The organism is Micrococcus luteus (assembly GCF_022664405.1).
GTDB lineage: Bacteria > Actinomycetota > Actinomycetes > Actinomycetales > Micrococcaceae > Micrococcus > Micrococcus luteus.
In genome coordinates this window covers 1-46,043 of sequence record NZ_JAKRLB010000020.1, presented here as the reverse complement: position 1 = coordinate 46,043, position 46,043 = coordinate 1, and the positions used below count along the sequence as shown (strand labels likewise).

The 46,043-nt window shown below is 74.5% G+C and carries 41 protein-coding genes; 14 read left to right on the top strand and 27 right to left on the bottom strand.

Annotated features, from left to right (window positions below):
- Positions 1 to 594: 594 nt before the first annotated feature.
- The 4 genes from tyrS to MF605_RS09575 form a co-directional block, all read right to left on the bottom strand.
- The gene (gene tyrS / locus MF605_RS09590; RefSeq protein WP_070708495.1) at positions 595 to 1,938 is read right to left on the bottom strand and encodes a tyrosine--tRNA ligase; all 1,344 of its coding nucleotides are present in this window, start codon (positions 1,936 to 1,938) and stop codon (positions 595 to 597) included.
- Between the two features lie 69 nt (positions 1,939 to 2,007).
- Positions 2,008 to 4,296, bottom strand: a complete 2,289-nt coding sequence (locus MF605_RS09585; RefSeq protein ID WP_041104703.1) for a HelD family protein — start codon at positions 4,294 to 4,296, stop codon at positions 2,008 to 2,010.
- A gap of 167 nt (positions 4,297 to 4,463) precedes the next feature.
- Complete coding sequence (gene argH / locus MF605_RS09580; protein WP_044659914.1) at positions 4,464 to 5,924, bottom strand: argininosuccinate lyase; 1,461 nt, start codon at positions 5,922 to 5,924, stop codon at positions 4,464 to 4,466.
- A gap of 85 nt (positions 5,925 to 6,009) precedes the next feature.
- Positions 6,010 to 7,251, bottom strand: coding sequence for an argininosuccinate synthase (locus MF605_RS09575; RefSeq protein ID WP_041104698.1), 1,242 nt, complete (start codon positions 7,249 to 7,251; stop codon positions 6,010 to 6,012).
- A gap of 621 nt (positions 7,252 to 7,872) precedes the next feature.
- On the opposite strand from MF605_RS09575, the gene rpf reads away from it, so the two are divergent.
- Entirely contained in the window at positions 7,873 to 8,823 is a 951-nt protein-coding gene (gene rpf / locus MF605_RS09570) for a resuscitation-promoting factor Rpf (protein WP_134415763.1), read from the top strand.
- Positions 8,824 to 8,937: 114 nt separating this feature from the next.
- Here rpf and argR read toward each other — a convergent pair whose 3' ends face one another.
- The 6 genes from argR to argC are packed head-to-tail and all read right to left on the bottom strand — an operon-like array spanning position 8,938 to position 14,860.
- The gene (gene argR, locus MF605_RS09565) at positions 8,938 to 9,426 is read right to left on the bottom strand and encodes an arginine repressor (RefSeq protein ID WP_036337506.1); all 489 of its coding nucleotides are present in this window, start codon (positions 9,424 to 9,426) and stop codon (positions 8,938 to 8,940) included.
- Positions 9,426 to 10,385, bottom strand: a complete 960-nt coding sequence (gene argF, locus MF605_RS09560; RefSeq protein ID WP_041104176.1) for an ornithine carbamoyltransferase — start codon at positions 10,383 to 10,385, stop codon at positions 9,426 to 9,428. Before argF ends, argR begins: the two co-directional genes overlap by 1 nt.
- Positions 10,382 to 11,668, bottom strand: a complete 1,287-nt coding sequence (locus MF605_RS09555; protein WP_041104178.1) for an acetylornithine transaminase — start codon at positions 11,666 to 11,668, stop codon at positions 10,382 to 10,384. Before MF605_RS09555 ends, argF begins: the two co-directional genes overlap by 4 nt.
- Entirely contained in the window at positions 11,665 to 12,651 is a 987-nt protein-coding gene (gene argB / locus MF605_RS09550; protein WP_196296765.1) for an acetylglutamate kinase, read from the bottom strand. The genes MF605_RS09555 and argB overlap by 4 nt, the downstream gene beginning before the upstream one ends.
- Positions 12,652 to 12,662: 11 nt before the next feature.
- Positions 12,663 to 13,823, bottom strand: a complete 1,161-nt coding sequence (gene argJ / locus MF605_RS09545; RefSeq protein WP_041104181.1) for a bifunctional glutamate N-acetyltransferase/amino-acid acetyltransferase ArgJ — start codon at positions 13,821 to 13,823, stop codon at positions 12,663 to 12,665.
- A complete protein-coding gene (gene argC, locus MF605_RS09540) occupies positions 13,820 to 14,860 on the bottom strand; it encodes an N-acetyl-gamma-glutamyl-phosphate reductase (RefSeq protein WP_061866989.1) in 1,041 nt (346 codons plus the stop codon). The genes argJ and argC overlap by 4 nt, the downstream gene beginning before the upstream one ends.
- Positions 14,861 to 14,962: 102 nt before the next feature.
- On the opposite strand from argC, the gene MF605_RS09535 reads away from it, so the two are divergent.
- The 3 genes from MF605_RS09535 to MF605_RS09525 all read left to right on the top strand — a co-directional run bounded on the left by MF605_RS09535 (position 14,963) and on the right by MF605_RS09525 (position 21,430).
- Positions 14,963 to 15,964: a quinone oxidoreductase family protein gene (locus MF605_RS09535; RefSeq protein ID WP_041104185.1), complete on the top strand. Its 1,002-nt coding sequence runs from the start codon at positions 14,963 to 14,965 to the stop codon at positions 15,962 to 15,964.
- Positions 15,965 to 16,085: 121 nt separating this feature from the next.
- Entirely contained in the window at positions 16,086 to 20,093 is a 4,008-nt protein-coding gene (locus tag MF605_RS09530; protein WP_041104187.1) for a Pls/PosA family non-ribosomal peptide synthetase, read from the top strand.
- Positions 20,090 to 21,430, top strand: coding sequence for a M1 family metallopeptidase (locus MF605_RS09525; RefSeq protein ID WP_036337490.1), 1,341 nt, complete (start codon positions 20,090 to 20,092; stop codon positions 21,428 to 21,430). Before MF605_RS09530 ends, MF605_RS09525 begins: the two co-directional genes overlap by 4 nt.
- A gap of 18 nt (positions 21,431 to 21,448) precedes the next feature.
- Here MF605_RS09525 and MF605_RS09520 read toward each other — a convergent pair whose 3' ends face one another.
- Genes MF605_RS09520 through pheS form a run of 3 tightly spaced genes read right to left on the bottom strand, consistent with a single transcriptional unit; the run spans position 21,449 to position 25,737 of the window.
- The gene (locus tag MF605_RS09520; RefSeq protein ID WP_041104189.1) at positions 21,449 to 22,069 is read right to left on the bottom strand and encodes a 4'-phosphopantetheinyl transferase family protein; all 621 of its coding nucleotides are present in this window, start codon (positions 22,067 to 22,069) and stop codon (positions 21,449 to 21,451) included.
- 2 nt (positions 22,070 to 22,071) lie between these two features.
- Positions 22,072 to 24,651 carry a phenylalanine--tRNA ligase subunit beta gene (gene pheT / locus MF605_RS09515; protein WP_041104191.1) on the bottom strand — a complete coding sequence of 860 codons (2,580 nt, stop codon included), beginning with the start codon at positions 24,649 to 24,651 and terminating at the stop codon, positions 22,072 to 22,074.
- 3 nt (positions 24,652 to 24,654) lie between these two features.
- Complete coding sequence (pheS, locus tag MF605_RS09510; protein ID WP_020624685.1) at positions 24,655 to 25,737, bottom strand: phenylalanine--tRNA ligase subunit alpha; 1,083 nt, start codon at positions 25,735 to 25,737, stop codon at positions 24,655 to 24,657.
- Positions 25,738 to 25,823: 86 nt separating this feature from the next.
- On the opposite strand from pheS, the gene MF605_RS09505 reads away from it, so the two are divergent.
- Both MF605_RS09505 and MF605_RS09500 read left to right on the top strand, forming a co-directional pair.
- Complete coding sequence (locus MF605_RS09505) at positions 25,824 to 26,231, top strand: CHY zinc finger protein (RefSeq protein ID WP_052520072.1); 408 nt, start codon at positions 25,824 to 25,826, stop codon at positions 26,229 to 26,231.
- A complete protein-coding gene (locus MF605_RS09500; RefSeq protein WP_134415761.1) occupies positions 26,228 to 26,668 on the top strand; it encodes a hypothetical protein in 441 nt (146 codons plus the stop codon). Before MF605_RS09505 ends, MF605_RS09500 begins: the two co-directional genes overlap by 4 nt.
- A gap of 45 nt (positions 26,669 to 26,713) precedes the next feature.
- Here MF605_RS09500 and MF605_RS09495 read toward each other — a convergent pair whose 3' ends face one another.
- Positions 26,714 to 27,376 (bottom strand): pyroglutamyl-peptidase I, encoded by a 663-nt coding sequence (locus MF605_RS09495; protein WP_242679251.1) that lies wholly within the window; start codon positions 27,374 to 27,376, stop codon positions 26,714 to 26,716.
- 92 nt (positions 27,377 to 27,468) lie between these two features.
- Here MF605_RS09495 and MF605_RS09490 point away from each other — a divergent pair, with 92 nt between their 5' ends.
- Positions 27,469 to 28,542 (top strand): Rv2578c family radical SAM protein, encoded by a 1,074-nt coding sequence (locus MF605_RS09490; protein ID WP_020624690.1) that lies wholly within the window; start codon positions 27,469 to 27,471, stop codon positions 28,540 to 28,542.
- A gap of 34 nt (positions 28,543 to 28,576) precedes the next feature.
- On the opposite strand, the gene MF605_RS09485 is transcribed toward MF605_RS09490, so the two are convergent.
- A complete protein-coding gene (locus tag MF605_RS09485) occupies positions 28,577 to 29,089 on the bottom strand; it encodes a (deoxy)nucleoside triphosphate pyrophosphohydrolase (RefSeq protein WP_098092377.1) in 513 nt (170 codons plus the stop codon).
- A 56-nt stretch (positions 29,090 to 29,145) separates the two neighbouring features.
- Here MF605_RS09485 and MF605_RS09480 point away from each other — a divergent pair, with 56 nt between their 5' ends.
- On the top strand, positions 29,146 to 30,468 hold the full coding sequence (locus MF605_RS09480; protein ID WP_101966041.1) for an MFS transporter: 1,323 nt from the start codon (positions 29,146 to 29,148) through the stop codon (positions 30,466 to 30,468).
- 142 nt (positions 30,469 to 30,610) lie between these two features.
- A complete protein-coding gene (locus tag MF605_RS09475) occupies positions 30,611 to 30,883 on the top strand; it encodes a GlsB/YeaQ/YmgE family stress response membrane protein (RefSeq protein WP_134415759.1) in 273 nt (90 codons plus the stop codon).
- A gap of 112 nt (positions 30,884 to 30,995) precedes the next feature.
- Here the strand turns inward: MF605_RS09475 and MF605_RS09470 are convergent, their stop codons facing one another.
- The 4 genes from MF605_RS09470 to infC all read right to left on the bottom strand — a co-directional run bounded on the left by MF605_RS09470 (position 30,996) and on the right by infC (position 33,779).
- Complete coding sequence (locus MF605_RS09470; protein ID WP_134415757.1) at positions 30,996 to 31,892, bottom strand: TrmH family RNA methyltransferase; 897 nt, start codon at positions 31,890 to 31,892, stop codon at positions 30,996 to 30,998.
- A 137-nt stretch (positions 31,893 to 32,029) separates the two neighbouring features.
- Positions 32,030 to 32,416: a 50S ribosomal protein L20 gene (gene rplT / locus MF605_RS09465; RefSeq protein WP_002853696.1), complete on the bottom strand. Its 387-nt coding sequence runs from the start codon at positions 32,414 to 32,416 to the stop codon at positions 32,030 to 32,032.
- An 89-nt stretch (positions 32,417 to 32,505) separates the two neighbouring features.
- On the bottom strand, positions 32,506 to 32,700 hold the full coding sequence (rpmI, locus tag MF605_RS09460) for a 50S ribosomal protein L35 (RefSeq protein ID WP_002853699.1): 195 nt from the start codon (positions 32,698 to 32,700) through the stop codon (positions 32,506 to 32,508).
- 104 nt (positions 32,701 to 32,804) lie between these two features.
- Positions 32,805 to 33,779 (bottom strand): translation initiation factor IF-3, encoded by a 975-nt coding sequence (gene infC, locus MF605_RS09455; protein WP_240335717.1) that lies wholly within the window; start codon positions 33,777 to 33,779, stop codon positions 32,805 to 32,807.
- A 376-nt stretch (positions 33,780 to 34,155) separates the two neighbouring features.
- Between infC and MF605_RS09450 the strand changes: the two genes are divergently transcribed.
- Positions 34,156 to 34,527, top strand: coding sequence for a DUF1844 domain-containing protein (locus MF605_RS09450; protein WP_036313345.1), 372 nt, complete (start codon positions 34,156 to 34,158; stop codon positions 34,525 to 34,527).
- A gap of 67 nt (positions 34,528 to 34,594) precedes the next feature.
- On the opposite strand, the gene MF605_RS09445 is transcribed toward MF605_RS09450, so the two are convergent.
- Positions 34,595 to 35,071: a hypothetical protein gene (locus tag MF605_RS09445; protein WP_012750967.1), complete on the bottom strand. Its 477-nt coding sequence runs from the start codon at positions 35,069 to 35,071 to the stop codon at positions 34,595 to 34,597.
- 365 nt (positions 35,072 to 35,436) lie between these two features.
- Between MF605_RS09445 and MF605_RS09440 the strand changes: the two genes are divergently transcribed.
- Entirely contained in the window at positions 35,437 to 35,685 is a 249-nt protein-coding gene (locus MF605_RS09440; RefSeq protein ID WP_002854852.1) for a WhiB family transcriptional regulator, read from the top strand.
- A 62-nt stretch (positions 35,686 to 35,747) separates the two neighbouring features.
- Here MF605_RS09440 and MF605_RS09435 read toward each other — a convergent pair whose 3' ends face one another.
- Genes MF605_RS09435 through MF605_RS09425 form a run of 3 tightly spaced genes read right to left on the bottom strand, consistent with a single transcriptional unit; the run spans position 35,748 to position 39,459 of the window.
- Positions 35,748 to 37,256, bottom strand: a complete 1,509-nt coding sequence (locus tag MF605_RS09435) for a sensor histidine kinase (RefSeq protein ID WP_134415753.1) — start codon at positions 37,254 to 37,256, stop codon at positions 35,748 to 35,750.
- Positions 37,226 to 38,809 (bottom strand): tyrosine-protein kinase family protein, encoded by a 1,584-nt coding sequence (locus MF605_RS09430; RefSeq protein ID WP_134415751.1) that lies wholly within the window; start codon positions 38,807 to 38,809, stop codon positions 37,226 to 37,228. The genes MF605_RS09435 and MF605_RS09430 overlap by 31 nt, the downstream gene beginning before the upstream one ends.
- A gap of 2 nt (positions 38,810 to 38,811) precedes the next feature.
- The gene (locus MF605_RS09425; protein WP_123244131.1) at positions 38,812 to 39,459 is read right to left on the bottom strand and encodes a CpaB family protein; all 648 of its coding nucleotides are present in this window, start codon (positions 39,457 to 39,459) and stop codon (positions 38,812 to 38,814) included.
- Positions 39,460 to 39,684: 225 nt separating this feature from the next.
- On the opposite strand from MF605_RS09425, the gene MF605_RS09420 reads away from it, so the two are divergent.
- A complete protein-coding gene (locus tag MF605_RS09420; protein WP_123244132.1) occupies positions 39,685 to 39,909 on the top strand; it encodes a helix-turn-helix domain-containing protein in 225 nt (74 codons plus the stop codon).
- A 15-nt stretch (positions 39,910 to 39,924) separates the two neighbouring features.
- On the opposite strand, the gene MF605_RS09415 is transcribed toward MF605_RS09420, so the two are convergent.
- On the bottom strand, positions 39,925 to 40,482 hold the full coding sequence (locus tag MF605_RS09415) for a hypothetical protein (protein ID WP_036383497.1): 558 nt from the start codon (positions 40,480 to 40,482) through the stop codon (positions 39,925 to 39,927).
- A 156-nt stretch (positions 40,483 to 40,638) separates the two neighbouring features.
- Here MF605_RS09415 and MF605_RS09410 point away from each other — a divergent pair, with 156 nt between their 5' ends.
- Positions 40,639 to 41,391 carry a LysM peptidoglycan-binding domain-containing protein gene (locus MF605_RS09410; RefSeq protein WP_044659782.1) on the top strand — a complete coding sequence of 251 codons (753 nt, stop codon included), beginning with the start codon at positions 40,639 to 40,641 and terminating at the stop codon, positions 41,389 to 41,391.
- A gap of 50 nt (positions 41,392 to 41,441) precedes the next feature.
- A complete protein-coding gene (locus MF605_RS09405) occupies positions 41,442 to 41,954 on the top strand; it encodes an Rv3235 family protein (protein WP_052833459.1) in 513 nt (170 codons plus the stop codon).
- 87 nt (positions 41,955 to 42,041) lie between these two features.
- Here the strand turns inward: MF605_RS09405 and secA are convergent, their stop codons facing one another.
- The 3 genes from secA to MF605_RS09390 form a co-directional block, all read right to left on the bottom strand.
- On the bottom strand, positions 42,042 to 44,777 hold the full coding sequence (gene secA, locus MF605_RS09400; protein WP_123244134.1) for a preprotein translocase subunit SecA: 2,736 nt from the start codon (positions 44,775 to 44,777) through the stop codon (positions 42,042 to 42,044).
- 174 nt (positions 44,778 to 44,951) lie between these two features.
- Positions 44,952 to 45,629, bottom strand: coding sequence for a ribosome hibernation-promoting factor, HPF/YfiA family (hpf, locus tag MF605_RS09395; RefSeq protein ID WP_041105232.1), 678 nt, complete (start codon positions 45,627 to 45,629; stop codon positions 44,952 to 44,954).
- A 149-nt stretch (positions 45,630 to 45,778) separates the two neighbouring features.
- On the bottom strand, positions 45,779 to 46,043 hold a 265-nt coding region (locus MF605_RS09390; RefSeq protein ID WP_242821277.1), incomplete at its 5' end, for a phosphoribosyltransferase family protein.

Genomic DNA, 46,043 nt, shown 5'->3' with positions numbered 1-46,043 from the left:
CCGCTCCGCGGGCCGTTTCGCTCTGGAGCAACTTCTCCATCCTAGACCATCCGTTTCGACCGTGTCAACTCCGTGTCCGAAGCATTCACCGTCCGTTCACATGGCCGGGCTAGAAAACCTTACCACGTGATCCGACCATGTCAACTCCGCTCAACGCGGTGTCAGACACTCACCGGACCATCCACGTGGAAGGCCTTGAAAAGCTTACCACATGATTCCCGGCTGTCAAACCAGATCATCTTCTTCAGGAATCCCGACCCGCATCACTGCCGGCCGCGCACCCGGTGAGCACCACCCGCCCTGGACCTGCCATTCTCGGCATGAATCCGCGGATTCTGTGTTCTTCACCCCGCCTCCCGGTCACCCGGTCGGCGTCTTGAGCACGAGATGGAACTCTACACACGAATCCCACCGAACACAAAATCAGGGGTGACACCCGGCGTCCGGGCACGAGGGAGGGCCCCGTTCTCCGCAGAATCCTGCGGAGAACGGGGCCCTGTGCTCCTCCCGTGGGCGGTTCCTCCGCCGTCGCCGCCCGTCGTGTCCTCGGTCACTTCTGGCGACCCGGTGGACACCGGTGGTCTGCGGCCGTGGTCAGGCCTCCCCCAGGTCCGCACCCGCCATGTTCTTCTTGCCCCGGCGCACCAGCAGGTGCCGGCCGGCGAAGGCGTCGTCTCGGGTGAACACCTGGTCGGCATCCGTCACCCGCACGTTGTTCACCGAGGCGCCGCCGTCGCGCACCGTCCGACGCGCCTCGGAGCGCGAGGCGACCAGCCCGGTGGAGACCAGCAGCTCGACCGCGGTCACGGTGCCCGGCTCCCCCTCCCACTGGGTCCGGTCGGCCTGCGGCAGCTCGGCCAGCACGGCGGTCAGCGTGTCCGGGTCCACCGTGGTGAGGTCGCCGCCTCCGAACACCGCCTGGGAGGCCTCGATGACCTTCGTCGTCGTCTCCTCTCCGTGGGCCAGCGCCGTGACCTCCCACGCCAGGCGCCTCTGGGCTTCCCGGCGGAACGGCTCGTCGGCCACCTTCTGCGCGTACTCCTCGATCTCCGCGCGGGTCAGGAACGTGAAGACCTTGAGTCGGTCGACGACGTCCGCGTCCGCCGTGTTGAGCCAGAACTGGTAGAAGGCGTACGGGGAGCACATCTCCGCGTCGAGCCAGACGGCGTTGCCCTCGGACTTGCCGAACTTGGTGCCGTCCGCGTTCGTGATCAGCGGCGTGCCCAGCGCATGGGCGTGGGTCCCCTCCACCTTGCGGATCAGCTCGGTGCCGGCGGTGAGGTTGCCCCACTGGTCGGAGCCGCCGGTCTGGAGGGTCACGCCGTGCCGGCGGTGCAGCTCGAGGAAGTCGTTGCCCTGCAGCACCTGGTAGGAGAACTCCGTGTAGGAGATGCCCTCATCAGAGTTCAGGCGCTTGGCCACGATCTCCTTCTTCACCATCGTGCCGACGCGGAAGTTCTTGCCGACGTCCCGCAGGAAGTCCAGCGCGCTCATGCCCGCGGTCCAGTCCAGGTTGTTGACCATGGTCGCCGCGTTCTCCCCCTCGAAGGAGAGGTACGGCTCGATCTGCGCGCGCAGCGACTCCACCCACGCCGCCACGGTCTCCTGCGAGTTCAGGACGCGCTCCGAGGTCTGCCGCGGGTCGCCGATGAGGCCGGTGGCGCCGCCCACGAGGGCATACGGGCGGTGGCCGGCGAGCTGCAGGCGGCGCAGGGTGAGCAGCTGGACCAGGTGTCCCAGGTGGAGAGACGGAGCGGTCGGGTCGAAGCCGCAGTAATACGAGACGGGCTCCCCGGCCAGCGCCTGTTCCAGCGCGGCCTCGTCCGTCGAGACGTGCACGAGCCCGCGCCAGCGCAGCTCCTGCCAGACGTTCTCGAAGCTCGGGTCGTTCGCCTGTGCGCGCAGTCGGGCCGCGCGCTCCTCGTTCTGGGGTGCCATAGCCCCCAGCCTAGCGACGCGCCCGCGCGCCTCCGCGACGCCGCGCACGTGCGACGTCGCCCGCGGGGCTCACTCCGGGACGTCCGCCAGCCCGGCCGGCAGCGCGGCCGCGTCCGTCCCGGCGACGACGGACAACGACTGGGTGGCGCGGGTCATCGCCACGTACAGATCGCCCACCACGCCGCGCGCGTCGGCCACGATCCGCTCGGGCGAGACGAGGACGACGGTGTCGAACTCCAGTCCCTTGGTCTCCCACGGGGTGGCGACGACGATCTCGACGCCGGGCAGCGGCGCGGTGTCCACGGCCGCCTCCCCCCACCGCTCCCGGAGGACCGTGAGCAGCTCCCCCGTCCGCCCGGCGGGGGCGATCACGGCGGTCAGGGCCTCGGGCACGCGGTCCCGCTCGACCTCGACCGCGTCGAGGGCCAGGGCCGCGACGTCCCCGCCCGGCTCCGTCACCAGGCGCGGGCGGTGGTCGCCCTCGCGCACGGCGCGCGGATGGGAGACCTCGAGCCCGGCCGCCCGTGCGACCTGCGCGGCCCAGCGCATCACGCGCGCGGGCGAGCGGTAGTTCACGGTCAGCTCTTCCAGGCGCCAGCGGTCCCCGAACTCCGGGGCGAGGACGGACGCCCACGAGCCGGCCGCGTCACGACGGGAGGACTGCGCGATGTCCCCCACGATGGTGAACGACTTCATCGGGCAGCGGCGCGCCAGCAGGCGCCACTGCATCGGAGAGAGCTCCTGAGCCTCGTCCACCACCACGTGCCCGTACGTCCAGGTGCGGTCGTGGGCCGCGGTCTCAGCGGTGGTCCGTCGCACCCCGCGTGCCTCATTGGCCGCGGCCAGCTGCTCGGCGTCCACGACGCCGTCGACGCCCAGGTCCGCGAGCGTCTGGTGCATGTTCTCCAGGGACGCCCTGGCGTTCTCGAGGTTGCGCTCGTGCTGGGCCGCGAACTCACCGCCCCGGCCCGGGGTCTCGAGGCGTCCGAGCAGCTCGGCCGCCTCGTCCAGCAGGGGCACGTCGGCCTCGGTCCAGGGGGCGTCGGCCGGCCGCAGGAGCGTGCCGACCTCGGCGTCGGAGAGCCACGGGGCGGCCGCCCGGAGCAGGTCCTCCCGGGTGAGGAGGTCGCCGATCAGCTTCTCCGGCGTCAGCGGCATCCAGCAGAGGTTGAGCGCGATGCGCACGTCGCGCGAGGTGCGCACGTCCTCCAGCAGGAGGTCACGCTGCACCGGGGTGCCCGAGGACTTCTCCAGCTTCTTGCGCAGCTTCTCCGCGAGCTCGCGGACGAGGATCTTCACGAACGTCACCCGGGCCTCGTTGTGGGGCTTGCGGGTGGCCCGCGCCTTGTCCCGGGCGCGCCGGACCATGGCCGGCTTGAGCTTGACGGCCGTGCCGTCGATCATCAGGCGCCGCGGCTCGACGAGCAGGCGCTGGCGCTGCGCGACCGCGTGGGCGACGGCGTCCACCATGTCCAGCCGGCCCTTCACCGCCGCCGCGTCGAGGTCCCGCTCCGGGACGGCCCGCACACCCGGCATCAGCGTCCCCAGCGAGGACATCACGACACCGGTCTCGCCCAGCGAGGGCAGCACCCGCTCGATGTACCGCATGAACGCGGTCGACGGGCCGACGATCAGCACGCCCGAGCGCGCGAGGCGCTCCCGGTGGGTGTACAGCAGGTAGGCGGCGCGGTGCAGGGCGACGGCGGTCTTCCCCGTGCCGGGCCCGCCCTGCACCACGACCGCCCCGGGCAGGGGCGCGCGGATCACCTCGTCCTGCTCCGCCTGGATCGTGGCGACGATGTCCCCCATCCGTCCCGTGCGTCGGGCGGTGACGGCGGCCAGCAGCGCACCCTGGGCATCGGCGCGCACGCCGTCCTCGCCCAGCAGCGTCGGGTCCAGGATGTCGTCCTCGAGGTCGCGCACCTCGCGCCCCCGCAGCATCAGGTGACGACGACGGCGCACGCGGCCCCGGTGGGCCGCCGTCGCCTGGTAGAAGGCGCCGGCCTCGGCCGCGCGCCAGTCGACGAGGAGGCGCTCGTGGTCCTCGGTGGTGAGGCCGATGCGCCCGATGTACCGCTGCTCGTCGGCCCCACCCTCCCGCTCGGCGTCGAGGTCGAGCCGGCCGAAGACGAGGCGGTCGTCCACGGCGTAGAGCTGGGCGAGTCGGTCCTCGTAGAGGCTGGCGAAGGCGTCGCGCTCGGAGTGGTTCTGCAGCGACCCCTGCGGGCCGGTCCGGCGCACGGCCGCGAGCTGGCGCTCCTTCTCCTCACGCAGGGCGTCGAGGCGGGCGTACCGCTCGGCGACCCGACCCCGCTCGAGGTCGAGCTCGGACTGGCGGACGGACACGGTATCGGTCATCGGGGGCCCTCGCGGTGCGGTGAGGGGCGGACCACGCTGCGGCCCGCCCGGCGGAAAAGTGACCACCCATGCTACGCCGACCGCGGTGAACGGCGGGTGACGCGGCGGTGCCCTGGGGGCGCCGCCGCGTCCGGCCCGGTCGGCGCCGCCTCGGCCGGGCGACCGCGTCAGCGGGCGTCGACGACGGAGCCCGGCGTGTCGGCCCAGCGGCGCAGCGGCGCCAGGGCGTCCTCGAGCGCCCCGATCTGCGCCGCGACGGCCGTCGGCGCGGTCCCGCCCTGGGCGTCGCGAGAGGCGAGCGAGCCCTCCGTGCTGAGCACCTCGCGGACCTGCGGGGTCAGCGCCGGCGAGATGGCCGCGTACTCGTCGTCCGTGAGGTCCCACAGCTCCACGCCCCGGGCCTCGGCCGCCTTCACGGCCTCGCCCGACAGCTCGTGGGCCTCGCGGAACGGGACCCCCTGGCGGACGAGCCACTCGGCGACGTCGGTGGCCAGCGCGAAGCCCTGCGGGGCCAGCTCCGCCATGCGCTCCGTCTGGAACTCGAGGGTGGCGATCATCCCGGAGACGGCGGGCAGCAGCAGCTCGAGGGTGTCCGCGGCGTCGAAGACGGGCTCCTTGTCCTCCTGCAGGTCGCGGTTGTAGGCCAGCGGCATGCCCTTGAGCGTGGCCAGCAGCCCCGTGAGGTCGCCGATGAGGCGGCCGGACTTGCCGCGGGCCAGCTCGGCGACGTCCGGGTTCTTCTTCTGCGGCATGATCGAGGACCCCGTGGAGTACGCGTCGTGCAGCGTCACGAAGCCCGCCTCCTTGGTGGCCCAGAAGATGACCTCCTCCGAGATGCGGGACAGGTCGACGCCGACCATCGCGGCGACCCACGCGAACTCCGCGTACACGTCGCGGGCGGCGGTGCCGTCGATCGAGTTCCACACGGCCGACTCGAAGCCGAGCTCGGTGGCCACGGCGTTCGGGTCCAGACCCAGGGAGGAGCCGGCCAGGGCCCCGGAGCCGTACGGCGAGACGGCCGCGCGCGCGTCCCAGTCCACGAGCCGCTGCAGGTCCCGCGCGAACGCCCAGGCGTGCGCGAGCAGGTGGTGCGAGAGCAGGACGGGCTGCGCGTGCTGCAGGTGGGTGCGGCCCGGCATCGGCGCGTACGGGTGCGCCCGCGCCTGATCGAGCAGCGCGTCCACCGTGGCGATCACGCCCCGCGCGATGATGCGGGCGTGGTCGCGCAGGAACATCCGGCCGAGGGTGGCGACCTGGTCGTTGCGGGATCGGCCGGCCCGCAGGCGGCCGCCGAGCTCGGGACCGGCCCGCTCGATGAGGCCGCGCTCGAGCGAGCCGTGCACGTCCTCATCGGACGCCGCCGGGGTGTAGGCACCGGAACGCACGTCCGCCTCGAGCCGGTCGAGGGCCGCGATCATCCCGTCCAGGTCGTCCGCACTGAGCAGACCGGCGGTGTGCAGCACCCGGGCGTGGGCACGGGAGCCGGCGATGTCATAGGGCGCCAGGCGCCAGTCGAAGTGCGTGGACTTGCTGAGCGCGGCGAGCGCCTCGGAAGGGCCGCCGGCGAAGCGGCCGCCCCACAGGGCGCCCTCGTTGGTCCCGTGGCGGGCGTCGGTGTTCTCGGTCATCGAAGGTCTCCTCGAGGTCGGTGACAGGCCGACGGCGGCCGGCCCGGGCGCGGGCGGGCCGCCGTCGTGCGCGGGGCGTGCGGGGTCAGTCGTTGGACAGGCGGGCGACGTCCTGGAGGTCGTCGCCGCCGCGCAGGCGCTGCTCGCGCTCCGAGGCCGTCTTCGCGGACAGGCCGAAGATGTCGATGAACCCGCGGGCCGAGGACTGGTCGAACGAGTCGCCCTCGTCGTACGTGGCGAGGTTGAAGTCGTACAGGCCGGTCTCGGACCGGCGACCCTGCACCGTGGCACGGCCGCCGTGGAGCTCCAGGCGGATCTCACCGTTGACGTGCTCCTGGGTCGCGTCGATGAACGTGTCCAGGTTCCGCTTCAGCGGGGAGTACCACTGGCCGTCGTAGACCAGCTCGGTCCAACGCTGGTCCACATGCTTCTTGAAGCGCGCCTGTTCCCGCTCCAGGGTGACGTTCTCGAGCTCACGGTGGGCCGCGATCAGCGCCATGGCGCCCGGTGCCTCGTAGATCTCACGGGACTTGATGCCCACGAGGCGGTCCTCGACGATGTCGATCCGGCCCACGCCCTGGGCACCGGCCCGGCGGTTGAGCTCCTCGATGATCTCCAGCGGGCTCAGCGCGCGACCGTCGAGGGCCGTGGGGACGCCGCGCTCGAAGGCGATCGTGACCACGTCCGGCGCCGGCGGGAAGGCGGGGTCGTCCGTGTAGTCGTAGACGTCCTTCGTGGGGCCGTTCCAGATGTCCTCGAGGAAGCCGGTCTCGACGGCGCGGCCCCACACGTTCTGGTCGATCGAGAACGGGTTCTTCTTGGTGGTGACGATCGGCAGGTCGTTGCGCTCGGCGTACTCGATGGCCTTCTCACGGGTCAGGGCGAGGTCGCGCACCGGCGCGATGCACTTCAGGTCGGGGCCGAGGGTCTGGATGGAGACCTCGAAGCGGACCTGGTCGTTGCCCTTGCCGGTGCAGCCGTGCGCCACCGTCGAGGCGCCGAACTGGCGGGCCGCCGCGACCAGGTGGCGGGAGATCACCGGGCGCGAGATCGCGGAGACCAGCGGGTAGGCGTCCATGTAGAGGGCGTTGGCCTTGAGCGTGGGCATGCAGTACTGCTCGGCGAACTCGTCACGCGCGTCGGCGACGTAGGCCTCGACGGCGCCGCAGTCCAGGGCGCGCTGGCGGATCGTCTCGAGGGACTCGCCCCCCTGGCCCACGTCGACCGCGACGGCGACGACCTCGGCGCCCGTGGCCTCGGCGATCCAGCCGATGGCCACGGAGGTGTCCAGGCCGCCCGAGTAGGCAAGGATGATGCGTTCCTTCACGTTTTCTCCTCTTTATATAGGGGGGTCTCCGAGCGCGGCACGTGGCCGTCGGAGGCGTGCTCGGCGACGATCCTACCCGGGTCTTGAATAAATATGCAACTGACGGAATATCAGCTCCTGATGGATCCTGCGCAGCCCCTCTGCGCCCACCGCGGCGGCCACCCGCAACCATGGCCCCGCGCTCGAAGTTCGGGTCGAACGCGACGCCGGTCACGGCTTCGACCGTCGATCGTGACCTTCGCCCACGCCCCTGTGACGGAGGTTGTCCACACTGTCCAATCAGACGCCCTAAGATCCAATGCGGGCAGTGGCGTGCATTTCGTCCACGTACTCCCGCCTCAGGGAGCGATTCGTCACCTGATCTCAAATGTGAGACGGACGGGCAAGAATTCGTCGACCCATGATTTGACGCGAGGGGGGCTCCCGTCGTTGACTCTTCCGTAGCCGATTCGTGATCGAACCGTGATCTGACCGAGAGGTCGGGGACGGGGAGGCCACGACATCGAACCCCCTCCGACGGTCGCCCGCTGCTGGGTCGTCTCGAACCGACGGAGGGCATGACCCGACCAAGGAGAAGGACGACCCCGGTGTGCCTCGGCCACCGATCAGCGAGGACTCGCCATGGACACCATGACTCTCTTCACCACTTCCGCCACCCGCTCCCGCCGTGCCACCGCCTCGATCGTTGCGGGCATGACCCTCGCCGGCGCCGCCGCCGTGGGCTTCTCCGCCCTGGCCCAGGCCGCCACCGTGGACACCTGGGACCGCCTCGCCGAGTGCGAGTCCAACGGCACCTGGGACATCAACACCGGCAACGGCTTCTACGGCGGCGTGCAGTTCACCCTGTCCTCCTGGCAGGCCGTCGGCGGCGAGGGCTACCCGCACCAGGCCTCCAAGGCCGAGCAGATCAAGCGCGCCGAGATCCTCCAGGACCTGCAGGGCTGGGGCGCCTGGCCGCTGTGCTCGCAGAAGCTGGGCCTGACCCAGGCTGACGCGGACGCCGGTGACGTGGACGCCACCGAGGCCGCCCCGGTCGCCGTGGAGCGCACCGCCACCGTGCAGCGCCAGTCCGCCGCCGACGAGGCTGCTGCTGAGCAGGCCGCTGCTGAGCAGGCTGCTGCCGACCAGGCCGCCGCCGAGCGCTGGGCCGCCGAGCAGGCTGCTGCCGACCAGGCCGCCGCCGAGCGCTGGGCCGCCGAGCAGGCTGCTGCCGACCAGGCCGCCGCCGAGCGCTGGGCCGCCGAGCAGGCTGCTGCCGAGCAGGCCGCCGCCGACAAGGCCGCTGCCCAGCGTGCCGCCGCCGCGGAGAAGGCTGCCGCTCAGAAGGCTGCCGCCGCGGAGAAGGCCGCCGCTCAGAAGGCTGCCGCCGCTGAGCAGGCCGCTGCCGCGGAGCAGGCCGTCGTCGCCGAGGCCGAGACCATCGTCGTCAAGTCCGGTGACTCCCTCTGGAAGCTCGCCAACGAGTACGAGGTGGAGGGTGGCTGGACCGCCCTCTACGAGGCCAACAAGGGCGCCGTCTCCGACGCCGCCGTGATCTACGTCGGCCAGGAGCTCGTCCTGCCGCAGGCCTGAGACGCCTGACCGGTCCCCCGGACCGGTACCACACGAGGAAGGCCCCCGCCGTCGGCGGGGGCCTTCCTCGTGCCTGGTGCCCGTCACCCGCGCGGGCGGGGCCGGACGGGTCGGTTAGCCCGCCAGACCCAGCAGGTGGGCCGCGACGGCCGGGGCGGACGTGGTCCCCGTGGTGATGAGGAGGATGGTGTCGTCGCCGGCGATCGTGCCCATCACGTGCTCCACGCGCGCCTGGTCGATCACGCTGGCCAGGAACTGCGCCGCGCCCGGGGGCGTGCGCAGGACCACGAGGTTCGCGGTGGGCTCGGCGGAGACGAGCAGCTCGCGGGCCATGCTCGCCAGGCGATTCAGCTGCGCGTCCGAGCCGCGGCCCGGCACGGCGGCGTCGTCGCCCTCCGCCGGAAGGGCGTAGACCATGCCGGCCGGCCCGCGCGTCCGCACCGCGCCGAGGTCCACCAGGTCCCGCGAGAGCGTGCCCTGGGTGACGGACAGCCCGCGATCGCCCAGGGCGTCCGAGAGTTCGGCCTGGGAGCGGATGCCCCGGGTGGCCAGGATCTCCCGGATCGCGGCCTGACGGGCGATCTTCGTCGTGGGGGCGGCCATCAGCGCGGCTCCTCGGCCAGGCCGGAGCGGTACAGCAGCCAGGCGATGAGCGCCTTCTGCGCGTGCAGCCGGTTCTCGGCCTCGTCGAACACCACGGACCGCGGCCCGTCGATCACCTCGGCCGTGACCTCGTAGCCCCGGTACGCGGGCAGGCAGTGCAGGAAGATCGCGTCGTCGGCCGCCCGCGCCATCGCGGCGGCGTCCACCTGGTAGTCCCGGAACAGCGCCAGGCGGGCCTCCTTCTCCTCCTCCTGGCCCATGGACACCCACGTGTCGGTCACGACGACGTCCGCGCCCGCCAGGGCCTCGGCCGCGTCCGTCGTGACGAGGACGGAACCGCCCGTCTCCGCCGCCCGCCGTCGGGCGGCGGCCACGACGTCCTCGGCAGGCAGGTGCCCCTCGGGGCCGGCGACCCGCACGTGCATGCCGGCCGTCGCGCAGCCGAGCAGATACGAGTGGGCCATGTTGTTCGCCGCGTCCCCCAGATACGTCAGAGTGCGGCCCGCCGTGCCGCCGAGGTGCTCGCGCACCGTCAGCAGGTCGGCGAGGATCTGACAGGGGTGGTAGTCGTCGCTGAGCGCATTGACCACGGGCACCGAGGAATGGGCGGCCATCTCCTCGAGACCGGCCTGCGCGAACGTGCGCCAGACGATGACGCCGACCATCCGCTCCAGCACGCGGGCCGTGTCCGCCACGGACTCCTTGTGGCCCAGCTGCGACTCCCCCGGGTTCACGATCAAGGGCGTCCCGCCGAGCTCGGCGATGCCGGCCGCGAACGAGACGCGGGTGCGCGTGGAGGTCTTGTCGAAGAACACGATGCCGGTCCGGGGCCCGGCCAGCGGGCGGTGCCGGAACCGGTCGGCCTTCATCTGCGCGGCGAGGTCGAGCACCTCGGCCTGCTCGGCCGGGGTGAGGTCCGTGTCCACCAGGAAGTGGCGGACGGCGGTGGCGGGGGTCATGGGCGGTCTCCTTCGGCGGGGGTCAGGGCGGCGGCCACGAGCCCGGGCAGGGCGGCGGCGAAGCGCTCGAGCTCGGCCACGGGCACGGTGAGCGGCGGGGCCAGGCGCAGGGTGGACGGGCCGGTGGCGTTGAGGATCCAGCCCGCCTCGAGGCCGGCGGCGACGACGGCGGGGGCCAGCCCGCCGGCCGGGACCGGTCCCGCGGGGTCGGCCAGGTCGACGCCGATCCACAGGCCGTGACCGCGCACCGCGGCCACCTCGGGCAGGTCCTCCAGCAGGGCGGCCACGGCCTCGCCCGCGGCGCGGACGTGGCCGAGCAGGCCCTCGTCCTCGACGGTCTGGAGCACGGCCAGGCCCGCGGCGGTGGCCAGGGGGTTGCCGCCGAACGTGGTGCCGTGCTGGCCGGCGGTGAGCAGCCTGGAGACGGCGGGGCCGACGCACACGAGCGCCCCGATCGGCACGCCGCCGCCCAGTCCCTTCGCCAGGGTGAAGGCGTCGGGCACCACCGGCTCTGCCGCACCGGTGACGGCCGGGTTCTGGAAGCCGAACCACGTGCCGGTGCGGCCCACGCCGGACTGCACCTCGTCGAGGATCATCAGGGCGCCGGCCTCGCGGGTCGCGGCCCGCACCTCGGCCAGGTAGCCGGCCGGCCAGCCGTGCACGCCGGCCTCGCCCTGGACCGGCTCGAGGATGACGGCGGCGACGGTGGCGCCGTCGTCGTCCGGGGCCAGGGCCGCCCGCAGGGCTGCGGCGTCCCCGCCCGGCACGTGCTCCACGCCGCCGGGCAGCGGCTCGAAGGGCGCCCGGTAGGCCTCCTTGTGCGTGAGCGCGAGGGCGCCCATCGTGCGGCCGTGGAAGGCCCGCTCGAGCGCGATCACCCGCGTCCGGCGGCCGGACGGGTCGTCCGCACCGTGGCGGCGGGCGAGCTTGAACGCGGCCTCGTTGGCCTCCGTGCCGGAGTTCGCGAAGAACACGGTGGAGCCCGCGGGCACGCCGGCCAGTTCCAGCAGGCGCTCGGCCAGGCGGATCTGCGGCTCGGACGTGAAGAGGTTGGACACGTGGCCGAGCGTGGCGATCTGCTCGGACACGGCCCGCACCAGCGCCGGGTGGCCGTGGCCGAGCGCATTCACGGCGATGCCGGCCAGCAGGTCCGTGTAGCGCCGGCCGTCGGCGTCCCACACGTGGACCCCCTCGCCGCGCACGAGCACGCGGGTGGGGCGGCCGAAGACGCCGGTCAGGGCGGCGTGGTAGCGCTCCAGCAGCGCGGACTGGTCGGTGCTCATGCGTCCTCCTCGGGGGTGGTCGGGGCGGTGGGTTCGGCGTCGGGCACCACCTGGGTGCCGACGCCCGCGGAGGTGAAGACCTCCAGCAGCATCGAGTGGGGGCGGCGGCCGTCCACGACGTGGGCGCGCTGCACGCCGGCGTCGACGGCCGCCAGGCACGCGGCCATCTTCGGGATCATCCCGGAGGCCAGGGAGGGCAGCAGCGCACGCAGCTGGGCGGCGGTGAGCGAGCTGATGAGGGAGTCCCGGTCCGGCCAGTCCGCGTAGAGGCCCTCGACGTCGGTGAGCAGCACGAGCTTCGCGGCGCCGAGGGCGGCGGCCAGGGCCGCGGCGGCGGTGTCCGCATTGACGTTGAGGACCTGCCCGGTGGGCTGGCCGTCGTCGTCGATCTCGGGGGCGACCGACGAGACCACGGGGATCCGCCCGGACTCGATCACGTCGAGGATCGCGGTCGGGTCGACGCCGGTGACCTCGCCCACGAGGCCGAGGTCCACCTCCTGCCCGTCCACGACGGCGCCCGTGCGGCGGGCGCGCAGCAGCCCCGCGTCCTCGCCGGAGAAGCCGACGGCGTACGGGCCGTGGGAGTTCACGAGGCCGACCAGCTCGCGGCCCACCTGTCCCGTGAGCACCATGCGGACCACGTCCATGGCCTCCTCGGTGGTCACGCGCAGGCCGCCGCGGAACTCGGACGCGATGCCGAGGCGGTCGAGCATCGCGTTGATCTGCGGGCCGCCGCCGTGCACCACCACGGGGTGGACCCCCACGTGGTGCAGGAACACGATGTCCTCGGCGAACGCCCGGCGCAGCTCCTCCGACACCATGGCGTTGCCGCCGTACTTGACGACCATGACGGTGCCGGCGAACCGCCGGATCCAGGGCAGGGCCTCGACGAGGACCTCCGCCTTGGACTCGGCGCGGTCGAGCCGGTCCGCGGTGGACAGGACGGGTGCGGCCGCCGTGGCCGGGTCGGTGTGCGGGCTCATGCTGGGGGTCCTCACGTGGAGTAGGCGGAGTTCTCGTGGACGTAGTCGTGCGTCAGGTCGTTGGTCCAGACCGTGGCCTCGGCGTCGCCGGCGTGCAGGTCGACCTCGACGAGCACCTCGCGGGCCGTCAGGTCCACGCGGGAGCGGTCCTCCCCCACACCGGAGGCGCGGCACACCTGGACGCCGTTGAAGCGCACGTCGAGGGCGTACGGGTCGAAGGCGGCGACCGACTCCGGGACCGTGCCGACGGCGGCGATCACGCGTCCCCAGTTCGGGTCCTGGCCGAAGATCGCGGTCTTGAACAGGTTGGAGCGGCCGACGGCGCGGGCGACGGCCTCGGCCGCTTCCTCGGTCTCGGCGTGGACCACGCGCACGGCGATGTCGTGCCGGGCGCCCTCGGCGTCGGCGACGAGCTGGCGGGACAGGTCCGCGCAGACCTCGTGGAGGGCCGCGGCGAACGCCTCGGGCTCGGGCGCGGTCCCGGACGCGCCCGAGGCCAGCAGGATCACGGTGTCGTTGGTGGACATGCACCCGTCCGAGTCGACCCGGTTGAAGGTGGCGCGCACGGCCTCGCGCAGGGCCGCGTCGAGGGCGGGGGCGGGGACGTCGGCGTCCGTGGTGATGACGCTGAGCATGGTGGCCATGCCGGGTGCCAGCATGCCCGCCCCCTTGGCCATGCCGCCCACGGTGAAGCCCGCGCCGCGGGCCACGGCGGTCTTGGCCACGGTGTCCGTGGTCTTGATCGCGACGGCGGCGTCCTCGCCGCCGTCCGGACTGAGGGCGGCGACCGCCTCGGACACGCCCGCGGTGAGGGTGTCCATCGGCAGGCGTTCGCCGATGAGGCCGGTCGAGCAGACGAGCACGTCGTCGGCGGCGGTCGCGAGGGCCGCGGCCGCGTGCTCGGCGGTGCGACGGGCGTCCGCGAGGCCCTCGGCGCCGGTGGCCGCGTTCGCCCCGCCGGAGTTCAGGACGACCGCGGTCGCGCGGCCGTCCCGCACGGCGCGGCGGGTCCAGACCACGGGGGCGGCCGCCACCCGGTTCTCGGTGAGGACGGCGGCCGCCGCGCGGCGCGGGCCCTCGTTGACGACGACGGCGACGTCGGGCGTGCCCGAGGCCTTCAGCCCCGCGGTGACGCCGGCCGCCCGGAACCCCTGTGCCGCGGTGACGCTCACGGTGCGACCCCCTGCTGTTCGAGCCCCGCCTGCTCCGGCAGGCCCAGGGCGATGTTCATGGACTGCACGGCGCCGCCGGCCGTGCCCTTGGTGAGGTTGTCGAGCGCCGCGCAGACGATCACGCGGCCGGCCCGCTCGTCCACGGCGAGCTGCAGCTGCACGTGGTTGGAGCCGAGGACCGCCTTCGTGGTGGGCCACTGGCCCTCGGGCAGCAGGTGCACGAAGCGTTCGCCGCCGTAGGCCTCGGCCCATGCGTCGCGCACGTCCGCGGCGGCGACGCCGGGGCGCAGCCGCGCCGTGGCCGTCGCGAGGATGCCGCGCGACATCGGCGCGAGCGTGGGCGTGAAGGAGACGCGGACCGGCTCGCCGGCCGCCTGGGCCAGGCCCTGCTCGATCTCCGGGGTGTGCCGGTGCCCGCCGCCGACGCCGTACGGGCTCATCCCTCCCATGACCTCGGCGCCGAGCAGGTGCGGCTTGAGCGCCTTGCCCGCCCCGGAGGTGCCCGAGGCGGCGACGATCACCACGTCCTGCGGCTCGAGCAGCCCCGCGGCGAAGCCGGGCGCGAGGGCGAGGATCGAGGTGGTCGGGTAGCACCCGGGGACGGCGATGCGGCGGGTGCCGGCGAGTCGCTCACGCTGACCGGGCAGCTCGGGCAGGCCGTAGGGCCAGGTCCCGGCGTGCGCGGTGCCGTAGAAGGCCTCCCAGTCTGCGGCGGACTCGAGGCGGTGGTCGGCGCCCGCGTCGATCACCAGGGTGTCCGGGGATCGCTCTGCGATCTCGGCCGCCAGCGCCCCGGAGGCCCCGTGGGGCAGCGCGAGGATCACGACGTCGTGGCCGGCGAGGACCTCCGCGGTGGTCTCGGCGAGGACGCGGTCCGCCAGGGCGTGCAGGTGCGGCTGGAGAGCGCCGAGGCGCTCCCCCGCGTTCGAGTGGGCCGTGATGGCTCCGACGGTGACGGACGGGTGGCCGGCGAGCAGGCGCAGGGCCTCTCCCCCGGCGTAGCCGCTGGCTCCGGAGACGGCGACGGTGTGGGTCATGGCTTCATCCTAGCGCAGATATGCGTTGCACCGAATATCTATGCGGCGCCTCGGGTCCCTCGGGCCGGGCCGGATGGCCCGGCCCGCTCCTAGAGTGGGGCCATGACCACTGCGAACACCCCCGCCGTCCCCCGCACCCACCACGCCGTCGTCGTGTCCGCCACGGGCGGCCCCGAGGTCCTGCAGTGGACCGAGACGGAGGTGCCCTCCCCCGCGCCGGGGCACGTGCTGGTGCGCACCGCCGCGGCGGGCCTGAACTTCATCGAGACGTACCAGCGCTCCGGGGTCTACACGATGGACCTGCCCTTCACCCCCGGTACGGAGGGCTCCGGCGAGGTCGTCGCGCTCGGCGAGGGCGTGGACGCCGGGCTCCTGGGGGCCCGTGTCGCCACCGCGACGGCCACCGGTGCGTACGCCGAGCACTTCACCGCCCCCGCGGATCGTCTCCTCACCGTCCCGGAGGGCATCGACCTGGCCGAGGCCGCCGCCCTTCCGCTGCAGGGCATGACGGCCCACTACCTCTGCCGGTCCACCTTCCCGGTGGAGGAGGGCCACACGGTGGTCGTGACGGCCGGTGCCGGCGGGGTGGGGCTCCTGCTCACCCAGCTCGCGACGGCCCGCGGCGCCCGCGTGGTCACCACGGCGTCCACGGAGGAGAAGCGGGAGCTGTCCCGGGGCGCGGGCGCCGTCGCCGCGGTGGACTATCCGGACCTCGCCGCCACGGTGGCGGAGCTGACCGACGGCGAGGGCGCGCACGCCGTGTACGACGGCGTGGGGAAGGACACCTTCGACACCTCGCTCGAGGTGCTGCGCGTGCGCGGCACACTCGTGCTCTTCGGCGGGGCCTCCGGGCAGGTGCCCCCCTTCGACCTGCAGCGGCTCAACGCGGCCGGCTCGCTGTACGTCACCCGGCCCTCGCTGGTGCACTACACGCGCACGGGCGAGGAGACCCGCTGGCGTGGTGGAGAGGTGTTCGGGGCGTGGGCCTCCGGCGAGCTCGACGTACGGATCGGCGAGCGCTTCCCGCTGGCGGACGCGGCCGCCGCGCACGCCGCACTCGAGTCCCGGTCGACGACGGGCAAGGTGCTGCTCACCCTGTCCTGAGCCGGACCCGCCCGGTGCCTTCCAGGCGCCCCGCGCGGCCGCGGGCGGGGCATAGAATGTCCCGCTGCGGCCTGGTCCGCGTCCGACCCTCGGTTTGCCGCTCACACCCCCGGAGGCCCCTGTGTCCCTTTCGTCCGCCGCGCCCACCCCGCCCTCCGTCCCCCTCGACCCCGCGGGCGCGCCGCATCGGCCGCAGCTGCCCGGCTCCGAGCGCACCCCGCCCGCCCGGACGCTCGTGGAGCTCTTCGACGCCACGGCGCGCGAGCACCCGGACGCGACCGCCCTGGACGACGGCGTCGAGCCGCTGACGTACGCGGAGCTGCGGGAGCGCGTCGACGAGACCGCCCGCCACCTGTGGGCCGCCGGCGTGCGGGCGGGAGACCGGGTCGGCGTGCGGATCGCCTCGGGCACGGCCGCGCTGTACGTCTCGATCCTCGGCGTGCTCGCCGCCGGCGCGGCCTACGTCCCCGTGGACGCGGACGATCCGGAGGAGCGCGCCCGCCTCGTGTTCGGCGAGGCGAAGGTGGCCGGCGTCCTCACCGACGAGCGGGTCTACGCCCCGCACCCCGAGCACACCGCGGACCCGGCCGCGGAGGCCCGCGCCCCCGGGCTCGAGGACGACGCGTGGATCATCTTCACCTCTGGCTCGACGGGCACCCCCAAGGGCGTGGCGGTGAGCCACCGCTCGGCCGCGGCCTTCGTGGACGCCGAGGCGCGGATCTTCCTGGCGGACGATCCGCTCGCCCCGGGCGACCGCGTGCTGGCGGGACTGTCCGTCGCGTTCGACGCCTCGTGCGAGGAGATGTGGCTCGCCTGGCGTCACGGTGCGTGCCTGGTCCCGGCCCCCCGCTCGCTCGTGCGCTCCGGCATGGACCTCGGCCCGTGGCTCGCCGAGCGGCGCATCACCGCCGTGTCCACCGTGCCGACCCTCGCCGCGATGTGGCCCACCGAGGCCATGGACAACGTCCGGCTGCTGATCTTCGGCGGCGAGGCCTGCCCGCCCGAGCTCGCCGCGCGCCTGGCGGAGGACGGCCGCGAGGTCTGGAACACCTACGGCCCCACGGAGGCCACCGTCGTCGCGTGCGCGGCCCCGCTCACGGGTCTCGGCCCGGTCCGCATCGGCCTGCCCCTGGACGGCTGGGACCTGGCCGTCGTCGACCCGCAGACCACGCTGCCCGTGGCCGAGGGCGAGACGGGCGAGCTGATCATCGGCGGCGTCGGCCTGGCCCGCTACCTCGACCCGGCCAAGGACGCCGAGAAGTACGCCCCCATGCCCTCCCTCGGCTGGGAGCGTGCCTACCGCTCCGGTGACCTCGTGGTCTTCGAGCCGGAGGGCCTGCTGTTCGTCGGCCGCGCCGACGACCAGGTGAAGCTCGGCGGCCGCCGCATCGAGCTCGGCGAGGTGGACGCGGCCCTCCAGGCCCTGCCCGGCGTCCACGGCGGCGCCGCGGCCGTGCAGACCACCCCGGCGGGCCACCAGATCCTCGTCGGCTACCTCGTCCCCGCGGACCCCGAGGCCGAGCTCGACCTGCACATGGCCCGCGAGCACCTCGCGGCGGAGCTGCCGGCCGCCCTCGTGCCCCGGCTGGCCGTCGTGGACTCCCTGCCCACGAAGACCTCCGGCAAGGTGGACCGCCACGCGCTGCCGTGGCCCCTGCCCGGCGCCGAGGTGGACGAGGACGCGCCCCAGCCGAACGAGGACACCGCCGACGGCTGGGTGCTGCGCCAGTGGGCGGACGTGCTCGGCGCGCCCCCCAAGGACGCCGACACCGACTTCTTCGAGGCCGGCGGCGGCTCGCTCGCCGCTGCCCAGCTCGTGGCCCGCCTGCGCCTGCGCCACCCGGCCGTGACCGTCCAGGACGTCTACCGCAACCCCACCGCCGGGGCCCTCGTGGCCGCCGTCGTGGGCGACGACGGCCCCCGCGGCATCGAGGTGCACGACCGGCACGTCGACCGCACCCGCCACCGCACCCAGTGGGTCCAGACCCTCGTGGGACTGCCCGTGTTCGTCCTGCCCGCCCTGCGCCTGGGCGTGTGGACCGGCCTGGCCCTGAACCTGCTGACGCTCTCCGGGCTCGCGCCCGGGCTGCCCACCGTGCCGTGGTGGGTGCTGATCGTGGCCGGTCTGCTGGTGGTGACCGTGCCCGGCCGCATGCTGCTCACCGCCGCGACGGCCCGGCTGCTGCTGCGCGGCGTGAGCCCCGGGTCCTACCCGCGCGGTGGCCGCGTCCACCTGCGCCTGTGGCTCGCCCAGCAGATCAGCGACCTCGTGGACCCCTACTCGCTGGCCGGCGCCACGTGGGTGCCCGCCTACGCGCGACTGCTGGGCAACCGGATCGGCAAGGACGTGGACATGCACACCGTGCCACCGGTCACCGGCATGCTCACGGTCGAGGAGGGCGCCGCGATCGAGCCTGAGGTGGACCTGTCCGGCTACTGGGTCGACGGCGACGTCGTCCGGCTCGGCGAGGTGCGCATCGGCGCGGACGCCGTCGTGGGCGCCCGCTCCACGCTCCTGCCGGGCGCCCAGGTCGGCGCCGGGGCGCACGTCGAGGCCGGGTCCACCGTCGCCGGGCGGGTGCGCGGCGGCCAGCGCCACGCCGGCTCCCCCGCCGTCAAGGTGGGCAAGGTGAAGTCCCGCGGCCCCGCCGAGGCGCCGCGGGAGACCCCGGGCTGGCGCCTGATGGCGACCGTCCTCTCGACCCTCATCTCCCTCCTTCCGCTCGTCTCCGCCGCCGCGGCGGCCGCGGTGGCCGCGTGGTCGCTGACCTGGTGGCCGCCGGCCCCGGAGGCGGGGCCGCTGGCCGCCGTCGGGACCACCGCGGCGCGCCTGCTGGCCGCAAGCCCCCTGGTGGCCGGCGTCTGGTTCCTGACCCAGATGCTGCTCGTGCTCGTCACCGTGCGCCTGCTCGCGCTCGGCATCACGGAGGGGCACCACCCCGTGCGCTCCCGGGTCGGCTGGCAGGTGTGGGCCACCGAGCGCGTCCTCGACGCCGCCCGCGACCAGCTGTTCCCGATCTACGCCTCCCGCTTCACGCCGACGTGGCTGCGCCTGCTGGGCGCCGAGGTGGGCCGCGGCGTCGAGGCCTCCACCGTGGTGCTCCTGCCCTGCATGACCCGCGTGGGCGACGGCGCGTTCCTCGCCGACGACACGATGGTCTCCTCCTACTCCCTCGACGGCGGGTGGATGCACGTGGCCCCCGCGAAGGTCGGCAAGCGCTCGTTCGTGGGCAACTCCGGCATGGTGCCCGGCGGCCGCACCCTGCGCCGCGACTCGCTCGTGGCGGTGCTGTCCACCACCCCGGCCAAGACCAAGGCGGGCACGTCCTGGATGGGCTCCCCGCCCGTGCGCCTGCGCCGCAACGAGGTCACCGCAGACGCCGCCCTCACCTACGACCCGCCGGCCCGACTCAAGGCCGCCCGCACCGCCTGGGAGCTGCTGCGCGCGATCCCGGTGTGGTTGCACGTGGCCCTGTCCCTCGCCGTCGGCGCGACGCTGGCCGCCCTCATCGCGGTCGGCACGTGGGCGCTGGCCTTCGTCCTGGGCGGCGTCGTCCTGCTCGCGGCCGGCGCGGTCGCGGCGAGCCTGACCGTGCTCGCCAAGCGGGTCTTCGTCGGCCGGATCCGCGCGGGCGAGCACCCGCTGTGGTCCTCGTTCATCTGGCGCAACGAGGTCGCGGACACCTTCACCGAGTTCCTCGCCGCCCCGTGGTTCAGCCGGGCCGCGGCCGGCACCCCCGCCCTGGTCTGGTTCCTGCGCGCGATGGGCGCCCGCATCGGCCACGGCGCCTGGGTCGAGTCCTACTGGCTGCCCGAGGCCGACCTCGTGGAGCTCGGCGACGGCGCCACCGTGAACCGCGGCTGCGTCGTCCAGACCCACCTGTTCCACGACCGCGTGATGTCCCTGGACGCCGTCGTCCTGGAGGACGGCGCCACCCTCGGCCCCCACTCCGTGGTGCTGCCCGCCGCCCGCCTGGGCCGCGGCACCACCGTCGGCGCCGGGTCCCTCGTGATGCGCGGCGAGGAGCTGCCCGCCGGCACGTGGTGGCTCGGCAACCCGGTCTCCCCGTGGCGTCGTCCTGACGGCGACCCCGCCGCCGCGGCCACCCCCTCCCGAGAGGAAGCATGAGCACCGATCCCTACGTCCCGGGCGTCGGCACCGACGCCGCCACCGTCGAGCACATCGCACTGGACCTCGACGTGCGCCTGGCCGCGAACCGGGTCTCCGGCACCGCCGTCCTGCGCGTGCGCCTGACGAAGCAGAGCCGCCGCATCGAGCTGGACCTGTACCGGCTGCGCGTGTCCCGGGTGGACGCCGTCGTCGACGGCCGCGCCGTCGCCTCCTCGTTCACCCAGCCGGGCCGCGCCCCGAGCCGCCTCGTCGTCGACCTGGACGAGAGCCGGCCGGAGGGCACGCTCGTGGAGCTGACCGTGGTCTACGCGGGCACGCCCACGCTGCGGCGCAGCCCGTGGGGCACGATCGGCTGGGAGGAGCTCACGGACGGCGTGCTCGTGGCCGGGCAGCCCCACGGCGCCTCCACGTGGCTGCCGTGCGTGGACTCCCCCACCTCCCGCTCGACGGCGGAGATCACCCTCACCTGCGACGCGGGCTACCTGCCCGTCGCCAACGGCGTGGGCGCGCCCGTGCGCACGCGCGGCTCGCGGGTCACGTGGCGGTGGCGGCTCGACCAGCCCGTGCCCGCCTACCTGCTCAGCGTGCAGATCGGCCGCTACCGGCTCGTGGACGCCGCCCCTCCCGCCGAGGGCCTGCCGCCGCTGCGCCTCGTGGTCTCCCCGCGGACCGAGCAGCGGGCCCTCCGGGCCCTTGCCCCCCAGCCGGCCATGATGGCCACGTTCATCGACGCCTACGGGCCATACCCATTCGAGGACTACACCGCGGTCGTGGCCGACGAGGAGCTCGAGATCCCGCTCGAGGCCGCGAGCATGTCGCTGTTCGGCACCAACCACCTGGACGGCTCGTGGGAGTCCGAGCGGCTGATCGCCCACGAGATGTCCCACCAGTGGTTCGGCAACGCCGTGACCCTGGGCCGCTGGTCCGACCTGTGGCTGCACGAGGGCTTCGCCTGCTGGTCCGAGTGGCTGTGGGCCGAGGCCTCGGGGCGGTCCAGCATCACCTCGATGGCGCGGCGGGCCTGGCAGAAGCTGGCCGCGCACCCGGTGGAGCAGGCGCTGGCCGAGCCCGGGCCGGAGGAGATGTTCGAGGACTGGGTGTACAAGCGCGGCGCGCTCACCGTGGAGGCGCTGCGGCACCTGCTGGGCACGGACCTCTTCGGCTCCATGCTGCGCGCCTGGGTGCGGGAGCACCGGTTCGGCACCGTCGACTCCCTGGGGCTGCGCACGCACGTGCACGCGTGGGCCCCGCACGCCGGGGTGAGCCGAGCGCAGGTGGACGAGCTCTTCGACGCGTGGACGCTGCGGCCCGAGCTGCCGCCGTTCCCGGGCTGAGGCGCCCGCGCGGTCGACTCAGCGGCCCCGCAGCGCCAGCGCCCCGAGGAGACCGCCCGGCAGCCGGTCGGTGAGGTCCACCAGCACGACGTCGGCCGGCACGGTCAGCGCGTCGACGGCGGCGGGGTCGCCCGTGAAGCCGGTGCCGGCGGCCTTCACGAGCGCCTCCTTGCGCGTCCACAGCCGGGCCCGCGCGGCGGGCCTCTCGGGGGCGGGGAGCTCCCGCACCCGGGCGCGCTCCGCCGTCGAGAAGCCCACCCCGCCCAGGCCGTCCTCGTCCGCGAAGGCCGCGGCGTCCGCCCGCTCGACGTCCACCCCGAGGCCGAGCCCGTCGGCGGGCCGTGCCGGCGCCCACCACGCCCCGATCCGCGCCCGATCCTCGGCGCCGGGCATCCGGACGTGCGTGAACGAGACGAGCGCGACCCGGCCGGGAGGCAGGCCGGTCAGCGCGGGGACGCCGTGCGCGGCCGAGCCGCAGCCCGCGCAGGCGTGCCGGAGCCCGAGCGGCCCCACCGGCACGCCCCAGGCCGCCGTCAGGGCGGTGCGCACCTGACCGAGCAGCGCGGAGACGGCGTCGGCCGCCCCCGCCGAGGCGGGGACGGCCGACGTCAGGCCCCACGGGCCGGTCGCGGCGGACACGGTCAGCGCTGGACCGCCCCGTGCCGCTGCGCCGCGAGCGCGGTGGCCGCGGCGCGGGCCTCGGAGGCCTCCTCCGCGGTGAGCGTGCGGTCGGGGGCGCGGAACCGCAGGGAGAACGCGAGGGACTTCCGCCCCTCCGGCACGCCCGCGCCCCGGTAGACGTCGAACAGCTCGACGGCCTCGAGCAGCTCCCCGGCGCCCTCGGCGAGGGTCGCGCGCACGTCCCCGGCCACGACGGCCTCGTCCACCACGAGCGCCACGTCCTGCGTGCTCACGGGGAACGTGGACAGCGGCGCGGCGACCACGGTCTCGGGCGCCGCGGCGCACAGCGCGTCCAGGTCCAGCTCCCACACGCTCATGCGGGCGGGCAGATCCTCGGCCTCGAGCCACTGCGGGTGCAGCTCGCCGGCCACGCCCACCACCCGGTCCCCGTGCTCGGTCACGACGACGAGCTCGGCCACCCGGCCCGGGTGGAACGCGTGGTGCCGGCCCTGCCGGACGGTCAGCTCGACGCCGAGGACGTCGGCCACGTCGAGGGCCCCGGCGACCGCGTCCTGCCAGTCCACCGGGCGGGGGGCGTGGTCCGGCCCGGGCGCCGAGTCGTGCCCGGCGTACAGACCGGCCACGTGCCACGGCTGGGCGGGGATGCCGGCCTCGAGGTCGGCGAGGACCTCGGGGGAGGGATGGACCGCGCGCGGGGGGATCGTCGCCGAGCCCAGCTGCGCGCCGGGCAGGAAGACCAGCCCCATCTCGTACAGCGCCAGATCGCGGAAGCCGCGGCCGAGGTTGCGGCGCGCGGTCTCGACCAGGCCCGGCAGCAGCGACAGGCGCAGGTGCCGGTACTGGGAGGCGATCGGATTGGCCAGGGCCACCATCGCCGGGACCTGGCCCTGCGCGTCCGAGTCCGCCCCGAAACGCCGGTTCTGCTCCTCGGAGACGAACGGGTAGGCGAGCACCTCGGTGAGACCCGCGGCCGCGAGCGCGGCCGACACGCGGCGACGCTGGGCCTGGCGGCGGGTGAAGCCGCGGCCCGGCGGGGCCACGGGCACCACGGAGGGGATCGCGTCGTAGCCGCGCAGGCGCGCGACCTCCTCGGCGAGGTCCTCGGGGATGCGCAGGTCCGTGCGCCACGACGGGGCGGTCACGGTCAGCCGCGGGGCGGCGCCGTCGGCGGCCTCGGTCACGGCCACCTCGGCGCCCAGGGCGCGCAGCGTCTCCACGACCTCGTCGGTCGTGTACGCCACGCCCACCAGGGCGGAGGGGAAGTCGGCGGCCATCTCGACGACGGCCGGCTGCGGCCGCGTCCCGACGTCGGTGACGCCGGGCTCGGCGGTGCCGCCGGCGAGCTCGACGAGCATCTGGACGGCCCGCTCGGCCGCCTCGTCGGCGACCTCCCAGTCGACGCCGCGCTCGTTGCGCTTCGACGCCTCCGAGGGCAGGCGGTGCCGGCGCCGCGTACGGGCGATCGACACCGGGTCGAAGTTCGCGGACTCGACCACGATCGTGGTGGTGGCGTCCGTGACCTCGGTGGCGGCCCCGCCCATGACGCCCGCCAGGCCGATGGGGCCGGAGTCGTCCGTGATGAGCAGGTCCTCGGGGTCGAGCTCGCGCTCCTTGCCGTCGAGGGTGGTCAGGGTCTCTCCGGCCCGCGCGCGACGCACCACGATCTCACCGGAGAGCGTGTCCGCGTCGTAGAAGTGCAGGGGCTGGCCCAGCTCCCACATCACGTAGTTGGAGATGTCCACCGGCAGGGAGATGGTGCGGATGCCGGCCAGGCGCAGGCGCGCGGCCAGCCACGGCGGGGTCGGACGGGTCGCGTCCACACCGGAGACCGTGCGGGCGACGAAGCGGGTGGCCCCGGGCTCGCCGTGGATCGGCGCGTCGTCGTCGATGCGGACGGCCGGGCCGGCGTCGTCGGCCGCCGGCGGGTGGACGGCGGCGGCCGGGTCCGTGAAGGGCACGCCGGTGGCGTGCGCGTACTCGCGCGCGACGCCGCGCATCGAGAACGCGTAGCCGCGGTCGGGCGTCACGTTGATCTCGGCGGCCTCGCCGTGCAGGTCCAGGACGTCCCGGGCGTCGGTGCCCGGCTCGGGGTCGAGCCCGAGGTCGCCGAGCACGATGATCCCGTCCGTGCCGTCGTCGCCCATGCCCAGCTCCGTGCTGGAGGCGATCATCCCGGCCGAGACGTGGCCGTAGGTCTTGCGGGGGCTGATGCGGAAGTCGCCGGGCAGCACCGCGCCGGGCAGGGTCACGACGACCTTGTCCCCGACCTCGAAGTTGTGGGCGCCGCACACGATGCCCTGCACGCCGGAGGGCTCGATGCCCTCGCCGGTGAGCGGCTGGGCGGCGCCCTCGGGAACCACCCGCACGGAGCACCAGTTGATGGTCTTGCCGTTCTTCTGCGGCTCGGGCTCCTTGGAGAGCACCTGCCCGACGACGATCGGGCCCTGCAGCTCGGCGGCCGGACGGTGGACGTCCTCCTCCTCGAGGCCGACGCGGACGAGGTCGGCCATCACGTCCTCGGCACGGTGCTCCGCGGGCACGGGGACGAACTCCCGCAGCCAGTCCAGGGGGATGCGCATGGATCAGACCTCCATTCCGAAGTGCTGGGAGAAGCGGACGTCGCCCTCGATCATGTCGTGCATGTCCGGGACCTCGTTGCGGAACATGAGCGTGCGCTCCACGCCCATGCCGAACGCGAACCCGGAGTACTCCTCCGGGTCCAGGCCCGCGGCGCGCAGCACATTCGGGTGCACCATGCCGCAGCCGCCCCACTCGATCCAGCGGGGCCCGCCCTTGGCGCCGGGGTGCCAGATGTCCAGCTCGGCGCTGGGCTCGGTGAACGGGAAGAAGTTCGGGCGCAGGCGGATGGCCGCCTCGGCCCCGAACATCTGGCGGGCGAAGTACTCGAGGGTGCCGCGCAGGTGGGCCATGGTCAGGCCCTTGTCCACGGCCAGGCCCTCGAACTGGTGGAACACCGGGGTGTGCGTGGCGTCCAGCTCGTCCGTGCGGAAGGTGCGACCCGGGCACAGCACGTAGGTGGGGGCGCCCCGCTCGAGCAGGGAGCGCATCTGCACCGGGGAGGTGTGGGTGCGCAGCAGCAGGTGGGCCTCGGCCGGGGCCACGAAGAAGGTGTCCTGCATCTCGCGGGCCGGATGGTCCGGCGCGAAGTTGAGGGAGTCGAAGTTGAACCACTCGGACTCGAGCTCGGGGCCCTCCGCGATCTCCCAGCCCATGCCGACGAAGATCTCCGAGACACGGTCCATCGTCAGCGAGAGCGGGTGACGGGCGCCGACGCGGCGGCGACGGACCGCGGTGGTCACGTCCACCGTCTCCTCGCGCAGGATCCGCGCGGCCCGCTCCGCCTCGAGCACCTCGGTGCGGGCGGCCAGGGCCTTGCCCAGGCGGCCGCGTGCGGCGCCCATGAGCTTGCCGGCCTCCGCCTTGCGCTCCTTGGGCAGAGCGCCGATCGCCTTGTTCGCGAGAGTCAGGGGGGCCCGGTCGCCGGTGTGGGCCAGGCGGGCGGCCTTGAGCTCATCGAGGTCGGCCGCGGCCTCGTACGCGGCGAGCGCGGCCTGCACGGCGGCCTCCACCGCCTCCGCGTCCACGGGGGAGATCTCCGCCACGGGCGCGGTGGGCTCCGCGCCGGTCTCGGGGCTGGGTGTCATCAGGGCAACGACCTTCGCATGGGGGACGGTGGGACGCCCGTCAGTCTAGTGTCCGCCCCGGACGCGCCCGGCCTAGGCTGAGGCGCATGACCGCCCCGGACTCCCTCGACGGCACCGACCCGCTGCTGCGGGGCGTGGGCCTGGACGCGCAGACCCGCTGCGCCCATTACGCCACGGCGCGGGACGTCGTCGCCCTGCGCTTCGCCTGCTGCCCCGCGTACTGGTCCTGCCACCGCTGCCACGCGGAGCTCGCCGACCACCCGGCCGTGCCGGTGCCGGCCGGCGACTTCGACCGGCCGCACGTGCTGTGCGGGGTGTGCCGCACCGAGCTGAGCGTGACCGCCTATCTCGCCCTCGAGGCCGCCGCCGATCCCGCGTGCCCGGCCTGCGGGGCGCCGTTCAACCCGGGCTGCGCCGCCCATGCCCCGCTCTACTTCGACGTCCCCGCGTCCGGGTCCCCCGCCGGTGAGGCCGATCCCCCGGCACAGCCATGACCGCGGCCCCTTCCCGGCCGTCGCCTCCGGCGCACGTGCGGGCGCGCGGGCTGTGGAACCTGGCGACGCCGCTGGGGCTGGTGGGCGCCGTCGTCGCCGGCTGCGCGCTGCGGCCCGGGCCGCACGGGCTGATCGAGGCCCGCGGCTGGACGCACCGGTTCCCGGGCGGGGCCGCGTTCACGGTCGGCGACGTCGTGTTCACCCGCCCCGGCCTGCGCATGACGCCCGCGCTGTGGCGGCACGAGGCCGGCCATGCGGACCAGTACGCCCTCCTGCTGGGTCTGCCGTTCCTGCCGGCGTACGCGCTGGCGGCGGCGTGGTCGATGTGGCGGACCGGGGATCCGGCGTCGCGCAACGTCTTCGAACGACGCGCGGGCCTGGCCCTGGGCGGCTACGTCGAGCGGCCCGTGGTCCGCGGCCTGCGGCCGCGCCGCTGACGGGCACGGGCGGTCGCGCCGACGCGGACCCGGGGTCCGGGGAGGTCAGTGCAGGGTGCCGCCGGGGACGTCGAGGTCGGGGCCGCCGGCCAGCGCCGTCAGGGCGGCCTCGGCCACCGCGCGCGCCAGGTCGGCCGCGGGCAGGGCCGGGGTGTCCGGCGTCGGGCGGTGCTCGGTGTCCCACGGCACGTGGATGAAGCCGGCGGCCCGGGCGGTGCCGGGGGCGTCGAGGAGGGCGTACATGACGTGGTTGCACACGAACGCGCCCGCGGACAGGGACGGCTCCGCGGCGACGCCGGCCTCCCGGATCGCGGCGACGGCACGCTTGGCGGGCAGGGTGGCGAACAGGGCCGCGGGACCGTCGGCGCGCACGGGCCGGTCCACGGGCTGCTCCCCCGCGTTGTCCGGGATCCGGGCGTCCTGCAGGTTCACGGCCACCCGTTCGACCCGGACCGTCGCCGTGCCGCCGGCCAGCCCGACGGCGATCGCCACCTCCGGCCGGACCCGGTCGAGGGCCGCGGTCAGGGCCGGCCCGGCCGCGCCGAACGCGCACGGCAGCTCGACCGCCTCGGCCGTCACACCCCGGTCCGCCAGGATGCCCACGGCGTCCCGCGCGGCGGCGATCGACGGGTTGTGGACATCGCCGCCGAAGGGCTCGAAGCCCGTGAGCAGGACGCGGGCGGCCGGGGCGGGTGCACGGGAGGTCATGGCGACCACGGTAGGCGCGTCTCGGCGCCCGCGCCACGCCCGGACTCGAACACGCTTGCGGGTCGATTCGAACATGTGTTCTACTTCTGGCCATGCGATGGGAAGCGCAGACCCTGCGGTCCGAGGGCGGAGCCCAGCGGGCGACGGCCGGCACACCGGCCGGCTCCGCCGCCCTGCTGCCGCTCTCGGACCTGCAGCGGAGTGTCACCACCCCGGAGTTCGCGGGCGTCACCTTCCATGAGGTGCTCGCCAAGACCGCACTGAACTCGGTGCCGTCCGCCTCGGCCATGCCGTTCCGCTGGACCGTGAACCCGTACCGCGGCTGCACCCACGCCTGCCGGTACTGCTACGCCCGCAGCACCCACACCTTCCTCGAGCTCGACGCCGGGGCCGACTTCGACCGGCAGATCGTCGTGAAGGTCAACGTCGCCGAGGTGCTGCGCGCCGAACTCGCCCGCCCCACGTGGGGCCGCGAGGCGGTGGCGTTGGGGACGAACACGGACCCGTATCAGCGGGCCGAGGGCCGCTACGCGCTGATGCCCGGGATCATCCGGGCCCTGGCCGATTCCGGCACCCCGTTCTCCGTGCTGACCAAGGGGACCCTGCTCGCGCGGGATGTGCCCCTGCTGCAGGCGGCCTCGCGCCAGGTGCCGGTGCAGGTCTCGCTGTCCCTGGCGATGCTCGACCCCGCCATCGCCGCCGCGGTCGAGCCGGGCACGCCGTCGCCGACCGCACGCCTGCGCCTGATCGAGCGGCTCGCCGCCGCGGGTGCGGACGTCACCGTCATGGCCATGCCCCTGCTGCCGTGGCTCACGGACGGGGACCGCGAGATCGACGCCCTCATGCGCGCGCTGGCGGACGCCGGAGCCGCGCGCGTCATGCCGGGCGCCCTGCACCTGCGGCCGGGCGCGAAGGAGTGGTACCTGGACTGGATCCGCCGCGAGCACCCGGATCTGCTGGCCGGCTACGAGCAGATGTACGCCCGGTCCGCCTACGCGCCCGAGTCGTACCGCCGCATGCTCACCCGGATGGCCGGGGAGGCCGCCGCACGGCACGGCCTGGCCCGCGGCGGCGCCCACGGCATCCGGCGCGAGGACGGTCCCCCGGCCCGGCGCCGGCCGGCGTCCCGGCCCTCCGCTCCGGCGGCGCAGCCCGCGCTGTTCTGACCGGTCCGCGGGGCGCGGCCGGCCGCGTGTCGACTCAGCGCCCCGCGGAGAACGCCGTGGCGGCGCCACGGAGCACCTCGGCCACGATCGGCCGGTCCGCCGGGATCCAGTCCAGGTGCCGCACGCCCGGCCCGGCGAGCGGCAGCCACGCCAGCAGGTCGTGGTCCTGGAGGGCTCGGGGCGTCGCCCCCTCCTCCGCCAGGACGCCCCAGAACACCCGCATCCGGGCGCCGTTGGCCAGCTCCCACCCGTCCGGCTCCGGCGCCGCCACCTCGGGGCCGAGCCGCACGGCGACCCCGAGCTCCTCCCGGCACTCCCGCAGCAGCGCCTCCTGGACGCCCTCCCCCGGCTCGACCTTGCCCCCGGGGAACTCCCAGAGCCCCCGCAGCGGGGCAGGCGCGCTGCGACGGGCCGCCAGCAGGCGGGTCGGCGCGGCCACATCGTCGAGCAGCGCGAGCCCCACGACCTGCCGCGGTCGCGCACCGTCCCGGGGCGACGTCGTCGGGCGGGCGGCGGGCGCGGGGCGAGCGGGTGTGGCGGAGGTCATGAGCCCAGGCTAGCGAGGCCCCCGCCCCCGCAGACCGGAGTCCGTAGGCTGGGTCGGTGCCCACCCCCACTCCCGCCGCCGACGGCGCCCACGACCGTTCCCCCCGCGCCCCGCGTCCGACGCGCCCGGACCCGTCCATCCCACCGACCGCGCCGACGGGCCCCGGCGCGCTGCTGGGCGGCCGCCGCGTGCGTCTGCTGCCGGCCATCCTCGCGCTGGCCCTGGGCAGCTTCGCGATCGGCACCACGGAGTTCGCGATGATGGGCCTGCTGCCGCAGGCGGTGGCCGACCTCGGCATCGGTCTCGAGGCCGGCGGCGTGCTCATCTCCATGTACGCGCTGGGCGTCGTGATCGGCGCTCCCCTGCTGGCCGCGTCCTTCGCCCGCGTCGACCGGCGGGTCACGAGCATCGTGCTGATGCTGCTGTTCGTCGTGGGGCACGTGGCCGCGTTCCTCGCCCCGGACATGGGGAGCATGATGGCGGCCCGGTTCGTGTCGGGCCTGCCCCACGGCGCCTACTTCTCCGCGGCCGCCCTGGCCGCGGCGGACCTCGCCGGGCCCGCCCGCCGCGGCCAGGCCGTGGCCTGGGTGATGGCCGGGCTGTCCGTGGCCAACGTGCTGGGCGTGCCGGGCGCGACGGCGCTCGGGCAGGCCGTCGGCTGGCGCTGGATGTTCGTCATCGTGGCGGTCTGCGCGGCCCTGTGCGTCGGGGCGACCGCGTGGCTCGTCCCGTCCGTGCCGGCCCCCGCGGGCGCCTCGGTCGGCCGCGAGCTGCGCGGTCTGGCCTCCGGCCGCCTGTGGGCGACGGTGGCCGTGGGCGTGATCGGCTTCGCCGGCATGTTCGCGCTCTACACCTACATCGCGCCGCTGCTCACGGAGGTCGCGGGCCTCGAGGAACGGTGGGTCCCCGCCGTGCTGGCCCTCTACGGCGTCGGCATGGTGATCGGCACGCTCGTCAGCGGCGCCCTCACGGACCGCGACCCGGTGGGCACCCTGCGCCTGAGCTTCGGGCTCAGCGCGGTCTCGCTGGCCGCCGTCGCGCTGACGGCCTCGTGGGCTCCGGTGATGATCGTGTTCCTCTTCTGCGTGGCCGTCAGCGGCTCCGGGATCGCCCCGTCCCTGCAGGTGCTGCTCGTGGACTCCGCGCCCACCGCACCCCAGCTGGCCGGTTCGCTCAACCACTCCGCGCTGAACATGGCCAACGCGATGGGCGCGTGGGTCGGGGCCGCCGCGATCGGGGCCGGTGCGTCGCTGCGGACCCCGCCGCTGGTCGGCGCGGGCATCGCCCTGGCGGGCCTGGTGCTGGCGTTCCTCCTCGTGCGCCGCGACGTCGCGGCGCGGCCCGGCGTCCGGGCTGACGACGACGGCTCGCCCCGCTGAATCTCCCACACGAGGCCGGGGCGAACCTCGTCACGTCGGAGAATCTCGAAAAAGTCGGGGCGCCAGAGGTGGCCCCCCGTGAAAATCCCTTGCTACGTTCCTTCTCGTACGTCAGATTCGCAACCCGAAAGGAACCATCATCATGGGCATCTTTGGCTGGATCGTGCTTGGTCTCATCGCCGGCGCCATCGCTCGCGCCATCCTCCCCGGACGTCAGGGCGGCGGGTGGCTCGGCGCCCTCCTCACCGGCATCGTCGGCGCTCTCCTCGGCGGCTGGATCGCCTCCCTGCTGTTCGACTTCGACGTGAACGAGAAGTTCTTCGATCTGGGCACCTGGATCTTCGCGATCATCGGCGGCGTTATCGTCGCCGCAGTGTGGCAGGCAATCACCCGCCGCACCGGCACCCGCGCCTGAGTGAGCTGAGCGGCCCGGGTTCCACCCGGGAACACGCAGATGGGGCGGGGATCCACGTGGATCCCCGCCCCATCTGCGTCTCCGGACGGCTGCCGCCGCCTCGTGCGCCCCGTCAGCCGGCGCGCCGTGCCCCCGCCATCGCGGACGAGTACAGGCACACCGTGGCGGCGGTCCCCACGTTCAGGGACTCCGCGGCCCCATACAGCGGCACCGCCACCCGGCGGTCCGCCAGCGCGAGCTCGCCGCCGTCCAGGCCCTGGGCCTCGTTGCCGAACAGCCACGCGGTCGGCGCGGCGACCACGCCGGGGGCGAGGGCGTCGAGCCGATCCGAGCCGTAGCCGTCGGCGGCCCACACCTGCAGGCCTGCGGCCCGGGCGGCGGCCGCGGCCGCCTCTGCGGGGACGGCGGTGACCACGGGCAGGTGGAACAGCGACCCGGCGGTGGACCGGACCACCTTGGGGTTGAACGGGTCGACGGAGCCCGGCGTGAGGACCACCGCGTCCGCCCCGGCCGCGTCCGCGGCTCGGATGACCGTGCCGGCGTTCCCCGGGTCCTGCACGCGGCACAGCACGGCGGCCAGGCGCGCCTCCCCGAGGACCGCTTCGACGGCCTGCGGCTCCGGCATCCGCGCCACGGCGACGATGTCCTGCCCCGTCACGGCGTCGGCCATGGCGGTGAGCACCTCGTCGCTGGCCTGGCGCACCAGGACGCACTCACCACCCGGCGTCGGGCGGTCCCGGACGCGCGCCACGAGCTCGGCCAGCGCGGGGTCCCGGTCCACGAGTCCGACGGACATGTACACCTGGGTCAGCACCCGCCCCGCGCGCCACTGCCCCGCGGCGGCCTCCGGCCCCTCCCCCAGGTGGGCGCGCAGGGCCTCGCGGCAGGCCTGCGGCCCCTCGACGAGGAACGTGCCCGTCCGGCGTCGGGCGGAGCGGCCCGCCAGGGCTGCCACCGCGCGCACGCGCTCGGCGCGGGGATGGGTCATCGGCTCGGCGTGCGGGGTCATGGGGTCTTTCTGGTCGGGGCTCAGCTGCGGATGCGCAGACGCCGACGGGGCGGGCCTCGGTGGAGGACCCGCCCCGTCGGCGGTGGTGTTCACGCCTGGGACGTGGTGGTGGGGGCCCTCAAGGCCCCGGAGCCGGCTCAGCGGGAGGCGGCGGGGGCGTTCACGTCTGCGGGCAGCGCCTCGCGGGCGGTCTTCACCAGCACGGCGAAGGTCGCGGCGTCGGAGACGGCGATCTCGGCCAGCATGCGGCGGTCCACCTCGACGCCGGCCAGCTTGAGGCCCTGCATGAATCGGTTGTAGGTCATGCCGTTGGCGCGGGCGGCCGCGTTGATGCGGGTGATCCACAGGCGACGGAAGTCACCCTTGCGCTTGTGGCGATGCTGGTAGTTGTAGGTGAACGAGTGGAGCATCTGCTCCTTCGCCTTGCGGTACAGGCGAGACCGCTGGCCGCGGTAGCCGGAGGCGCGCTCCAGCATGGTCCGACGCTTCTTGTGGGCGTTCACTGCCCGCTTCACACGTGCCACGTGCGTACTCCAATCTGTGTGGTCCCCGGGGCGCGCACTGGCGCGTCACGGCCGAGGAGGAAGGGGTTCCGGCGAGGCCGGAGGGGGTGTCAGATGCCGAGCATCCGCTTGATCTGCTTGATGCTGCCCTTGGAGACGAGCTGGTCGCCCTTGAGACGGCGGGTCAGGCGCGAGGACTTGTGCTCCAGGTAGTGGCGGCGGTTCGCCTGCTGGCGCATGATCTTGCCGGAGCCGGTCACGCGGAAGCGCTTCTTGGCACCGCTGTGGGTCTTCATCTTCGGCATGGCTGCCGTTCTCCTTCACTCATCGCTGCCGTGCGCGGCGCGCACGGCAGTGCTGGTCACCCCGGTCCGTCCGGACCGGGCTGGTCTGTGGCGACCCCGGGGGGTCAGGCCCGAGGACCGGGCTTGGGGGCACCGCCGCGGGGGGCGGCGGGCTTGGGCGGGGCCGGCATCGGCTTGGCCGCCGGCTTCGGAGCCGACGACGGCGCGGCCGGCTTGGCGGCGGACCGCGGCTTCGGCGTGGCAGCCGGCGCAGCCGAGGACTGCGGCTTCGGCGTCGCGGCCGGCTTCGGGGCCGATGCGGGCGTGGCGCTGGAGGCCGGCTTCGCAGCCGGGGCGGCCGCGGCCGGGCGGGGAGCCGCCGGGGCCGGGGTCTTCGGCGCCTGCGTCGTCTCGGCCGGGGCCGCGGAGGCGTTCTCCTGCGTCCGGGCGGCCATGGCCTTCAGCTGCTCGGGGAACGCATCCCCGACCGAATTCCGCACCGGGGCGGAGTCGGACGCCGCCTTCTGCGCGGCGCGCTCCTTGGCCTCGCGGGCGGCCTGGTCGCGACGCGAACCGCCGCCCTGACGCTCGCGGTGGCTCTCGGCCGAGTTCTTGCGCTGGTCCGCCCGCGCATCGGCCTTGGTGCGCAGCGGGGCGACCACCATCACCATGTTGCGGCCGTCCTGGCGCGGCTGCGATTCGACGGTGCCCAGCTCGGCGACGTCCTCGGCGAACTGCTGCAGCAGCTTGATGCCGAGTTCGGGACGCTGCTGCTCACGGCCGCGGAACTGGATGATGGCCTTGACCTTGTCGCCCTGGCTCAGGAACTTCTTGGCGTGGCCGGTCTTGGTCTCGTAGTCGTGCTTGTCGATCTTCAGGCGGAAGCGGACCTCCTTGAGGACCGTGTTCACCTGGTTCTTGCGCGACTCACGGGCCTTCACCGCGGCCTCGTACTTGTACTTGCCGAAATCCATCAGCTTGCACACCGGAGGCTTGGCCGTGGGGGCCACCTCCACGAGATCCAGGTCCGCCTCGGCGGCGAGCCGGAGGGCGTCCTCGACGCGGACGATACCGACCTGTTCGCCGTTCGGGCCGACCAGGCGGACTTCCGGAACGCGGATACGCTCGTTGATGCGGGGATCGCTGATGGTGCTGCTCCTCTGTGTGAGACGACGGGTGACCCCGCGCCCACCGGAGGGGCCCTCGGAAACGAGGAAGGCCTCCCCTGCGCGGACGCAGACGGAGGCCTCGACACGATCCCGTCGGACGGGACCCTCGGTGCGGGCTGCGCGCCACGACGCGGCGGTCCCGACCGGCGACCCGGCAACTCGGCCCGGGGCGAACCGGACATCCTGCTGGCGCGGGTGGGAGAGAGGCCTCCACTTTGCTGCTCCTGGCCCGTGCATGCCCGCCCCGGGGTCACCGGATGACGAGGTCTTGCGCGGACCACGAGTGGTCTATGGGAAGCTTACCACCATGACAGACGAACGTCAGGCCCAGGACGCCACCCCCATGGACGCCCCCGCCGAGATCCGCGACATCCACGAGGTCCCCGCCGTCGAGGTCATCACGACCACCGCCGTGCACCTGATGACCGCCGCCGCCGTCAAGTGCGGCCTGGCCGACTCCCCCGACGCCCGCGAGCTCATCGATCTCGACGAGGCCCGCAAGCTCATCACGGCCCTCGCCGGGCTGGTCACGGCCGCGGCCCCCGAGATCGGCAGCCAGCACGCCGGACCGCTGCGCGACGGGCTGCGCTCGCTGCAGCTGGCGTTCCGTGAGGCCTCCCCGTTCCCGGACGCCCCGGGCAAGGGCCCCGGCGAGAAGTTCACCGGCCCGGTGAACTGACCACGGCCCCGATGACGACGACGGCGCGCCCCTGGCCGGGGGCGCGCCGTCGTCGTCGGGGCGGGGCTCAGGCGTCCGTCGAGGCCTCCGGGGCGGGGGCGAGATGCCGGGTGACCGGCGTCGTGAAGAGGGTGAGCAGCGCGACGCCGGAGACCGCGAGCAGCGGCCCACCCAGAGCAGCGGCGTCCACGCTGAAGAGCCACGAGGACAGGAGCACACTGAAGAGCTGGATCGCGACGGCGGCGCCGCGGCTCCACGCCCGACCGCGCAGCAGGGCGACGGCGGTCGCGAGGATCCACAGGGCGAGCAGCGCGTAGATGACGATCAGCATCACGCGGGCGCCGGCCGGGAGCACCCCGTCCGCCGCATGCACCACCGCGTCCACGGCGAACCAGAGGAGCGCACCCCCCTCGAGCACGAGCGCCGCGGCGACCACGAGGACGGCCACCGGCAGGCCCCGTCCGGGGCGGGGCGGGACCGTCGTCGCGTCGGCGCCCGACGACTCGGACGGGGCGACGGGGTCGGGGCGGCGGGACTGTGCCATGGGGCCTCTCCTGCGGACGGCTGCGGGGACGGACGTGTCCCCCACGGTACGCCGGGCGGCGCGCGGACCACGTCCGCGGCGGCGCCTCGGTCAGGGCATGGTGTGACGAAGGACTCGCAGTGCAGCGCGGTGATGCACCTCATTCACCTCTTGTTCACTCGTGAGGGCCGTGCGAGGATGGCATGCGAGAGATTTCCGGGGGCCGCGTTCGTACGAAGGCGGTCCCCGTTGCAATGACCAGGGTCGCCCTCCGTATCGGTCGTGCCGCGCGTCGTCCGCGCCGGCCCCCGCGCCCGCCGCCGGCGGAGGCCGTGACCACCGGCGCCCGCGGGCTCCGGTTCTTCCGACAGAAAGTGAGCGGACCGATGGATTGGCGCAGTAAAGCAGCGTGCCTGGACAAGGACCCGGAGCTGTTCTTCCCGGTGGGCAACACCGGCCCCGCCCTCCTGCAGATCGAGGAGGCCAAGGCGGTGTGCCGCTCGTGTGAGGTCGTGGACACGTGCCTGAAGTGGGCCATGGAGTCCGGCCAGGACTCGGGCGTCTGGGGCGGCATGAGCGAGGACGAGCGGCGCGCCATGAAGCGCCGCGCCGCGCGTGCCCGCCGCGCCTCCTGACCCACCCGGACCACCGGCCCCGTCGACGACGTCGACGGGGCCGTCCTCAAGCCCGGCCGGGTTCACGTCAGGGGCAGTCGCAGCACGACGCGCGTGCCGCCGTCGTCGGACCGCTCCCAGCGCAGGGTGCCGCGCAGGTCCCCCTCCACGAGCGAGTGCACGATGCGCAGGCCGAGCCCCGATCCCTCGCCCGCGCGGGGAGACTCCCCCGGCACCCATCCGTCGGGGGCGGCGGGGCCGCCGTCCGTCACGGACACGACCAGCACCGTTCCCGCGGGGGTCGACTCGCGGTCGGCGTGCAGGCCCACGCAGCCACCGCCCGGCGCCGTGCCGTGCTCGACGGCGTTGGCCGCCAGCTCATTGAGCACCAGCGCCAGCGGCGTGGTCACGTGGGAGGGCAGTTCACCGAACTCGCCCGTGACCGCGACCTGCAGCGGCCGCCCGTCCCCGGCCACCTCGACGGCCAGGCGGAACTGCCGCTGCAGCAGACCGTCCACGGGGACCTGGTCCTCGATCTCCTCGCTCAGCGTCTGGTGGACGAGGGCGATCGTGTCCACCCGCTGCATCGCCTGACGCAGCGCACGCTCCGCCTCGGGCGAGGACGTGCGCCGCGCCTGCATGCGCAGCAGCGATCCCACGGTCTGCAGGTTGTTCTTGACGCGGTGGTGGATCTCGCGGATGGTCGCGTCCTTGGTGAGCAGACGCTGCTCCTGGCGGCGCAGCTCGGTCACGTCGCGCAGCAGCAGCAGCGCCCCCTGCCAGCCGTCCGGACCGAGCAGGGGGACGGAGCGCACCGTGAGGGACGCCCCGCCGGACTGCACCTCCCGCCGTCCGGCACGCAGCCCGGTGAGCACGGCCCACGTCCCCTCGTCGGTGGGCACACGGGCGGCGTCGGTGCTGGCCAGGACGTCGGTGAGCCGGTGCCCCTCGAGGGTCGAGGCGATGCCCAGCCGGCGCAGGGCGGAGACCGCGTTGGGACTGGTGAACTCGGCGACCGAGTCCGGCCCGAGCACGACGAGGCCGTCCCCCACCCGCGGCGTGCCGCCCGCCCAGAGGCCGGGAGGCTCCTCGGGCGCCGGCCAGCGGCCGTGCTGCATCATGTCCAGCAGGGTGCTGGCCGTCCGGCTGTAGTTCTCCTCGATCACCGAGCGCGCCGGCCGGCCGTTCGGGTCCGCGTGCGCGGAGACGACCGCGATGACCCTCCCGGCCCGGACCACCGGCCACAGACGCACCTGCAGCGTGCCTCCCGGGGCCTCGACGGGGCCGGCCCCCTCGGCCCGCTCCCCGCCATGCCACGTCTGCCCGACGACGGCCCGCAGGTCCGCGCGGGCGCGCGAGCCCACGATGTCGCGGTGGAAGAGGGTGGGAGCGGTGAAGGGCCGGACCTGGGCGAGCGCGACGAACCCTCCGGCCTCGTCGCGGCGGGGCACGGGGCACCAGAGCACGAGGTCCGCGAGCGCCAGGTCTGCCACCAGCTGCCAGTCCCCCACGAGCCGCTGCAGCCAGGCGCGGTCCTCGTCTCCGATGTCCGGGTGCGACGTCAGGGGGTCCTGCGCGAGCGAACTGACCATGGGATCAGGGTACGGCGACGTGCCGGGCGGCCCGTGTCCGTGGCGTCGCGAGCGGCGTCGGAGGACGCGGCGGCGATGGCCTGTGGGGGCCGTGCGCGGTGCCGTCCGCGGCGGGCGGGGCGGGCAGGGACACCGGCCAGCGTGGCGAGGGCGCGACGCAGCGGGCTGTTCGGAGCGGCCTCGGCGAGCACCTGGCCGGCGAGCAGCGCGGGGTCCGCGGCGGCCGGGTCCCACGGCAGGAACGCCTCCAGCGGCGTGGCCGGCGAGGCGTAGCGGTTCCAGACGGCCTCGACCTGCCCGCGCGGGGCGACGCCGGCGGCGGCGGGCCGGAGCCGGTTGACCACGACGCGCAGCCGTGCCGCCGGGGCCGCCTCCGCCAGCTCCTCGACCCCGCGGACCAGGCGGGGCAGCGCGACGGCGTCCGGCCCGCCGACCGCGATGACCTCGTCGGCCGCGGCGAGCGCCGCCAGGGTCGCACCGTTGCGCTGGGGGGCGGGCACGTCGAAGGACAGTTCCTCGTCCTGCTCGAGACCGAACCCGACGTCGACGACCACGCGGTCCCAGTGTTCCCTGGCGGCCGCGATCAGCGCGGAGACGGCGGCGGGGCGCAGCTCGGGCCACCGGTCCACGCGGGTGAGCCCCGTCAGAACCGTCAGGTCCGCGCCGGCGACGCGGACGCGGACGCCCGCGGCCGCCAGGTCGGCAGCGCCCAGTCGGCCGTGGTCGGCCCGCCGCACGGCCCGCGACACGCCGGCCGACTCCTCCGTCAGCCCCAGGTGCACACCGACGGCGGGGCCGTACGTGTCCAGGTCGACCAGCAGCGTGTTCCGGCCGGCCACGGCGTGCTCGGCGGCGAGGTTCACGGCGACGGTGGTGCGTCCCGGGGCGCCGGTGGGACCCCACACCACGGTCACCAGGGACTCCCGCGCGGGTGCGGTCGGTTCGCCCTCCTCCGGAGAGGGTGCGGGGTCGGCTCCCTCGCCCGCGGTGGCGGGGCCGTCGTCGGGGGTGGCCGCGGCGGGGGCGGCGCCCGGCCCGGCGTCGTCGGGCTCGTCGGCGTCGCGCCAGGGGTCCGTGAGGCCGGGCACCTCGTCCGCGCCGAGCGTCTCCAGGGTGATCGGCAGGTCGTCGAGGTCCTCGGCGTGATCCCGGGCGTGGTCGGCGTCCTCCCCGTGCGAGGTCTCCGGCCGGCGGCCCTCCGCGGCGGCGCTCGCGGACTCCACGACGACGGCCGCGATCTGCTCGGGGTCGGCGTCGGCGCGCACGCAGGGCACCCCCATGCTGCGGAGACGACGCCGCTCGGCACGGACCTCGCTGAGCGCCGCCACGCCCACGGGTCGGGGCAGCCGGGCCGTCTCCTCCAGGAAGGCGGCGGTGAGGGACTCGGTGTCCCCGGCCACGAGGACCGCGTCCACGAGACCGGAGCGGGCGATGGCGAGCAGCTCGGCGATGTCCTCGGCCCGGCGGAGGACCGTGATGTCCGTCTGGTGCCGCTCGAGCGGGCCGATGTGGTCCAGGCCCGGCTGGACGGTGGTGGCCAGGGCGATGCGCACGGTCAGCGCACCCCGTGGGCCGGCACGAGGGTGACCCGCGCGTCCTTCACCTTCGCGTCCACGATGCGCGGCAGGGTCTCCTTTGGTGCCAGCAGCTGCACCCGGGTGGTGCCCGAGCCGCCGAAGCCGTTCTGCTCCGCCGTGACCTCGGAGATCTCGAGCGCCTCGGCCAGCCGGGCCGGGTCTGCATGGCCGCGGCCTCCCTCCGCCGGCATGGCCACCCAGACGTCCACGCGGTCTCCCACGCCCACGCCGGACGGCAGCGGCTCGTCCAGGGCCACCCCGACGGGACGACGGCCGTCCGGGTCCGCGTCCACCAGTGCCGCCGCCGGCAGCAGCTCACCGGCCCGGACAGTCCCGGAGACCATCCGCCCCTCGGGAGCCGGAGCATCGGCGCTGAGGTACCGCTCGCCGGCCTCGCTGAGGTTCACCTCCACGGGGCGCAGGTCCCCGGACGCGATGGGTGTGCCCGGGGGCAGGTCCTCCGCAGCCGTCCAGTACGCTGCGGTCCGCTGGGCGGAGGCGACCAGCGCCACGACGCCGGCGATCGAGGCGAGGACGAGCACGAGACCGACGAGGAGCCGGGGATCCCGCCAGCGGGGCCGGCGCAGACGGCCGCCCTCGGCGGACGCGGACATGGTCGTGGACACCGGATGTTCCCCCCTTCGGACCGGCCCCTCGGGCCGCCGCGGCCCCGGCACCCCGTCGGTGTCGGCCCCTCCGCGCTGCGCCCAGAGTAACCACAGGGGCCGTGGATCGCCGGATCCGCCGCGTACGCTGTGGAAAAGTGTCGCCTCCGGGTGTTCCCGGGGTTGAATGGGTCGACGTCGTGGGCCGCCCGCGACCGTCCTGGACGCCTCGACCGAAGGAGCACCGTGCAGCGCTTTCTCACCCTGACCGACGTCGCGGAGACCCTGAACATCTCCGGTCAGGCCGCCCGTGCCCTGGTCCGCTCGGGTGAGCTGCAGGCCATCCAGGTCGGGGGCCGCGGTCAGTGGCGCATCGAGCTGTCCTGGCTCGAGGACTACGTGGAACGTCAGAAGGAAGTGACGCGCGCCCGCGTCCGGGAGTGGACCGAGGCGGACGCGCAGGCCCGCTGAGCCCACACGGTCTGCTCAGGCGGGGCGCAGCGCGGTCCGGACCGTCCCCAGCGCCCCGAACGGGATGACGAGCCGCCCGCGGACGGCCGCGGCCCGCCGGGCCTCGTCCCGCGGGTGGCGGGCGATGTCGAGGTGGTCGCCGCCGACCCGGTCCACGGTGCCCTCCGCCAGCGCCGCGCCGAGGCGTCCCGTCACCGCCACCGGCTGGCGCGTCCGCGCGATGCCGCGCAGCACCGTCCCCCAGCCGGCCGCGGCGAGCTCGGGCGCGGCCACGGCCCGGGTCAGGTCGGCCTCCACGGCCGCCACGCAGTCCACCGCGACGATCGCCGATCCCGAGCCGTCGACGTGCACGCCGACCCAGCCCTGGCCCACCGTGTGCACCACGCCGTCCACGACCTCGCCCCAGGCCAGGTGGAGCCGGACCTGCCGCCCTCGGGCTCCGCGCAGGCGGTCGGCCAGGGACAGCGCCATCCACTCCGCTCGGGTCAGCTCCGCGGCCTCGGCCACCGTCTCCTGCCAGCCGAGGTCGGCCCAGTGCGCCTCCAGGTCGTCGAAGAGTCCGTTCCACCGCATGCGCTCAGCATAGGAGGCTCAGCGCCGGACATCGGTCGTCATCAAACATCATCAAACATCACTCTTGACACCTATCGGCCCGTGCAGTTCACTGTGATCATCATCACCGGCCTGATCGCGGGATCCCGGCCGGACGGACGCACAGGAGGGGAATCCATGGAGCGCTCGACATCACCGGCCGGCCCGGCCCCGACCCGTCCGGTCGACGCGGCGGACGCCGTCGGCCTCACCGTCCTGCTTCTGGCCGGTCCCGGTCTGCTCGCCTGTGCCGCGGCGCTGCTGCAGACGGGCACCAGCGCGCCCGGGGCGGAACTGACCCGCGTGCTGGGCCTCGGTGCCGGTCTCGCCGGGCTCGGACTGCTCGCATGGTGGGCGGTGGGCCTGATCGGGCTGGCGCTCGTCGCGCTGGGGCGCCGCGCGGGTCGGCCGGCCTGGGCCCGCCTGGGCCGGAGCCTCACTCCCGCCCTGCTCGGACGCGTGGCAGGCGCCGTCGTCGGTGCCCAGCTGCTCGCGGCACCGGCCGCGTGGGCGGACGCGGCTCATCCCGTGCCGGACGCCTCCTGGACCGTGGCTGCGGTGCCTGCGCACGCCACCGGCGTCGAGGCCCCGGCGCCGGACGCCGCGTGGACGCCCCGGCCCCCGGCGCCGGCCCCACCGGGCGCCGGCACCGGCCGTGCGGATCCGGACCACCCGACCGTCACCGTCCGGCGCGGCGACTGCCTGTGGCACCTCGCCGCCGCCGAGCTCGGCCCGGACGCGACCCCCCGAGAGATCGACGCCCGCTGGCGCCGCTGGTACGAGGCCAACCGACGGGTGATCGGCGACGACCCGCACCTGCTGCTGCCCGGCACCGTGCTGACCTCCCCCGTGTTCACCCCGCACGCCGGCGTGGACGGACCACGGCCATGACATCCACGACCCTGCACTCCCCCGCTTCGCCTCGTCCTCAGGAGACCGCCATGACCACCCTCGCCACCCGCCCCCGCGCCGCTTCCGACCGGCGCACCGCCGACACCCTCCTCCACGGGCCCGCCCACAGCCCCGCAGTCCTGCCCCGCGGTGAGGAGATCGCCCGGCGGGCCCGCACCGAACAGGGGCGCGAGGAGCTGCGCCGCGTCCGCTCGCTCGCCGCCGTGATCGCCGTCGCCTGCGTCGAGGTCGAGACGGGCCGCCGTGCCCTGCGGGACCTCTCCGGCTGGCTCTCGCCCGAGGTCCTGGACAAGTTGACCCGTCGCATGGAGCTGCTGGGCGCCGTCGCGCCGACCGGGCCCGGTCGACGGCCCTCCGCGGCCGTCCCGCCCCGGACGCCCAAGTCCGCACCCCGCCCGGTGGGTGCCCGCGTGTGCGAGGTCGCGCCCGGCCGGGTGGAGGCCAGCGCGACGGTGCTGTGGGAGGGCCGGGCCCGGGCCTTCGCGCTCCGACTCGAGCGGCGGCTCAGCCGGTGGAAGGTGACGTCGGTCGAGATCGGCTGAGCCGGATCGTCCCGTCGGACTGACGAGCGAGGGCCCGGAGACCTGGAGGTCTGCGGGCCCTCGTCCTGCGTCGTGGCAGGATGCCGGTCAGCCGCGGCGGCCGCGGCGCTCCGCCTGACGGCGGGAGCGGCGGTTCGTGCCCGCCGCGACCGTGGCGCCGGAGTCCGTGCCGCTGCGGGTGACCGCGCTCTGCCCGTCCTCGGACGGACCGGTGAAACGCAGCTGCGCCGGCTGCTGCGGGGCGTCGATGCCCTCCACGGAGATCTGCGGGGCCATCGTCACGGCGCGGGCGTCCTGGACGCCGGGCAGCGACGTCGACGCGGGGGCCGCACTGATCTGCGCCTGGAACAGCGTGCGCACGGCGTCCTCGCGGATGGCGGCGAGCATGTTCTGGAACATCGTGTAGCCCTCGCGCTGGTACTCCACGAGGGGCTCGCGCTGGGCCATCGCGCGCAGCCCGATGCCCTCCTTGAGGTAGTCCATCTCGTAGAGATGCTCCTGCCAGCGGCGCCCGATGGTGGCGAGCACCACGCGACGCTCCGCCTCCCGCAGCGCCTCGGACCCCACCTGCGCCTCCCGGTCCTCGTACGCCAGGAGCGCATCGGAGACGAGTTCGCGCTTGAGGACCTCGGCCTTGAGCCGGCCCCGGCCGCCGACCTCGTCGAGGACGTCCTCCTGCGAGATGCCCACGGGGTAGAGCTCTGCCAGGTCCCGCCACAGCTGGTCGAGGTCCCAGTCGGTGGCGTGGCCCTCCTCGGTGGCCGCGTCCACGATGTTCCCGACGGCGTCCTCCACGAAGCGGCGCACCCGGTCCTGCAGGTCCTCCCCCTCGAGGATGGAACGGCGGTCCGTGTAGATGGCCTCGCGCTGGCGGTTCATCACGTCGTCGTACTTGAGCACGTTCTTGCGCTGCTCGGCGTTGCGCCCCTCGACCTGCGCCTGCGCGTTCTGGATCGCCTTCGAGACGAAGCCGAACTCGAGCGCCATGTCGTCCGGGATCGACGGGCTGTTCATGATCCGCTGGGCCACGCCCGGGTTGAAGTTGCGCATGAGCTCGTCCGTGAGGGAGAGGTAGAACCGGGACTCGCCCGGGTCGCCCTGACGGCCGGAACGACCGCGCAGCTGGTTGTCGATGCGGCGCGAGTCGTGGCGCTCGGTGCCCACCACGTACAGGCCGCCGGCCTCGATGACCGCGCGGTGCGCGTCCTCCACGGCGGCCTCGGCCTGCGCCAGCACCTCGGGCCAGCGGGCCTCGTACGCCTCCGGGTCCTCGGCGGCGTCGAGGCCCAGCTCCTGCATGCGGGCCACCGCCGTGAACTCGGCGTTGCCGCCGAGCATGATGTCGGTGCCGCGGCCGGCCATGTTGGTGGCCACGGTGACGGCGCCCGGGCGGCCGGCCTGCGCCACGATGGCGGCCTCGCGGGCGTGGTTCTTCGCGTTCAGGACCTCGTGGCGGACGCCGCGCTTGGCCAGCAGCGTGGAGAGGTACTCGGACTTCTCCACCGAGGTGGTGCCCACCAGGACCGGTTGGCCCTTCGCGTGCCGCTCGGCGATGTCGTCGACGACGGCGTCGAACTTGACCTTCTCGTTCTTGTACACCACGTCGTTGCGGTCCACGCGCTGTCGCTCCCGGTTCGGCGGGATCACGACGACGCCGAGGCCGTAGGTCGACGTGAACTCGGCGGCCTCCGTCTCGGCGGTGCCCGTCATGCCGGCGAGCTTCTCGTAGCCGCGGAAGTAGTTCTGCAGGGTCACCGTGGCCAGCGTCTGGTTCTCGGGCTTGACCTCGACGCCCTCCTTGGCCTCGATGGCCTGGTGGAGCCCCTCGTTGTAGCGGCGTCCCTTGAGCACGCGGCCCGTGTGCTCGTCGACGATCTGCACCTCGCCGTCGAGGACCACGTAGTGCTTGTCCCGCTTGAACAGCTCCTTGGCCTTGACCGCGTTGTTCAGGAACTGGATGAGCGTGGTGTTCTGCGTCTCGTACAGGTTCGTGATGCCGAGGTGGTCCTCGACCTTCTCGATGCCGGGGCCGAGGATGCCGACGGTGCGCTTCTTGTGGTCCACCTCGTAGTCCGTGTCCGCCTCGAGGCGGCGCACCAGCCGGGCGAACTCGCCGTACCACCGGTTGGCCTCTCCCTGGGCGGGGCCGGAGATGATCAGCGGGGTGCGGGCCTCGTCGATGAGGATCGAGTCCACCTCGTCGACGATCGCGTAGTGGTGCTCACGCTGCACGAGCTCGTCGAGGGACCAGGCCATGTTGTCCCGGAGGAAGTCGAAGCCGAACTCGTTGTTCGTGCCGTAGGTGATGTCCGCGGCGTACTGCTCCCGCCGTACGGCCGGGGTCTGGCCCGCCACGATGACGCCCGTCTGCATGCCGAGGAAGCGGAACACGCGGCCCATGAGGTCGGCCTGGTAGGAGGCGAGGAAGTCGTTGACCGTCACCACGTGCACGCCCCTGCCGGACAGCGCGTTGAGGTAGGCCGGAGCGGTGGCCACGAGGGTCTTGCCCTCGCCGGTCTTCATCTCCGCGATGTTGCCCTGGTGCAGCGCGATGCCGCCGAGCAGCTGGACGTCGTAGTGCCGCTGGCCGAGCGTGCGTCCCGCGGCCTCCCGGACCGCGGCGAACGCCTCCGGCAGGAGCAGGTCCAACGACTCGCCGTCCGCATGCCGGGCCCGGAGCGTGTCCGTCTCGGCACGCAGCTCCGCATCGCTGAGCGCCCGGAAGTCGTCCTCGAGGAGGTTCACGGCGTCCACCGTGGCCTGCATACGCTTGAGGACGCGGTTGTCCGAGATCTTCAGGACGCGGTCGATGATCGAAGGCACTGGTTCTCTGCTCCCTTGCGGTGTGGCCGGGGCGGGACGGGATGCCCCTCGCGCTCGGCCGTGGCGCGGTCTCCGGGACAGTGTACGGGCCGAGCCCGGACGGGCCGCGGCGCCCGTCCCGGAGGGGAAGGGCGCCGCGGCGTCAGCAGGTCGTGGTCGACGTCGGCGGGGCGGTCAGTCCTCCCGCGCCTGGTAGGCCCGCTCCCCCTCGGAGGCGGAGACGTGATCCTGCGGGAGGGACTCGTCCAGGCGGATCACGCCGTAGCTCCAGCCCCGACGACGGTAGACCACGGAGGGCACGCCGGTCTCGGCGTTCTGGAAGAGGAAGAAGTCATGACCCACCAACTCCATCGCGTCCACGGCCTCGTCCACGCTCATGGGGGTCGCGGGGAACGCCTTCTGGCGGATGCGCACCGGGGTGCCCACCTCGGGGGCGTCCTGCTCGGCGGCCTCCTCCGCGGCCAGCGCGGCACCCGACGGCGGCAGCGGCGGCACGAATCCGACCTCGCCCGCACCGCGGGAGGCGCCGAGCTTGCCGTGGCGGCGGTCCTTGCGGCGGTCGCGCATGCGCCGCAGGCGCTCGGTCAGTCGGGTGGCGGCCTGGTCGAAGGCTGCCAGCTTGTCGTCCGCGTCGGCCTCGGCCCGCACGACGTCCCGCGGGCCACGGACCGTCAGTTCCACGCGGACCGTCTCGTCCGAGTGCTTGTGGTGGGAGGACTTCGTCACGCGGACCTCGAGCGTGTCGGCGCCCTCGGCGAGCGGCTGGAGGCGCTCGGTGCGCTCGACGACGTGGTCGCGGAAGCTCTCCGGGAGCCTGAGGTTGCGGGCGATGTAGCTGACATCCATGGTCATGGCGTCCTCCTGGTCCGACTCTCACGGGTCCGGCCTCGGGAGGGGAGGTGCGCCTCGGTGTCGCGTCCGCAGGGCGGCGGCGGGTCCGAGGGTGCGACCTCCTTCCAGCCGTCGGCAGGACGGGAACCGTAGGGGCGATTCCGTGCCGTTCACCCTACCCGGGGGCCTGGCCGGGGGCCAGGCTCGGCGGGGTCCCGCGGCGGGGCCACGGCCGCGAGCACGACGGCCCCGACGGGGTGCCCGCCGGCGCGGCGCACCGCCTCCGCGAGCGCGGCGAGGGTGGCGCCGGTGGTGAGGACGTCGTCCACGAGCAGGACGGGCGCGCCGGCCGGCAGCCGCCCGGCGGCGACGCGCCAGTCCCGGGCCCGCCGGCGGCGCTGGCCCGCCCCGGCGCCCGCGTGGGACGGGCCGCCG

Coding starts and splice junctions, on each gene's coding strand:
- rpf (WP_134415763.1), top strand. CDS start 7,873: ATGGACACCATGACTCTCTTCACCACTTCCGCCACCCGCTCCCGCCGT.
- MF605_RS09525 (WP_036337490.1), top strand. CDS start 20,090: ATGAGCACCGATCCCTACGTCCCGGGCGTCGGCACCGACGCCGCCACC.
- pheT (WP_041104191.1), bottom strand. CDS start 24,651: ATGCGCATCCCCCTGGACTGGCTGCGGGAGTTCGTCCCCGTGCCCGCG.
- MF605_RS09585 (WP_041104703.1), bottom strand. CDS start 4,296: ATGACCGATACCGTGTCCGTCCGCCAGTCCGAGCTCGACCTCGAGCGG.
- argH (WP_044659914.1), bottom strand. CDS start 5,924: ATGACCGAGAACACCGACGCCCGCCACGGGACCAACGAGGGCGCCCTG.
- MF605_RS09535 (WP_041104185.1), top strand. CDS start 14,963: ATGACCACTGCGAACACCCCCGCCGTCCCCCGCACCCACCACGCCGTC.
- MF605_RS09475 (WP_134415759.1), top strand. CDS start 30,611: ATGGGCATCTTTGGCTGGATCGTGCTTGGTCTCATCGCCGGCGCCATC.
- rpmI (WP_002853699.1), bottom strand. CDS start 32,700: ATGCCGAAGATGAAGACCCACAGCGGTGCCAAGAAGCGCTTCCGCGTG.
- MF605_RS09415 (WP_036383497.1), bottom strand. CDS start 40,482: ATGCGGTGGAACGGACTCTTCGACGACCTGGAGGCGCACTGGGCCGAC.
- MF605_RS09505 (WP_052520072.1), top strand. CDS start 25,824: ATGACCGCCCCGGACTCCCTCGACGGCACCGACCCGCTGCTGCGGGGC.
- MF605_RS09495 (WP_242679251.1), bottom strand. CDS start 27,376: ATGACCTCCCGTGCACCCGCCCCGGCCGCCCGCGTCCTGCTCACGGGC.
- MF605_RS09405 (WP_052833459.1), top strand. CDS start 41,442: ATGACCACCCTCGCCACCCGCCCCCGCGCCGCTTCCGACCGGCGCACC.
- MF605_RS09435 (WP_134415753.1), bottom strand. CDS start 37,256: ATGGTCAGTTCGCTCGCGCAGGACCCCCTGACGTCGCACCCGGACATC.
- hpf (WP_041105232.1), bottom strand. CDS start 45,629: ATGACCATGGATGTCAGCTACATCGCCCGCAACCTCAGGCTCCCGGAG.
- argB (WP_196296765.1), bottom strand. CDS start 12,651: ATGAGCCCGCACACCGACCCGGCCACGGCGGCCGCACCCGTCCTGTCC.
- argC (WP_061866989.1), bottom strand. CDS start 14,860: ATGACCCACACCGTCGCCGTCTCCGGAGCCAGCGGCTACGCCGGGGGA.
- MF605_RS09445 (WP_012750967.1), bottom strand. CDS start 35,071: ATGGCACAGTCCCGCCGCCCCGACCCCGTCGCCCCGTCCGAGTCGTCG.
- MF605_RS09470 (WP_134415757.1), bottom strand. CDS start 31,892: ATGACCCCGCACGCCGAGCCGATGACCCATCCCCGCGCCGAGCGCGTG.
- MF605_RS09410 (WP_044659782.1), top strand. CDS start 40,639: ATGGAGCGCTCGACATCACCGGCCGGCCCGGCCCCGACCCGTCCGGTC.
- MF605_RS09500 (WP_134415761.1), top strand. CDS start 26,228: ATGACCGCGGCCCCTTCCCGGCCGTCGCCTCCGGCGCACGTGCGGGCG.
- argR (WP_036337506.1), bottom strand. CDS start 9,426: ATGGCCGCCCCCACGACGAAGATCGCCCGTCAGGCCGCGATCCGGGAG.
- MF605_RS09450 (WP_036313345.1), top strand. CDS start 34,156: ATGACAGACGAACGTCAGGCCCAGGACGCCACCCCCATGGACGCCCCC.
- MF605_RS09440 (WP_002854852.1), top strand. CDS start 35,437: ATGGATTGGCGCAGTAAAGCAGCGTGCCTGGACAAGGACCCGGAGCTG.
- pheS (WP_020624685.1), bottom strand. CDS start 25,737: ATGACACCCAGCCCCGAGACCGGCGCGGAGCCCACCGCGCCCGTGGCG.
- argF (WP_041104176.1), bottom strand. CDS start 10,385: ATGACCCCCGCCACCGCCGTCCGCCACTTCCTGGTGGACACGGACCTC.
- MF605_RS09555 (WP_041104178.1), bottom strand. CDS start 11,668: ATGAGCACCGACCAGTCCGCGCTGCTGGAGCGCTACCACGCCGCCCTG.
- MF605_RS09490 (WP_020624690.1), top strand. CDS start 27,469: ATGCGATGGGAAGCGCAGACCCTGCGGTCCGAGGGCGGAGCCCAGCGG.
- MF605_RS09485 (WP_098092377.1), bottom strand. CDS start 29,089: ATGACCTCCGCCACACCCGCTCGCCCCGCGCCCGCCGCCCGCCCGACG.
- tyrS (WP_070708495.1), bottom strand. CDS start 1,938: ATGGCACCCCAGAACGAGGAGCGCGCGGCCCGACTGCGCGCACAGGCG.